Source organism: Embleya sp. L77 (genome assembly GCF_055557415.1).
The window spans coordinates 3505001-3562671 of sequence record NZ_CM145709.1 but is presented as its reverse complement, the minus strand read 5'-3'; the positions used below and the strand labels follow the sequence as shown (position 1 = coordinate 3562671).

Here is a 57671-nt window from a genome sequence, read left to right as displayed (position 1 = left end):
TCGCGCTCGGGACGGGAGCCGGGGCCGGGGCTGCGGACGGGGTCGGGGCCGGGCCGCCGGGGCGGCGGGCGGGCGCAGCGACTGCCTCGCCGGTGACGACGCAGTCGATCCGCCAGTCGAAGCCGAAGGCGTCCTGCACGGACTGCCGGACGATCTCGTCCCGGCCGCTGCTGCGGAAGCCCTCGCGGGTGCCCGCCTGCTCGAACGCGAGGGTCAGCGTGGTGCCGTCGAATCCGGCCACGGTCACGGTCTGCAACATCATCCAGGCCACCCGGTTGCGGCCGCGCACGGCGTCCAGGATCTGCGGCCACATTTCGTGGACACGGGCCAGATCGCCGGTGGCCTGGCCGGTGGCCTGGGCGGGGGCGGCGGGGGGTGCTTGGTGGGGCTGGTGGGGCTGTTGCGGGTGCTGCTGGGGGGCGGCGGGGGGTGGGCCGGAGCCGGCGGTGCGGGCTTGGGGCCAGGCGCCGGGGGTGGGGGCGGGCTGCTGTTGGTGCTGTTGCGGCTGCTGAGGTTGTGGGTGTTGTGGTTGTGGCGGCTGCGGTTGGGTCGCGGGAGCCGGTACGGGGGGCTGGGGCGGAGCGGCCTGCTGCGGGCGGGCCTGCGCGGGGGCCGCTCCGGCGTCGGTGCGGGCCTGGTCCGGGGCGGTGGGGGCCGCGGGTCCCGTGGGGAGGCCGCCGACGGACACGCGGCGTTCGAGGCGTTCCAGGCGCGTCTGCAGGCCCTGCTCGCCGGAGTCGACGGCGGGCAGCAGTACCCGTGCGCAGATCAGCTCCAACTGAAGCCGGGGTGCGGTGGCGCCACGCATCTCGGTGAGACCGGTGTTGACGATGTCGGCGGCGCGGGTGAGCCCGGCCCGGCCGAACTCGGCGGCGTGCCGGACCATGCGCTCCAGCTGGTCGGCGGGCACATCGATCAGGCCCTTGTCGGCCGCGTCCGGCACCGCAGCCAGGATCACCAGGTCGCGCAACCGCTCCAGCAGGTCGGCCACGAACCGGCGCGGGTCGTAGCCCCCCTCGATCACCCGGTCCACCAGCTCGAAGGCGGCCGCGCCGTCCTGCGCGACGAACGCCTCGATCACGTCGTCCAGCAGCGACCGGTCGGTGAACCCGAGCAGCGAGGTGGCCATCGCGTAGGTGACACCGTCGTCGGTGGCGCCCGCAAGCAACTGGTCCATCACCGACATCGAGTCCCGCACCGACCCGGCGCCGGCCCGCACCACGAGCGGCAGCACCGCCGGCTCGACCTTGATGCCCTCGGTCTCGCACACGGAGGCGAGGTGGTCGCGCAGCACACCGGGCGGCACCAGCCGGAACGGGTAGTGGTGCGTTCGGGACCGGATGGTCCCGATCACCTTCTCCGGCTCGGTGGTGGCAAAGATGAACTTCAGGTGCTCCGGCGGCTCCTCGACCACCTTGAGCAACGCGTTGAAGCCCGCCGACGTGACCATGTGGGCCTCGTCGATGATGTAGATCTTGTAGCGCGAGCTCACCGGCGAGAAGTGCGCCTTCTCCCGCAGATCGCGAGCATCGTCCACACCACCGTGCGACGCGGCGTCGATCTCGATCACGTCGATGCTGCCGGGCCCGCCGAGACCGAGGTCCCGACACGACTGGCACTCGCCGCAGGGTGTGGGCGTGGGCCCCTGCTCACAGTTGAGACACCGGGCAAGAATGCGCGCACTGGTGGTCTTGCCACACCCTCGCGGCCCACTGAACAGATAGGCGTGATTGACGCGGTTGTTCCGCAGGGCCTGCATGAGGGGTTCCGTCACGTGCTCCTGCCCGATGACCTCTGCATAGGTCTCGGGGCGGTAGCGACGGTAGAGGGCGAGCGACACGCCCCCGACGATAGCCGGGCGGAAGGACAGACGCGGCCCCTCACCACCCACCCACGCCCGAACAGCCGCGGCCTCCCGCCGCCGGCCGCGCCCGAACAGACGCCGCCCACCACTCGCCCCGTGCCCGAACGGACGCGGACCCCCACCGCCTGCCTGCGCCCGAACGGTCGCGGACCCCCGCCACCCGCCCCGTGCCCGAACGGACGCGGACTCTCACCGGCCGCGTGTGCCCGAACGGACGCAGACCCCCGCCACCCGCCCGTGGCCGAACAGCCGGCCCCATCCGTGCCCGAACACCGACCCCACCCGTACCCAAGCACCGGCCCCGGTCGGGTACTGTAGGCCCCGGACCCCCCGTGCGGCGGTATCCTCCTGAACCTCCCCAGGGCCGGAAGGCAGCAAGGATAGGGAGGCTCTGCCGGGTGCACGGGGGGTTCACAGTTTTCCCACCCCGCCCGGCCGGCCAGCCCCTCCGCCCCCTTCGAATAGGGGTGCGCGAGCACCCGCCGACCTCCTGTAAGCTTCCGCACGGAGGATTCGCCTAGTGGCCTAGGGCGCACGCTTGGAAAGCGTGTTGGGTTCACACCCTCACGAGTTCGAATCTCGTATCCTCCGCACCCGCCCACCTGGGCAAACGTCAGCCCGGACCACTTCGATGGTCCGGGCTGACGTCGTTTTTGGTTGCAGTTCTGGTTGCATTTATTTCGGATATATACGGCTAAATGCATCTCCGTAGGTCTGGTCTTCGTCCCACACGCCTCGAACCGGCAGCACATTCAGAGATCCGCAAAGCCTTCAAGTGCCACCTCGGCAAGAAGGCCTCGCCCCTGGCCATCTGAGTGGCGTAGTCCTGCCTCCAGGTGCGTGAGCAGCCGATCGCGCGGCTCACCCCATCGACGGGTGTGCGGCGCGGGAAGCCCCGGCAGCCGTCGCAGGGCCCCACGCGGTCACATCAGCGCGCGGGCCCGGCGCTCCCAGTCCGCGATCCGGGACATCACGCCGCTGACCTGCTTGACCGCGGCCGAGATGTCCCGGCCGGGCGCCCGCAGCGCCCGGCTCATCTTCGCCACCCACCGCATGCCGACCTCGAACTCGCCGAGCACGCCGACCACCTCGTGGGTGGACTCGGCGATGCTGACCATCTGCTCCAGGAAGCCGGTCGCCGAACCGGCGCGCTGCTCGGATGGCATCGCCGCGATGACGTCGAACGCAGTCAGGACCGCCGCGTCCATCTCCACCATCTGCCCGGCGAAGCGGGTGCACGCCTCCCGGAGACCGGAGGCCGGCTCGGCCATCGCCTTCCCCAGTTCGGCCATCGCCGGCAACCACGCGCTCATCGGCGCCCCGGGCTGGGAGGCCCGCTCCATCACCGGACCGATCTGCACGGCGACTTCGGCGATCACAGTCATAAATCCAGTAATCGCCTCTGTGGTCTCGCCCATCGCCTCCATCTGCTCCTCCACCCGGGCGAACCGGTCGATCAGCCCGGGGGCCTCCGGGTCGTCCGGCTCCGCCTCAACCACGGCCGGCAGCGGCGCCGCCGGGAGCCCGAACAGGATCCGCGCCGGGGTCAGCGGCTCGAATCTGTTGTTCAGGGCACCTTCCAGCGCACTCTCCAGGTCCCGCCGCGCCTTGACCAGTCCGCTCCGGCTGCGCTTGAACATGATTGTCCGGATCAGTGATAGGTCGAACGGCAGTTGGCCACTCTCACCGATGTGGATGATGGGCTTTCCGGTCAGGTGCCGGATCCCGATCTCATAGGTGACATTGGCGTTGCCCCCGGTGAGGTCAGCGATCACGATGTCGTCCTGCAGCACGTGACGGCAGATCTGGTCGGTGATCTCGCCCGATTCGGCGATCCCGTCCGCTCGGACCGGGACGATGCCGTGCCTGGCGCAGGCGGGCAAGATCACCGTCTCGTAAATCTCCAGGTTCTCCTCGAACGCCAGGAGCTCCGGACTCCCATCCTGGGCGTGCTCGTTCCCGATGGGCGCGATGACGAAGCAGGTCGTCATCGGCACCTCCTCCGGCTCCGGAGCGGCGACGGCCACGATGCTCATGCGTAGTCCTCCGTTTCGAACTGCGTTGCAAGATCGCGCTGTTCCGCGAAATCGGCACCGGCTCGCACGTCGGCCGGGTAGACGGGGCGCTCCTCGATCCCAAGCGCGCGAAGCAGGCCGGCGGTGGGGATCCGGTACTGCCATCCGAGGCGCAGGACCGGGCAGGGGAAACCGCCCTGATGGATGAGCTTGTAGGCGGTGGCGGGACAAAGTCCGAGCGCGCGGGCGGCGGTGCGCAGGTCGACGACCAGCGGCAGGTCGAACGCCTCGCCGAACGACAGCCAGGTACCGGAGCGTGGGATCATGGTCGTCCTCCGGCCGGACGCAGAGATAGGGTGCCGATCCGGCTGCCTTCGCTCGGGCGCCGCGCCCGGTGCACTATGTCTCCGAGGCCCAGGTGGCCTGCCAGCTCGCCCAGTCGGAAGCTCTCCAGCCGCTCCGGTGCGACGCTGAAACGCACCGTCGCCGACAGGCCGTCAGGCCGAGCAGGCGGCGACACGCGCAGTTCCCAGCCATCCTGCCAATCGCCGACCGGCGACTCCGCAGGCGCCTCCACGGCGAGGTGGGTGGCGGCCAGCGCCGCGATGTCCGCCACCGGCCGCTCCCGGATGCGGGCCCTGGCGAACGCCCAGACTCGGTTGATGGCTGGGCGCAGCAGTGCGGAGCCTGCCTCCTGGGCCTGCAGGTCCACGTCTGCGAGTGCCGCCAACAGGGCGAGCAGTGCTTCCGATTCGAGCTCCCGCCGGTCGATCGGCCACCGGATCGCGATCCGGTGAAGGGTGCGCCGCATTGCTGGCAGCGCCAGCCAGAGCGCCAGTAGTCGGTCCGGGCCGACCGCAGTGGTGTCGCGCTGCGCTGCGCCGACGGCCTTGCGCCAGATCTCCTCTCGGAGCTGCGGGTCCGCCGACCTGCTGTACAGCGCCCGCCGGGCCGCGAGGGTGGAGAGCCGAGCCGGGCCCTCGGCCGTGGTGACCGGGAAGGGCAGGTCGGCGGGCCGGAGCCGGTGCTCCAGCACGTCGAACACCCGGTTGTAGGGGATCAGTCCCATGGTGCGCCTCCCGAGTCGTCGGTGTCGTCACGCAGGTCGTCCACGATGCGTGAGCAGGCCCGGATGATCCGGTGCAACTCCTCGCGCAGCGTCTCGTAGGGGGCCGGTGAGAAGCCGGCCACGCGCCGCCGCGCGCTTGCGATGGGATGGTGGTCGCCAGCGGCGTAGTAGTGCACGTCGCCTGTCCGGCCTTGGACCGAGAGGCCCTGGGTGCCCTGCTGGCGGTTGCTGCCTGCCGCGTTCCCGCAGGAGGTGCAGCCTCCGGCGGGCGGGTCGTCGCTCATCGGCCTGCCCGACCCGGCACCGCCTCGTGAACGACGGACCCGTGGATCACGCCGGCCTGGATGGCGGTGCCGTGGACGCCGTGCTGCACGAAGGTCGGCTGCTCCCGCTCCGCCGCTCGCGCCGGGGGTTGTGGCCCGCCCTCCGGCCCGCCCGGCCATGGCTCCTGCGCGTCCTGCGGGTCCGCTCCGGGCAACCGAACCCAGCCGTACCCGGCGAACCCCTTCTGCTGCACGTGGATGCGGCGGTACTGCTCCGGGTCGAGTCCGTAGAACCGCGAGCGCACCACGTCTTGGTAGAGCCGGTCAGAGACCACCACGGCCAGGCTCTCCGAGCCGGCGGCCGCCAAGGCCTGTTTCACCTCGGGGGCGTTCAGGTAGCGGGCCACCGCAACCGGGGCAGGACCGGAAAAGCCAAGAGCGGCCGTGGCGGCCACGCCGGTATCGATGGCCAGCCGAAGCCGCATCCGCCCAGCGGGCCGGCGGGTGGCGTTGTAGCCGCCGAGCTCGGCTGCCAAGTGCGTGACGTACTCGCCCAGCACCAGTTGCTCGGGAGTGCCGGGCGGGAGTACCGCGAACTCCAGGTCGCCCTGCGGCTGGGTGGACCACTTGCCGTGGTCCAGCCCGCTGCGTTCGGCTGCCGCCCTCAACACCCGGGCGAGTTGGGCTTGTGCGGCCCACTGGTCCGGGGTGTCGAAGCGACTGTACTGCTCGATGTCCGCCGCCAGGCAGAGGCGGCGGGTAAGGTCCGGCCGGGACTTGTCCCAGGGCCGTGCGGTCGGATGCGACGTCATGTGAACCATCACCTGCTCGATGAGAGTGGACAGTTGGCTGCGATCGACGCCAACTGTGCGGCCGGCGGGCCGGAGTCTCGGAGCAAGCCGCAAAAATGCGGGTTCCTAGGCGGTGTCAGCCACCGATCGTCGGCAGGCGTCCGATCATCCGGAGGCGGTCCGGCTTGATCACCTCCATCCGGCGGCTGCCGGTCGTGATGATCCCCTCGGCGCGAAAGCCCGCCAGCGCCTTCTGCACCGTCCTCAGCTGCGATCCGATGAACCCGGCGAGTTCGGTGTGCGTGAGGTCGACGCAGATCAGGGTGTGCGAGCGGACGGCCCGGCCGTAGTTTTCCGCCAGCTCGGTGAGCGCCCGGGCCAACCGCACTCGAGCCGGGAACTCACCGAACGCGATGCGCCGGGAATTCGCTGCGCGCAGGCGGCGGTTGCTGAGGCGCACGATCTGAATAGCGGCCTCGGGACACTTGTCCAGGAAGCTCCGCATCGCTCGGCCTTGGACAACGTGAGCATCGACGTCGTCGCACGCCGTTACTGTGGCCGACCTGGGCACGTCGTCGATCACGGCCATCTCCCCGACCACGTCTCCGCCGATCCGAATGGCGACCAGGGCTTCGTGCCCGTTGCCGAGCCTTCCGGTGACCTTCACGCAGCCGGTCTTCAGGAGCACCAGGTAATCGCCCAACGCCCCTTCGACGAGGATCTTCTCCCCGGGCGGATACTGCTCTGGGGAACCGATGCTCAACAATTCCTCCCGAACCGGCGCCGACAGGCTGCCCAGGAACCGGTCGGGCCGTCGCTGACCGATACCGTCCGTCCCTCGCCATGCTGTCCGCTGGGTTACGTGCTCCATACACCACCTCATGGTCGAACCCGAGTGCCTTCCCGGTCAGGAAATCAGGCCAGGATTCGAGCCAAAAGAGCGTGCGAGGAGTATCCGGTGTGCGCGCGTGCATGGAGCGCGTCGGCGCCCTCACTGGCGGAATGCTCGAGCCGACGTCGGTCGTTGGGCCTGCGTGTAGTCCATGGTCTTCAACGGTGCTCGCTGGGCACTTCAGCCCGTACAAATTCGCCCCGGCCCCGGTCGGCACGACCGTGGCTTCGCAACGTTTGCTCGGGTCAACCAACGACTCACGAACCGCAGGTCAAAATGCTGTTCACCGCGATGGAGCGCATCGGCCAAGTCCACCCCTTCGCCAAGGGCATGGCCATCGCGGCACCGCAGATCGGAACCAGCGGGCCGCCGCCATCGTTCAGTCCGCCGACCCTGCCACACCACCGATCGTGCTGCTGAACCCACGCATCACCGAGCGCGCCGACGAGACGGACGAGCAGTTCGAAGGCAGCCTGTTCATCTTTGACGTCCGCGGCCTGGTCCCCGCCCGCTGCGGATCACCGTGGGGGGCACCAACCTGGACGGCCGGGCGATGATCGCCACCTACGAACGGGGCCCCGCCCGCCTGATCCACCACCAGATCGACCACCTCGACGGCCTGCTGTACCGGCGCGGATGCGGACCCGGTCTGCACGCTATCGGCTGCGCCGCTTCCTGCCGGTGCGTGGCCGCTTGCGTGCGGAGGGCGGGCGCGGGTCTCTCCAGCTGGCTATGGACGCGGCCAGGGTTCCTTCGGCGAGCGCTTCCTGGAAACACCTGGCTGTGCTGACGGGCGAGGACAGGATGGTCTGGCTCCGGAGGGGCTCGCCGAGAGCGAACGCATAGCAGGCAATGACCAGAGCCCTGCCGCGCCGCTGGACGGCCTTCTGCCAGGCAAGATTGGGCTTGGCGTATATGCGGGTCACTACGCCCTCCTTGCTGTCGAGCAGGAGCAAGGTGGTCCCGCCGGGGCGCAGAGTCAGGTCTGCGCTCGAGGGAACCGCCTGGAACCCCCACAGACGGCGTAGTCCGTGCGCGCAAAACCAATGAAGTTGCGCGTCGACCATGGTGCCGTCGGCAGCACGAACCAGGTGCCGAGTTTCTGGTTCCAGCAGCACCAGAGGGAGCGGGCCGGACAACCCCGGGATGTTAGGGTCCAGCAGGTCGATGTTGCTGCGGAACCCGAGGGCGGCAAAGGCCGGATCGGTCGACAGGCCGAGGTACCCCAGCGTGGGCGTCTCACGAAGCGCCACATCGAGTTGCGCCGCCATCGAGGGTGGCAGCTCGGCAAGCGCTGCACTCTCATGGGAGTGGATCCGGCCATGCATTGCTTCGCCGAAGCGGACAGTCAATCGGGTATGCAGTCCCCCGAAAATTACCTCCCAGGCGTGTGCGCGCAGCGGCGCATCCGCGAACGGCAGGGTAGCGATCTGCGACAACAGGGTCACGAACTCAGCGGGGCGCGCCGCTCCCGGGATGGTGGGCTCGTCGAGCTTGACGACCTCGTGTGCCGCGGCGTGTACGGCGCGCAGAAGTTGGAAGCGGGTGCGGTCATAATCGTTCTCGGCGAGATGGTCGTGATAGGAGCCGGTGTCCTCGACCAATCGGTCGAGTAGGGCGAGGGCTGCGTCGTTACCGGTGAGGACCCACATCATCGCGGTGCACTGACCGAGGTTGTGAACGAGGTAGTTCACCATGAGGCGGTGCAGAGTCCGTGAACCGAGGTAGCGCCGGAATCGGGTGTACTCGGCGTCGGCCTGCTCCCATTTGTGTTGAAGGGCCAACGCTTCGATCAGCAGCCGACGGGCCTCTGCGGCCTGGCTGGTCCAGGGCGAGCCGATCAGGTCCAACGCTCTGATGGCGGCCTGCTCCGCATCGCTTGCTCGCCCTTCCTCCATGAGGGCGCCGAGAGAGACGAGTTGCTGCATGGCACGGATCTTCGGTGTGTCCGGCAGGGGATCGGCCAGTTCCTGAAACCTTGCCAGGAGCTGATCGATGACGATGCTGCGGGAAGTACGGCGGGATGCACGCTGCAGGAGAATCAGAGCCTGCGTGATCACATCGGCGTAGTTGCGGCGGTCCGCCGCATGCAGAGCAGCGAGGTGATCCAGGACAGGGACGAGTAGGAGAACAGTCTGTTCGTCGCCATCCGCAGGGGCGGTTAGGTCAACCAGTGAAGCGAGTTGGAGCCGTGCCTGCGCAGCGACTCGATCCGCGTGGACACGGCCGCGGGCGAACCACTCCAGCTCACACTCCAAGAGCTGGCGGGCCAGATCATAACGGCCGTGATCGCTCTGGAACGCGGCGAGATTACCCAGCAGGAGTGCCGTGTGGAGTGTCGCGATATCGCTGTTCTGCACCTGATCAGCGAGGGCGGCGGCGTGCTGGGCCAGATCCCATGCCCGGTCGCTCTGACCGTCGTCAACTGCCTGGGCCAGCCACGCGTTGGTGTGGGCGCAGGCCCATTGCAGAATCTGGATTCTGTTGGGGCACTGGCTCAGCAGACGGTTCAGCACGAACTGGAGCACCGTATTCATCGACACGGTCTCGTCGCCACCGGGCACCGCATCGCGCAGCTCGTTGGAGGGCAACAGGGTGTCGGGGCGCACGAAGGACAGCGCGAATAGTTCACGCAGGATGTCGCGCAGCGGTGAGGCCGCCTCATCGAGCATCAACTGTGCACGGGTGTTGGGCAGCTCCGTGTCTGGCACGATCGTACTCACGAATGCAAGGTGTACCGGAATGCGCTGGGCCGCGAAGCAGCAGAACGACAGCAGCAGGCCCTGGCACCCGACCAAGATCTCCGGGCTGCGACGGGCACTTTCGTACAGTCGTTCCAAGCTCAGGGTCACGGCGGCAACCAGTGTCCTCGGGTAGCCGGGCGGCAGGACCGTCTCGTCGTCCAGCGCGACGGAGAGCAACCGCGACTGGTATTCGCCGACCCGTTCGGGGCTGAGCCGGCTGTCCACGAGGTAGCCCGCGGCAAGTTCGATTGCCAGCGGCCACCGCCCCAATGCCTCCACCAAGCCGGTCAAGGCCTCTTCGTGATCGGTGTCCTGGTCGTCGCGCAGACCTAGGCGGAGCCGAAGCAGGCCAAGGGCCTGAGGCGGGTCCAGAGCGTCCACCTCCACCAAGCCCAGGGCGCCGCGCCACCGGCGGGAGATAGAAGTCACAAGCACCTGGCCCCGCCCTAGCGGAGGCAGCCACTCCTGCAGCATCCCGGGAGAGGCGTCATCGAAGACCAGCAGCCAGGGCCCCGGCGTCCGCTGCAGCAGAACATGCACTCGCTCCCGGACCAAGACCGGGTCCTGCGCCGCATCGTTGGGAGCGCCCAAATGCGCGAGCAGCCGTGCAAACGCACCCGCCAGAGTCTGCGGAGTGGAGGCGTCCATCCAGAACACCATGTCGTAGCGGTACGCCTGCGCCGCCACATATCCCGCTGCCACGCTCGACTTTCCGATCCCGGACAAACCGCTGAGGACACAGACGGCGACGCCTGTAGCAGGAGCAGCCGGGTGGAGCAACGCAGCGACCTGTTCCATCAGATGCGAACGGCTAATGTCCGGGACCGGCGGCAGCGGGCCAGCCACGACGCCGAAGTCCTGTCGGCCCAGCGCCGTCACCAGGACGTCGTCGTCAACCCGCACGCACGCCCGGAAGTCCTCCAGGTCCCACCCACTCGATGGCGGGTTCGCGGCCCGCCGAAGTACCTCAGCCACCAGGAAGCCCAAGACCAGGCCAGCAGAGCGGACGGACATCCCCCGTTCGCTGCCGTGCCGCAGCGCGCACAACCGATTGTGGAGATCAACGCGCAGGCCGTCCTCGTCCCGTGTGTCGAACACGATCCGCGCCGTCGCCAGCCGTTGCCACCGCTCCGGGGTCAGCGTTGCGAAACGTCGCAGCGACGCCGGCGCCGCACTGAAGAAGTCCTCCAACGCCTGGCGCAGCCCTACCGGATCGCCATTCAGCGTCGCCAACATGTCGGCCAGGCGTGCGCATCGCACATCGGGCCGGGCGTTGGTGATCAGTTCGTACCGCTGCGAGGCCAGGCCGGACACCAACTGGACGAGCACTTCCAGAGCCCGCGGCGCGCTAAGTGCCCGCCCTTGGCCGGAGCTCTTGACCTGCGCAGCCACCAACGAGCGGCCTGCGGCGTCCGCCAAGTCGAAATCGACTGCGTCTACCTCGTGGAGCGAAGTGGCGGCTACTGGTCCCTCGATCCGACACGAAGCCACCGCCGACTGATCGGTCATCGAAGCAAGCAAGGCCTCCAAGGTCCGCAGATACTGGTACTGGAATCCCCGGGCAGCAATCCGCCCACCGTCCGAATCCGCACCCACTGCAACCCCCGCCCCCGCGCTGGATGCCCGCGGTCAGGGCAACCGGTGTCGGCTGCCGCTGCTGACCATGGAGCGCAGCCTCCCCAAGTCTCGCCGCACGGAAACGCGGTGGGCCAGCGAGTTGCACGGTTGCTTTTGGGTTCGACACGGCGGCCCCGACCGCAAACTGCAGTCGGGCCCGCCGTCGTCTTGGTCTCAGTCCATGGCCGAGCGACGCCACTGCGGTGCTCGGGCATCCCCTTATCCGTCATCGTTCGCGCAAGTTCGCCAAACCGTTCCGCCCCGCGTCGCAAGTTGAGCAGGCCTGCTTGCGGCAGGTGCTTGAGGGTCGACCAAGCATCATCCAGGTTTCACTACGCGTTGCTTCGGTAGCTACTGACAGAACCCGGGTCGCCAACTGGGGTGGTCTTCGAACCAGTTCAGGATCCCTCGGACGTCCTTGATCACTTTCGTAGACGTTCCGTTCTGACCGTCGTCGTCCTGGTACTCGCAGCGCTCGCGGATGCCGACGTCGTCGATGAACGTGTAGGTGAACGTCTCGCGTCGTGTGTATCTCCCATCGGAGCTCCAGCTGTCATGGCTCGTGGTGCGGGTGTCCGTGCGGCCCTTGTAGATCTCCTCGTACTCGTCGAGGAAGTCGCAGGAACGTCGCCTCGTCGTCCGTCAGGCGCGTGCTGGAGACGTCCAGATGCTCGCCGATGTAGTCGCGGAGCCGCTTCTTCTCGCGTCGATCCACGTGTCCCTCTCTGTTCCCGGTCCGGCGGTCCGAAGGGATATTCGGAACGATGCCGATCAGGCCGGGCTCCAAGTCCAGCAGATCGAGCTGTGTGACAGTCTCCAGGACCTTGGGGAAGACCGTCAGCGGTTCGCAGTAGCGGACGCTGAGGATCTTCCAGAGGAGTACCAGAGCCGCCGCTTCACCTCGTGGTCGCGCTGGGTCACCCTGGCCATGCTTGCGCCACGCCTCCCTCACGGTCGTCCCGGCCGACGAGTACGCCAGCCGCCCCTCGGCAGCGATGACGATCGTGACGTACCGATGTCCGTTGCGCAGAGCGAACTCCAAGCCAGGGCTTGTCAGCGCCGAGGTAAGGCACTTCGCGATCGGTGCTTCGGTCGCGCATGGCCTGTGCCAGCTTCCAGGTCAATCCGATCCCTGACCAGCGCAAATGCAACCGATACGCGAGCCATCTTGGTTGCAGTTCTGGTTGCATTCATAAGCGTACGGCGACGTTCAGAAATCCGGCAGCCGACTACCTAGCTGCAGGTCAGGACATCGATGGCGCCAGCCGAACGGGCAGACGACCCCTTGGAAAGCGTGTTGGGTTCACCCCCTCACGAGTTCGAATCTCGTGTCCTCCGCCAGCCTGAACAGGCAAAACGTTGCCCCCGGTCGCCCAGCGGCCGGGGGCAACGTCGTTGTTGCCGCCGGGCGCATGGTGGGGCCGGTGGGGCGCGGATCCGCGGGCGTTTTCGTGTGCGTCGCGTCGGGCAACCGGTCCACCCGACCCGGGTTCGAGTGGACCACTTGCTTGGGCCGGCTCGTGCTTACCGTTTCGGGCATGATCGAAAAGCGTGGTGGGGCCGTATTGACCACCCTCCTTCACCAGGCTCCGCCACTTCTGCCGACGGCCGCGGAAGTGATGACGATGACGGTCGAGTTGCCGCCCGGCGACGCGGGTACGCCGCCACACAGGCACTCGGGGCCGGTCTTCGGCTACATGCTCGCGGGCGAGATGGTGTTCGAACTCGAAGGCGAGCCCGAGCGGATCATTCGGGCCGGGGAGGCATTCTGGGAGCCGGGTGGCGATGTCATCCACTATCAGGCGGGCAACAACCTCGCGGATGAGTGGAGTCGGTTCGTGGTGGTCATGGTCGGCGTCCCCGGCGAGCCCATGCTTACGCTCGTAGAGGAGGGCGAGTTGCTCGAACGGCGGGATCGGCGAGCGGCACAAACACCGCGAGCACTGCGAGCACCGCGAGCAGCTTTGTGAGTATCACGCCCGCCCACTGCCTCGACGCCGACGCCGACGCAGGCACCGGCACCGGCCCTGCTCCGACACCGACACCGACACTCAGCCGACCCCGACCCCGACCCCGACCGAAGGTCGAAGTGCCGCCCATGCATGTTTTCGTTGCCGGCTCGACCGGCGTTCTCGGTCGGCGGGTCGTACCCGCGCTCGTCGCCGCGGGGCACCGTGTCACCGCGCTGACGCGCCGGGCGGAGGCTGCGGCAGGTCTGCGAGCGCAGGGCGTTGCGGTCGCGGTCGCGGACGCCTACGACCGTGAGGCGCTCATGCGCGTGGTGAGCGAGGCCGGGCCCGATGTCGTGATGCATCAACTCACCGACCTGTCCACGGCCGATCTGGCAGCCAATGCGAGGATGCGCGACGTCGGTACTCGCAATCTCGTCGATGCCGCCCACGCTGCGGGAGTTCGACGCATCGTGGCGCAGAGCATCGCGTGGGTGTACGAGGCGGGAGAGGATCCTGCCGATGAGGCGACGCCGCTGGACGACACGACGACCGAACCTCGACGCGGCACGGTCGATGGCGTCATCGCGCTGGAGCGGGCGGCAAGCGAACTTCCCGAGTGGGTGGTGTTGCGCTACGGCCTGCTCTACGGCCCGGGTACCTGGTTCGCGGCCGACGGGATCAAGGCAGCCGACGCGCGGGCGCTTCGGCTGCCTGTCGGCCGGGACGTGTCGAGTTTCGTGCACGTCGACGACGCCGCCGCGGCGGCGGTGGCCGCGTTGGGCTGGCCGTGTGGCGTGGTCAATGTGGTCGACGACGAGCCGGCGACTGCCGACGAGTGGGTGCCGGCGTTCGCCCGAGCGGTGGGTGCGTCGGCTGCCGGAGCCGTCCACGCCCCACATGCCCGCTGGGCCCGAGGCGCGGACAACCACTTCGCCCGCAAGCACTTGAACTGGACCCCGGCCCACCTCTCTTGGCGATCCGGGTTCGACGCCATGTAGGCCGGCGCCGGCCCGTCAGGCGACACGCCCGCCCAAGGCAGCCGTCCATGGAATCAGGAATCAGGAATGAGAAATGAGGAATGTGGAGGGTGCGGCAGACATGAACGAACGCGAACGGGAACGGGAACGGGAACGCGACCATCCGTCGGACATCAAGGTCCGGCGAATTCTCGTCGCCGACCTGCCCGCGCACCTGACGGATGTGCGCGACGTCTACCAGGCGGTGTTCTCCGCCGAACCCTGGAACGAGGACGAGGCTGCGGCCGACCGCTATGTGCGCCGACTCGATGCCGACAAGGAACGCGACGGGTTCACCGTCGCCATCGCCGAGGATCACAGCGGGGTGGTGGGATTCGCCGTCGCCTGGACGACGCCCGCAGTGTTCCCGACCACTCGCGCCTATACGCAGGTCGAGACGATTGTGGGGACCAGTGGTACCCAGGCGTGGTTGTGTGGCGCGCGGGAAGTGGACGAACTCGCGGTGCGCCCGGGCGTCCGAGGCTCGGGAGTGGGCCGAGCGCTGCTGGCGGCGGTCACCGACGACGCCCCGTCCGGGAGGTGCTGGTTGTTGACTTCCGCGCACGTCGATCTGGCCGTGCACTTCTACGAACGCGCCGGATGGCACCGACTCGGCACCGATGCATCGGGCACCACGGTCTTCCTTTCACCGCGCCACCCGGCCTTCGACGCTTCCTCCGCACCCCGTTGACAGCCTCGCCGAGCCGGAGCGTCCACGCCGTGCCCGTCGCCGGAGTCGATCTGCACATCGACCTCGTGCCACGTGGCGTCGGAGCCGGTCGCGCCGTGGAGGACGCGTTGCGCGAGGCCGTGCGGTCCGGTCGGCTGGCCGCGGGGACACGCCTGCCGGGCTCGCGCACGCTGGCCTCGGACCTGGGACTGGCCCGCGGCACGGTTGTCGGCGCGTACACCCAACTCGTCGCCGAGGGTTGGTTGACCGGATCGCCGGGCTCCGGCACGCGTGTTGCGCACGTGAGCGCGCCCGAACCCTCCGACGCCGGTCACCCCGCGGAATCCGCGCCGGCCGAACGGCGTTGGCGGGCCGATCTGCGGCCCGGTCGCCCCGACTTCACGTCGTTTCCCCGTACGGCGTGGACGACGAGTGTCCGCCGAGTCCTGAGCCGGGTCGAGGCGGGAGTCCTCGACTACGGCGACTTCGAGGGGACGGCGACCCTGCGCGCGAGCCTGGCTGCGTACGCCGCACGGGCCAGGGGTGCGCGGGTCACCCCGGAAGCGGTCGTGATCACTGCGGGCTTCACCCACGGACTCGCCCTGCTGGCACGCGCACTGCACGGCCTGGGGGTAAGACATGCCGCGACCGAAGACCCGGGGCTCGCGCGGCATCGCGAACTGCTCACGGCAGCGGGCCTGACCTGTGTACCGCTGCGCGTGGACGAGTTCGGCGCCGATCCGGCCGACCTCACCCCGCAGACGGGGGCCGCATTGCTTACACCGGCGCACCAACACCCCAGTGGTGTCGTGCTGTCGCCCGCGCGCCGCGCCGAGTTCGTCGCCTGGGCCGGACGCTGCGACGGCTTCCTGATCGAGGACGACTACGACGGCGAGTTCCGCTACGACGGCAGGCCGGTGGGGGCACTCCAGGCGCTCGATCCCGAACGGGTCGTGTTCGCCGGCAGCGTCAGCAAATCCCTCGCTCCGGGGCTGCGTCTGGGCTGGCTCGTCGTGCCGCCGACGCTGCGCGCGCCGGTGTCCGCGGCGATGCGCGAGAGCGGCGGCGGCGTGTCCGTGATCGAGCAATTGACGCTCGCCGACATGGTCGCGCAAGGGGACTACGACCGGCACGTGCGCCGTGTGCGTACGGCGTACAGGCGGCGGCGCGCCGAACTCGCCGATTGCGTCGGCACGTTCAGCGGGCTGGGGCTCGTGGGCGCGGCGGCCGGCCTGCACGCGTTGTTGCCTCTGCCCTCCGCCGAGCACGAACGTCGACTGATCGCCGCCGGCGAGTACGTGGGGCTGCGGTTGCACGGCCTGCACGCCTCCGGCTACCGCCATCCTCCGGACGCGTCGGCCCCGGCCGCACTCGTCCTGGGCTACGCCACACCGGCGCCGCACGCCTGGGGACAGGCTCTGGACCTACTCGGCGAAGTGTTGGAGGCGGAGGGATTGCGCGCGCAGGGTTGATGGGCAGAGACCTGGCCTTGCGCTTTCATGAAGCGGGACGTCCCGCATGCGGCCGGAGCGGAGCGCGCCGCGGGACGGCCCTTATGATCCTGCGCATGGACTGGCCGGCGCGAGCCGCGAACCTGAGGCAGTGGACGAACAACGGTGTCCGGGCTCCTCACAAGCCGCTTCTGCTCCTCTACGCCCTCGGCCGCTACCAGCAGGACGCCGATCAGGAGCTCGTCTACAGCGCGATCGAAGCGGACCTCAAGCAACTGCTCGCAGAATACGGACCCGGCAACCGGACCACCCCCGCGTATCCGTTCCACCACCTGGTCAGCGACGGGGTATGGGAGGTGCGCACGCGTCGCGGGGCAGGGAGCCCCGGGAGCGGCGTGCGGGAGCTGCGGGATTCCGGAGCCGCCGGGCGGCTGACTCCGGACTTGCGAGCTGCGTTGCGCCGCGACCCCTCACTGCTCAGCCGGATGGCGCGCACGTTGCTCGACCTGCACTTCCCGCCCTCGCTTCACCAGGAGTTGTGCGAGGCCACCGGCCTGGAACTCGAGTACGCCGAGACCCAGCCGCTGATTCCGGGACGCCGGCCGCGAAGCCAGGCGCTGCGCGAACTGGTCCTGACCGCCTACGAATACCGGTGCGCGTTCTGCGGTTACGACGGTCGGATCGGCGCGATTCCCGTAGGGCTGGAGGCCGCGCACGTGTACTGGTGGGCGCTCGGCGGACCCGACGAGGTGGACAATGCGCTGTGCCTGTGCTCGCTCCACCACAAGCTCTTCGACAAAGGCGTCCTCGGGGTGAGCGACGAACACCGAGTCATGGTCGCGCAGCGATTCGTCGGGCACAGCGCGGCCGCGCACGACCAGGTCATCTCCCTCACCGGGCGCCCGCTGCTCGGCCCCCAGCCGGGGACGCCCTCGATAGCCGCGGCCCACCGGTCCTGGCACACCACACAGGTCTTCCACGGACCTTCGCGCCCTGCGATGGCGTCGTAGTCGCGGAGGTCGCCACCACCCGACCACGTTGATGGGTATAGGAGCATCTCGGCGCCACGGCGAGCGATGCCGCTCGCGAGGTGTCCGACGCCCCACGAGGGAATCCGACTGCGTTCGGCACCGGCGGCGAAGGCGCATGGGCCATGCTGGGAGCCTGTGTCGAAGCGGCTCCGGCGCTGCTGCGGTTCGGTCCGATGAGGTGTATCCCGTGAAGTCCCGATCAACGCTGACGGTTTGGCTCAGTCGTCTCGATGCTTCGCGCCTGGCGCGGGTGCTGGCGATGCGAAGTGATGCGGCGTCGGCTCCGGAGCCGCGCACGGTGGGCGAACTGGCCGATCGTCCTCCAGCATCCGGGGTCGGTGGCCCTCGACCTGCCACGGCTTACGCTGCCGTGTCTGCAGGTGGCCGAGGCGTTGGCGGCGCTGGGAGGGTCGGCGCCGCCCGCTGCTCTGGCGAGACTGCTGGGGGCAACGGACGGCGAGGTCGCCCGCGAGTTGGACGCCGTTCTGGAGACGCTCGCCGATCATGCGCTGGTCTGGCCGGACGGTAATGGACGACTCTGCGCGGCCGCGCCCCTGCGAGGGGCGTGGGACGCGCCGCTGGGGCTGGACGCTCCCCTGGAGGAGCTGCTTACCGGCGCGACGTCGGACGAGTTGCGCCGCATGCTGGTGGCATTGGGCATCAAGCCACCCGGCACCAGACAGCAGCGACTGGCCGCCTTGGTGGAACACCACGGCGACCCGGAAGCCATCGCCGACGTGGTGGCACGAGCACCCGCCACCACCCGGAAGCTGCTGGCCCAGCGAGCGGTGTCCGTAGCGTCGTCCGCAGCGGCGTCCGTGCCGAGACGGCCGCCGGTCGGCACGTTCGGGGCTCCCGGCCCCGTTCTCGCATCGGGAGCATCGGGAGCCTCGGGAGCGTCATGGGCACTCGATCGGGGACTCCTGGTTCAGGTTCGGCACCGGTACGGCCCAGCACGCATGCCCGTCGAAGTCGCGCTGGCGTTGCGCGGGCCCGACTGGCACGCGCCCTTCGACCCGCTGCCGCCCTCGGCTCGGCTGGTGTCCATCACCCTCGGCGAGGTGGAGCGGGAGGCCGCGGCGGCGGCCACGGCATTCGTGGCCCAGGCCGCCTCGGTCCTGTTGGCCTGTTCTTCGGCTCCGCCGGCCAGGCTCAAGTCCGGTGGGATCGGCGCACGTGAGTCGACCAGGATCGGCAAGGTCGCTCAGGCCGACGATGCCGTGGTCCGGATCACCCTGGAGAGCGCGTACGCGGCCGGGCTGCCGGCTCGGGACGGCAACTGCGTGGCCCCGACCGAGGCATACGACGTATGGGTGGAACAGGAGCCCGCGGAACGGCTTGCCACGCTGCTCCAGGCCTGGCGCAACCTCCCGCTCACCCCCACGCAGGCGCGCGACGAGGACAACAAGGCGCTCCCCGCCCTCGCGGGGGCACCACCCTGTAACGGCTGCCGCCAGGCGCGCCACGGGCTGCTTACCGCAGCGGCGCAGCTCCCGGCCGGTCGGGGCGTGAAGGTCGGCTCGGATCTCGGACGGACGGTGGCCTGGCACCGCCCGCTCGCCGACACCCTGCCCACGGACGCCACCCCGTTCGCCGCGGTAATCCGTGAGGCCGAACTACTCGGCGTGATCGCCCGGGGCGCCCTGTCGGCTCTCGGCGCCCATCTGCTCGCCGACGACGCCCCGGGACTGGCTGCCGCCTGCCGGCGGCTGCTGCCCCCGGCCGCCGAAGAGGCCCGGATCGGCGCCGACCTCACCGCCGTTGTCGCGGGCATGGCGTCCGCGCGGGTCGCCACGGTCCTGGATGCCACCGCGGACCGGGAGACCAGTGACACGGCCTCGGTGTGGCGGTTCAGCCCCGGCAGCATCCGACGGGCGCTGGACGCCGGCCGCGCTCCGGGCGACATCGCAGCCGACCTGGCCGCCATCGCCGCCGGGCCCCTGCCCCAGCCGCTGTCCTATCTCATCGCCGACACCGCGCGGGGCCACGGCCGCGTGCGCGTCGGCCCGGCCGCCTGCGTCCTCCATGGTGAGGATCCTGCGCTCCTCACCGAACTCGTCGCCCACCGCAAGCTCGGCCTGCGGCAGCTCGCGCCGACTGTCCTGGTAAGCCGCAGCTCGGTCGACGCGACCCTCGCAGCGCTCCGCGCCGAGGGCTACGCCCCCGTCGCCGAGACGGCCGGGGGAACCGTACGGATCGAGAAGGTGCGGCCCCGGCGGGCGGCCGCTCCTGTTCCGGCTCCTCGACGGACCGGAGACGGGCGCGGCACCCGTCGCAAGGCCATCCACGCCTCGAAGGACCTCGCCGCCGCCGACCCGGATGCCCTGGCCGTGCAACTGCTGACCGCACCACCCACCGCGCCGGAACCCGACCCTGTCGGCACCGGAGTCCCCTTCGGAACCGACACCGAGGAGATCGTCGCCGCATACGCGAAGCGCCTGTCGTACAGCGATGTCCGCCGGCTCGCCCATGCCATCGACTCGGACATCGCCATCACGGTCGAGTACGTCGCCACCACGGGCAATCGCACCGTACGCACCCTCAGCAGCCTGAAATTCGACCCGCCCTATCTGGAAGCCTGGTGCCACCTACGCAAAGCCGAACGCGTCTTCACGCTCTCCCGTATCCACGGCGTCATGCCCCTGTAGGCCGGTCGGGCGCCCGGGGCCATGCTCACCCGCCACCTCACCGCCGGGCCGGCCGGGGGCGGGTGGCTGCGGGCACGCGGGTAGGCGTGGGCTGCCGGGGAGCCATGGGCATGCGGGGAGCCGTGGGCACGCGGCCGGGACGGGCCGGCGGGACGGGCGCGAGCGACAATCGGTCGCGTAGGCCAAGCCCGCAGGCGCCCCTCCACGCGGGCGTCGGCCCGGCCGTTCCCGCGCGTTCCCGTGGTTCGGGGTCGAGGGTGCTTCGTCCGGGTCCGGGTCCTACCGCGAAGCGGTGTGCGGGCGGGCCGGGGTCAGGGGATGCGCCACTGCTGGGACTTGTTGCCGGGGGTGCACTCGACCACCGACAGGGGCTTGCCGGGGCCGTTGTTGGTCAGGCAGTTCTGGCCCATGTAGTCCTTGATGTAGACCGCGCCCGAGGTGGGGGCCTCGGACAGCCGCCAGTTGGTCGAGTAGCCGAATCCGATGGCGAGTTCGGGGCGTGTGGCGTTCCCGTACGGCTGGCCGAGGGCGGGGCCGCTCAGGCTGCAGGTGTTGAAGGTGTCCCAGGTGGAGACCGAGTGCACCCAGCCGTACTGGGAATTGCCGCCCATGATCAGCTCCTTGCCCTGGGTGGGGCTGTCGGCGGCGAGGCCGATCCTGCGTCCGTCGGCGACGCTGGTGATGGCGCCCCAGCGGTCGCCGCCGCAACCCTGCGGGACGCTCTGGGCCGGGGGCGAGGTGGATGCGGGCGGCTTCGGTTGCGTGCCGCCGCCGGGGTTGCTGCCGCCTCCACCGGGTGAGCCGCCGGCCCCTGCGGACGTGGAGCCGTTCGCGCCGCCGGGAGGGGGTACCGGGGCGCCCGCGTTGCCACTGCCCTGTGCGGTGCCCGGGGGTTGGCTCGCACTCGCGTTCGTGCTCGGGGTGCCGGTGGCGGTTGTCGAGGGCGGCGCCGAGCCCGGGCCGGGATCGGCCGCTGCGCCTCCGGCGGTCCGGCTCTCGGTGGCGGCCGGTTGTGCGTTCGGTACGTTGCGGTCCGCGTCGGATCGGCCGGCGAAGGGCTTCACGAACAGGACCGTGGCGACGACTCCGGCGATGACGCCCAGGACCAGCAGGACGGCGGCTATGCCGTGCCGTTTCCAGGCCCGAGTGTTCGCGGGTGTCGTTGTTGTTGCGTCGCGCGGAGCGGAAGTGGCCTCCGGCGGCGTCGGAGGGGACGCCGGGGCGGGAATCGCCTCGGAGGCGGAAGCGGAGGCGGAATCAGAAGCGGCGGAGGCGGAATCGGAGGTGGGAGCGGATCCGGAGGCGGGAGCGGGAGTAGATCCGGCGTCCGTCGCAGGAACCGAAGCGGACGCCGGTACGCCGGGCAACGAAACGTCCGCAGCGACGGACGCAGCGGCCCCTGCCGATCCCCCGGGCACGCTCGGAACGCCGTCCGCCGCGGCTCCCGACATCGAACCGCCAGGCGCCGCTGTCTTGGCAAGGTCGGCCCCGCCCGAACCCGGCTCGACCCCACCCGCGCTGCCTGCGGCCACGCCCCCGGCAGCCGCGTTGGCCACCACCGCGCCGTGGAAGTCGCTGCGGTCGCCGCCTGAGTCGGAGTCAAACGCGGACGCGAGCGCGGATCCGGAGTCGGACGCGGACTCGGAGGAGCCGCCACCGGAGTCGGACTCGGACCCGGAGGAGCCGCCGTCAACCGAACCGAAACTCGAACCCGCCAAACCCCCGGAAGCCACACCCCCCGATCCCAAGCCCGACCCCGAACCCGCCGCCCCGGAGCCGGTCTCGACATCGACAGCCGCCGCACCCGCGACACCCGATCCCGCCCCGCCCACTCCCACATCCCCAACGGCGGCCACCGCCACCGCCGTCACCGCCGTGACAGCCGCCTCCGACCCACCCGCCGCCACCCCGGGTGCCACCCCGCGCGCCGCCGCGCGGGCCACCGCCGCCATCTCGGCCGCGTCGACGTACCGCTCCTCCGGCTCCTTGGCCAATGCCTTCGCCACAAAAGCGCGGACCGCTTCGGGGAATGGCGCCGGGAGTTCGGGCGCCGGCTCCCGAATGTGCTTGAGCAGCACCTCGAACACCGCATCACCGGAGAACAACGCTTCCCCGGTGAGGAGTTCGTAACACAGCACGCCGATCGCGTACTGATCGGACGCCGGCACCGCGCCGCTGCCGCGGGCCTGTTCCGGAGCGATGTACCGAGCCGTGCCGAGCACCGCGTGCGAAGCGGTGAGCTTGGTCTCGGCCATGGAGCGGGCGATGCCGAAGTCGGTGACGGTCACCCGGTCGTCGGCGCCGATCATCAGGTTCGACGGCTTGACGTCGCGGTGCACGATGCCCCGCAGATGCGCCGCGTGCAGCGCGTCCAACGCCTGGACGGCAATGCCGAGCACCCGGTCGACGGGCATGACCGCACCACCGCCGTCGCCCGCACCCTCCGCCATGACCGCGTCCAGCGTCCGGCCGGCGACCAGTTCCATCACGATGTACGCGACGCGCGGCTCCGACCCGCTCTCGCCGTAGTCGTGCACGTCGACGATGCCGGGATGGTCGAGCGCGGCCAGCACCTTGGCCTCGCGCCGGAAGCGCTCGGCGAACTTGACGTCGGCCAGCAGCGCGGGCAACAGGAGCTTGACCGCGACCTGCCGTTCGAGTACGCGGTCGTCCGCCCGCCACACCTCGCCCATGGCGCCGCCGCCCAGCCGCTCGGCCAGCGTGTACCGGCCGCCCAGCACCGTGCCCAAACCCCACATGCCCCGCTCCCCCGTAGGCTCCCGAGTTCCGCCCGTCGGCGATGTGCAGTCCACACCGCCAGGGAAACTCATGGGGCGCGAAGAGCCCGAAGCGCCCCTGGCCGGACATCATTTCATCGCACCGCGCGCGACCCCCGCCGACCCGTCGCTGGATCACCGCCCCGCGGGATGGCCCCCACGTTGAAGATGCCGAAGGCGCGCCGCGTAGTCCGCATGGGGCCCCATCAGCATTCTGCGCGCACCGCCGGACCTGCCGAAGTACGCCGACCGCACCGGAGGAACCGGAGATGCCATGCCCGGCCTGGAGCCCGGGAATACCGGAGGCCCCGAAGATCCCGGAGATCCCGAGGAGGCAGTCCGATTCCGCTGCTCCTGGGCAAGCACCGAAATCAGTTCGGCCCCGAATCCGAGACCGCCCGCGTAGTCGTCCGCCCGGAACTCGGCACGGCGGTGCAGCCACGAGACGAGCAGCGGAGCGACCGCGACGAGCAACACCAGCCACCACAGCCCCGCCGTGGAAACCACGGTGCAGAAGAACCCCACGAGCAGAACGCCCAGGCAACCCCCGATGGGAAGGCCGTTCCGATCCCTCGAAGACATCAACCTGGACAGGCCCCTCGCGATCCACCGCCCCACCGTCCGGGCCGGGAGTGCGTACCAGTCGGCCAACATCCCCGCCCAGGTGTGCCCGCCGACGTGGTGGCCGAGTTCATGGGCGAGGATCGCGGCCAGTTGGGAATTGGGCAGGCGATCCATCGCGTGCCGGGTCACGCTCACGATGTGGCCCGCGGCCGCGGTGGCGTTCAGCTCCGTACGCTCCTGAATCCACAGCTCGTAGGTGTCCTGCCGGACACCCGCCCTGCGCGTCACCTCCTCCCAGACTCCCTCCAGCCGTCGGGCATCCGCCGGGCCGGGTCGTCGCATGCCCAGGAGATGCCGGGCGATCGCCGCCTCGGTGGGACGGTGGAAGACCAGGGGCCCGGAGAACAGCCAGACGACCGTCATGAGCAGCCCGAAGACCGGACTGATCAGGGCAAACCCGCCCGCCACGACGAACAGGCTGACCAGCGCGGTCGGCAGAGTCACCACAAGCTGCGAGAACGCGGCCCTGTCGACCCCTCGTTGCCGCGCTTTCAGATGTCTGCGTCCCGTCTGCAGGGTCAAGTCGTCCTGTTCCCGCTGGATTTCGGGGGCGGCGCCAGGGCGGGCCGGGAACTGCGGCGGTACCCCGACCTTCCGGGTCGGCGTACCGGTGGCGGGCACGAACCGGGCCTCCGGCGCCCCCCGATCGGCTGCAACCGGTGGCTGCGGAACGGTCGGCATCACCCGCGGGGCGGGCGGCCGTCCGGGGCGTCGCGGCGGGGCACCGAACTCTTCCCGGCCCTCCGGCACCGGGTGTTCGGGCGGAGTATTCGCCCTGGCCCCGGTATCGGGGTACACCGGCGGTACCTCGTTCACGACGGCCTCGTTCACGCCGTCCCCCTCCCGCCGGGAGGGTCCACCGAGTCGAACGGAAGATGTCGCATCCGGATACATCGGCGGCAGATCGCCCGGATACGCCGGAGCCCCACCCTCCGGATACCCCGGCGGCAGATCACCCGGGAACGCCGCAGGCGAATCACCCGGGTACTCCGGAGCCCCACTCTCCGGGTACCCCGGCGGCAGATCGCCCGGGTACTCCGGAGCCCCACCCTCCGGATACCCCGGCGGCAGATCACCCGGGAACGCCGCTGGCGAATCACCCGGATACGCCGGAACCTCACCCGCCGGGTAAGCCGGAGGCACCTCGCCAAAACCGGAGGACGCACCACCACCCCCCTCCGCCGGACGGAACGCATCGGGATGCGACGGCAGCGGACCGCGCCCCGGACGGGCCGGTGGACCCACGGCGTTCGGGTCCCGATCAGGCTCGGCGTCCGGCTCGTGGACAGACATGGTGGTGGGTCTCCTGGGGATCGTCCTGGGGTTCGACGTGGGTACGCCGCCGGTCGTGGGCAAGGGGGCCGGGGCCGCGCCGGCGGCTACGCGGCCAGGAGGGAGCCCGGCAGCAGAATCAGTGCGGCCACGAAGCAGCCGGTACCGACCCGCAACCATCGGTATTTGCCCGCGACAATGCGGCTGTTCTCCGTGAGCGCGGTGAGAATCGTGGCTCGTGGACCGCGCTCGGTGTCCCGCAGCGCCTCCTCCAGCGCGGTGGGTCCGCGCACAGCGGCTCTCCGGATGTCGGCGAAATGGGTGATCGGCATTCCCGGCCGCCACACCCGCGCCCCGTATCGGGGCGTCACCGCCATCAGCAGCGCCGACAGGGAGACCAGGAGGCATGCCGCCCCTGTCCACCACAGTGCCTGCCCGAGCGCGGTCAGCACGCCGGGATGCCGACCATCCGTGCTGAGTACGCCGACCAGCACGGCTGCGGCCATCCCCTGAGCGCCGACCAGCACCGAGCTCTTGGTGTCCGCCCTGGCCGCTTCCTGGCGCAGATCCTTGAGAAGCCGCTCGGCCGTACGCAGATCGAAGGGCTGCGCGGCAGGTGTCGGCTCCGGTTCCACGGTGGTCACGGGACGGGCGGTGAGGTCGGGGCCCGGTAACCGAAAACAGCTCCCTGGTCCGACGGAAGGGCGGTGTCGCCGTCCTCGAAAACGACCTGTATCGGTTCGACCCCGTCGGCGACCTGCACCGGTTCGACCGCGTCCGCCGCACTGCCGTCGGCCGGTTCGGCTGGGCCGACCGCGGTGTTCGCGGGCTGTGCACCCGCCGCGACAGGCGGCCCTTCCGACCCCATGGTCGTCAGTCTCGCGCTCAGGACCTCCCTGATGACGTTCGCCGCCAGCCTGCGCGGCTCGTCCAACTGATGTTCCTCCAACCCACCGGGGCCTCCACCGAGCGCTTGGAGTGCGACCTGCAGCTGGGCCTGAATGGCCCGTAGTTGGTCCTCCCGCAGGTTCTCCATGACCAGGCGCGCGTCCTCCGGGTGCAGGGCGAGCTGAAGTGCCATCGCGCTCGGCCCACCCCGCTCCAGATAGAAGGTGTAGAACTCGATCTTCTTCGCCTCGATCGCCTGAAGTTCCAGCCCTTGTTCACCGCGGATCAACTCCCGCTGGTGGCCCAGGTTCTGGGTCTGCAGCTCGATCAGATGCCGATGCCGGCCTTCGGCGAGCGCACGTTCCGCCGCCAGTTCGTCCTCCCGCATCAACAGCGTGTACTGCGGATCGAGCTTCTGCCGGGCGAACTCGATCGCGCGCAGTTCCCGAGCGTGTCCGAGGGCAGCCTCGTCCCGGCGGACCTGGATCCCGCATTGCACGCGCAGTCCGGCCGCCACACCCAGCGGACCGGCCGCGGCCAGCACGTCCTGCGCTTCCTTCTCCGCGACGGCGCTGTCCTCCATCGCGTGTGTGCGCAGCACCGGCCGGAGCAGATCGTCGACGAGCCGCCGCACCATGGCCGGCACATCGCGTTCGCCACTGGCCACGAACGCGGCCGGAACCACGACCTGCCACGTGCAGTTGAGGGTGACCTCGAAGGGGAAGGCGTCGTTGTCGCTGGGCAGCGCCAGCACGGCGTTCGCGTCGTGCAGCCCCACGTCCACCGAGTAGACGCTGGTCCAGCGGCGGGTGGCGAGTTCGGTGCGGCTCGGCCGGTGGGGCGGCAGGAAGGTGTCGAAACCTCCCTGAGCGGTGGTGAAGACCAGGGCGTAGTCGATCCTGGTGGGGCGCAGCGGCTTGAATCGCGCCAGTTCCTGGATGGTGACGACCGGGTCGACGATCTTCGAATCCCGGTTCGCGTTCTGCTCCCACTGCGGGGGCCGGTTCATCATGCGTTGCTCTCCTTGAGTTGCTCTCCTCGAGAGGGTTCGAATGCGGGAGCCCGGGTCGGCGAGGGGCGCGTCGACGGATGGAGCGGGTCGATCCCGGTTCCGACATGCGGAAGGGGTCGGCCCGGTCACGGCTCAGGGGCCCGTTGCCGGCACCGACAGAGTCGTCCGCAGTCGCCGGGCGACAGCCGGAGGAAACTGCTCACCCTCGCCGGCCCGCAGGTTGTCCACGAGGTACGCGAGCCGTTTCGCGTCCTCGGCCGAGACCACCAGCATGGGAAACAGGTCGGCGAGCGCGTGCTCGGCCTCCGGATCGAGGTCGGCGGACCGAATCCACCCGCGCATGGCCTCGAGGCCGGACGCGGAACACATGGGATCCTTGAGGACGACGCGCCACAGGGCGGCAAGCGCTTCCCGCAGGGCGGCGCCCGGAGTTTCGGGCGTGCGCTGCGCACGGGCGAAGAGGTCGAGCAGGAGCGGGCGTCCGGTACCGAGGGCCCCGTCCGTGGGACCGCTCGCGTAAACGACCGTACGCAGGACGAACGCGCGGGTCGCCACCGCACGCGTCAGCGGCACCAGTTCGGGCCACAGTCTGGTGGCGGCGTCCACGGTGGCCCGGGCATTCGCGCCACCGCCGTCCCCGGCGCCCTGCTCGTCGGCGTCCGGCCCGGCACTGTCCGGCCCTGCCGTGTCCTGGTCCGACGCGAGCAGCACGGTCGCGGTGGACTGGGCGATTTCGTCGATCTCCTCCGGCCACGCGGACTCCGGGCCGCCTCGTGAGTCCACCGCGCGCACCGCCTCCACCAGCGCCGTGACGGCCTGGTCGGGAAAGGTTTCGCCGACGAGTGCGTAGGTGCGTACGGCGGTCCAACGCAGGCGATGATCGGGCGCGGTGCACCATTCCCGGAGAATGCGGGGAACGTGCGGGGCGCCCAGCCGGTGGGCGAGGGCGAGCGCGGTCCCGGCGGCAAGCCGGGCGCGGTAGCGCCGGTCGGCGGCCCAGGGCCGAATGAGCAGGGCCATGGTCGACGGAAGGTCCGCATGGGCGAGTACCGCGGTCGTCGCGGCGGCACGGTTGCGCACGAGCGGACGAGGATCGACGGCCAGCTTCTGCAACCACGCGACCACGGCGGGGCGCGACGACGGATGACCGGTCCATACCTCGCGGAGCAGGATGATCGCGGTGTGCGGGTCCCGGAACTGGATCTTGGTCTGCAGTACCGGCCCCCACTCGGTCTCCTCCGCCTCCTGGTATCGGTCCGCCCGCGCGAGTTCGACCCGCCGGGCGCTGGAGGTACCGAAGACCGGAATGCAGGCGGGCTGGTGCGGATTCTCGATCCGCTGCAGGAGACCGAACAAGACGTCGCTCAGCTCGGCCGTCACCGGGTACGGAGCCTCGTCGAAGGCGGCCAGCGCGACCAGGAACGCCTTGTCGTGCAAGGTCTGGTCCGTGCCGTCGAACCAGCGCCGCACCTGTCGTTCGGCCGCGTAGTGGCCGAACCCGGCGAGGCTGTCCAACGACACGGTGCCACGGGCGTATTCGGCGATGCGGTCGGCGAAGCGGGCGAGTTCGGCCACAGGGCGCCAGTGGCCGAGCACCGCCTGGACCTCGGGCAGGGCCAACAGTTCGTCGACCGTACGTCCGCTCAGATCCTGGCGACGCAGGTGTCCCCGCAGAACGCGCTCGGGTTCGGGTGGCAGCCACGGCACGGCTTCGACGCCTTGGACCACCGGGTGGGGCCCCACCACGATGACGAGATGACTGTCGGCCGTGTTGAGCTTCTCGCCCAAGGCCCGAAAGTGGTGGTCGCGCAAGGGCCGTTCGGCGCTGGTGGCGAAGTCGACGAGCACGTGGCCACAACGCTCCCGGAGTTCACCGGCCAGGCGCCCCGGCGGGAGTGTGGGATCCAGCATCCGGAACGTGGCCGAGCCGGCGGCACGCAACAGCATGAGGGCAGCGGTACGGCGACCGGTGGCCGCCGGACCGGAGATGACCGCGATCCGCCCCCGCCGGAGCTGTTCGAATGCCCGGCCGAAGGGGCTGTCGGGCCGCCAGGTGTCGTCATCCTCCCGGCGAGCATCCGGCACGCGACCGGGCTCCGCTTCCCGGGGACCCGTCGGATAGACGAAATGCAGGGCGAGCGACTCGACTTCCGCGACCGGAATCTCGCCGGACGCGCCTTCGCCGGAGCCGCCGAAATGGTTTTCGATCTTGGTGCCGCCGAAAATGACATCCCCGGTGACCCGGCCGCCGCTCACCCCGTGCTGGTCTCCACCGACGAGCGAGCCGCCCAGTTGCGCGGACCGACCGAGCATGATGCCTGGGCTGTGCCGGTAAAGGTCGCGCCGGGAGTCCCACGCGTATTCGTTGACGTCGTCGGCCTCGACGTCCTGCTCGGCCTGATCCGGGTCGGCTGCCGCTTCCGGGGTGCCGGGGGTGGCCGGGGCGGGTTCGGGCGACGCGGGTTCTCGGCCCGGCTTCGCCCCGGCCTCGTCGCGTGGCGGGTCCTGTACTGCGCGTGGGGGATTCACGAAGTTCTTCCGCCGTGCTCGACGCCGGGCGTCGGAACCCGGTCGGCGCCGAGGCCGCCGAGGACGACGTCGCCGGTGACCCGACCACCGCTGACCCCGTGCTGATCGCCACCGACGACGGATCCGTGCACCACGGGGGATCCGTGGAAGTTGAACACCGCCCCGGTCGCCCGCTCGGCGGCCGGTGCCCGGACCGGCTCGGGGACGCCGGCCACCGCGCCGGTGTCCCGCCCGGCTTCGTCGGATCGCCTCACCACCGGCGCGTCGGGCACGCCCACGGACTCGGGCCCACCGTGCAACCACGCACCGAGCACGCCGTCCTTGACCCGCACCTCGGTACGTCGGAAGAGTTCGGGCCGGATCCCGTGATGGCCGTGCCGGACCACGCCGTCGTACACCGGGGTGCCGACCATCAGCACGCACTCCTCGTCCGTCCGTTCCGCCAGCGCATCGCGCAGCGCGTCCGAGTCGAGCAGCCGACATGCCTGGTTGAGATCGTGTCCGACGATCCCGCCGACCGTGCCGGGTTGCGGGTCGTGGGCAACCTCGCCGGCGGTCAGCACGATCCGCAGCCGCATCCGGGCGCTGCGCGAGGCGAGGCGATTGTGGTCGTGCAACAGTTCGGGAGTGGTCGTCAACAGGGAACGCAGGACGGCCGTCTTGGGCACCTCGGCGCCGAGCAGCACGATCATGCCGTCGCCGCGATCCTCGCGGTACTGGAGCGTCGACTCCACCCCTGCGGCCACCAGGGTGCGATCGACGACCGCGTTCAGGCTGCGTCGCAGGACGGATTGCACGACATCGTCACGAGGACCGAACTGCTCGATGTCCAGGAGCAGGATGGTTCGATTGACAGGCTCGCCCATGGCTGCCTTTCCGCGGAAGGAGCGGGCCTGATCCGGCCCGGCTGGACATCCTCGAAGGTGTCAGGGGAGACAACCGCGCCGCGATGCCAACCGACACTCTCCGAGTGTGACCGCGTACACAGAACGGCCCCGGCGCCCGTACACGCTCACCGAGCCGCATGGCTCGCCATCCGCCGCAGCACCTCGGGTCTGATCACCACGAGGTTGCGACGCTCGGTGCGTACGATGCCGCGCTCACGAAGGTCCTTCAACAGGCGCGCGACCGCCTCCCGGGACGCGCCCACGGAACCCGCCAACTCGCTCTGGGTGAGCCCCGGGGTCAGCCGCACCCCGTCCCGCGACTCCTGTCCGTGGCTGCGGATCAGCTCGAGTAGGAGCAAAGCGAGTCGTTCCTGCACATTCAACGCCGCGTACTGCACCCGCCGACGGTCGCTGTCGCGCGTCCTGTCGGCGGTCAACGCCAGCAACTTGCGGCAAATCCCCGGTCGTTCGTCGAGCAGCGCGTCGAATCGAGCCGTGTCGACGGCCAGCGCCTCGACCCGCCCCAGCGCCGTGACCGTCGCCGAGCGGTGCCGGCCGCTGAGCGCTGCCCCGTCTCCGATGATGTCGCCGGGGCCGCGCAGCGCCAGCAGCGCCTCGTAACCGTTCGCCGCGGCCGAGGTGACCTTGGTCCAGCCGGAAAGCAGGATCAACACATGGGCGGATGGCTCGTGTTGGCGCAAGAGCACCTGCCGTACCGGAAAGACCATGCGGGTTCCACACTCGAAGAGCGCCTGCCGATCCTCGGGCTCCAATCGCACCACGAACGGGACCCGATCCTCGAACTCCATCGATTGCCTCTCGTCGCCGCGTCCGATCCGGCTCGACGTGCCTGACCATCCGCAAGGGCACCGCATTCGGCTCGACTGGCATCCTGCCAGGAAGCGCATGGCCACTCGGGTCGAACAGTGGGAAGAGCAAGTCCCGCCGATGAGCGCGACCGCCACACTCGCGGTCGGGCCGCGACCCATCCCGGCGCCGTGGCGGAGGATCAGGAGTAGCCGCGGGCGGGTCGATTCGACCCGTGGGCCGCGCACCTGCCAGGGCAGGAGTCCGTTCCGGCCTATCCGGCCTTCCGGTTCGCGGCGCAGTATCGAAGCGACGGGTATCCCCGGCTGCCGCGCCGTATCGTCACGTCGTCGTCCGGAGCCAGGTCAGCACCGCCAGGACGCGGCGGTGGGCGTCGGCGGAGGGCGGGAGGGTCAGTTTTTCGAAGATGGCGGAGATGTGCTTCTCGACGGTGCCCGGGGTCAGCGACAGGAGTCGGCCGATGGCGCTGTTGCGGTGGCCCTCGGCCATCAGACCGAGAACTTCGCGTTCGCGAGGGGTCAACGCGGCCAGCGGGTCGTGCCGGTGCCGGCGGGTGAACAGCGCGGAGACGACTTCCGAGTCGAGGACGGTGCCGCCGGCCGCGACCCGGGTCAGCGCGTCGGAGAGGTCGTCGAGGCGGGACACGCGGTCCTTGAGCAGGTAGCCGACGCCGCCGCCGTCGGCGAGCAGGTCCTCGGCGTAGGCCTCCTCCACGTACTGGGACAGGACCAGGATGGCGGTGCCGGGTACTTCGCGGCGGATCCGCAGGGCCGCGCGCAGGCCCTCGTCGGTGAACGTCGGCGGCATCCGGACGTCGACCACGGCGACATCCGGGCGGTGCGCGGCAACTGCCTCGACCAGCGCCGAACCGTCGCCGACCGCGGCCACCACCTCCGCGCCGATCTCCTCCAGCAACCGCACCAGGCCCTCGCGCAGCAGCAGCGAATCCTCGGCCAACACCACCCGCATCAACGCTCCCCCAGTCCACTCGACGAAACCTTGGCCGTCCCGAGGAGCGACCCGCCCGACCACCGACCCCCGGTCGCCACCACCCGCATCAATGCTCCCCCACCCCGCTCAACGGAACCTCGGCGGCGAGCGTGGTCGGCCCGCCCGCCGGGCTGTCCACCTCCAGCCGACCCTCGACCGCGGCCAGCCGATCGATCAGGCCGGCCAGGCCGTGCCCCTTGCCGGGATGCGCTCCGCCGCACCCGTCGTCCCATACCTGTACGAACAACGCCCGTTCGTCCATCCGCACGGACACCGTGCAGTGTTCGGCCCGGGCGTGCTTGGCGACGTTGGTCAGCGCCTCGGTGACCACGAAGTACGCAGTGTTCTCCACCGCTGCGGCGAACCGTCGCCCCGGCGGCAGGTCGGTGGTCAGCTCGACCGGGATCGGACAACGCGCCGCCGCCGCGGTCAGCGCCGGGGCCAGACCCCGGTCGGCCAGGATCGGCGGCGCGATCCCGCGCGAGAGGGCGCGCAGTTCGGACAACGCCTCGTGGCTCTGCGAGATCATCTCGGCCACCAGCGGCCTGGCCCGATCCGGGTCGTCGTCCAGCCGGCGCGCCACCGTCTCCAGGTCCATGGTCAGCCGGACCAGTCGCTGCTGCGGACCGTCGTGCAGGTCCCGCTCCAGCCGGCGCAGCGTCTGCGCCTCGGCCGCCACCGCGCTGCGCCGGCCGAGCGCGAGTTGTTCGGTCCGGACCTGCAGGGCGCTGCGCTCGTTCGTCAGCAGGCCGCGCGCGAGCGCCGCCTGTACCGCCACCAGCGCCCGCACCACCGGCGCCGCCGTCGCGAGCAGCAGCACGCCGATGCCGGTGTTGAAGGCGATCTCGGCCGCTCGCGAGGAGATGCCGAACATCAGGTCCAGCAAGCCCTGCTTGCCCGGGTCGCGCGGGATCGGCCACGACCACGCGGCGTAGAGCAGTTCACCGAGACCGCCCAAGGTCCAGGTCAGCGCGATGCAGAAGCTCACCACCCGCAGCGGGAAGGACACCAGGATGTGCGCCAGGTCGCGCCAGGACTGCGGCTCGCGCAGCGCGCGCCACCACCCCTTGAACCCCTCCCCCGCCCGTTCCCGGTAGGCGTGCGGCGGCAGTTCCCGCCCGGTGACGGCAACCACCCGCCGGCGCTCCAGCGTGGCGAATCCCCGGGCCGCGGCCAGCGTGGCGACCAGGATCGGTACGCCGAGCAGCACCGCGAAGCTCGCCGCCCCGGCCGCGAGGCCGCCGATCGCGACCACGAACGCCGCCGCGCCCAGCGGGAATCCGCCAAGCAGATAGCCCAGTTGCCGGCCGAACCGGCCGCCGCGCGTGGCCGGCGCCGCGACCGGGACGGATATCGGCTCGAATGATGTCGTCGTCTCGGTCATGGCCACATCCTCCCCGCCGGAACCGGCCGCGCCCAGCCGGCATTCCCGGTGGCGAGGGTAGGGCACACCCCCATACCGATCGGCAGCCGAAACGACCGGCCCGACGTCCGAAACGACCCGAGAGCCGAAACGGTCGAGCCGCCGAGCCGATCCGCCCCTCCCCCGCATCCGCTCGCCCGACCGCCCCGTCGCCGCCTCAACCCCTCGGCTTGATGTTCTGATTGCCGTGGAAGAGGTTGTGCGGGTCGTACCTGAACTTGACCCCACCGAGCCGCTCGTAGTGGTCGCGATAGGTGGCCTCCACCCGATCGTGGCTCTCGTCGGCGCCGATGAAGTTGACGTACGCTCCGCCCATGGAGTGCGGGTGCAGGTCCTGCCAGTAGTCGACGCACCACTGCCGGACGGCCTCGGCGTTGGCCGGGTCCGGGTCGATGCCGCCGATCACGCCGGACCACATGGCGTCCCGGTAGCCCCACGCGGTGTCCGCGGCGTCGACCCGATGCGCGGCTCCGTCGACCGGGTAGAGGTGCATCGTGGACAGCGCGGTGGGCAGGCTCTCCGCGTACTTGGCGTGTACGTCGACCGCGTCGTCCGGAATCGCGTCGAAGAAGTCGCCGCGCCAGTACCACTGCAGGCCCGTGGGGATCAGTTCGTCGAACATCGTCTGCAACATGGGATAGGGCATCGGCGCGGTGAAGTGGAAGGCGGGCGGGGCCGGTTCGCGCACCGCGGCGAGGTTGCCCTCGGCGGCCTCCGGGTCCCCGGTCCAGCACCACACGACGCCGCACATCTTGTGCCCGTGGATCTCCTCCGGGAACGGCGGACCCGGCGGGACCGTGAGCGCCGCGAAGAACCCGTTCAGGTCCTCGGGCGCCTGCGGCAGGAACTCGCGGTACCAGCGCAGCACCTCGCGGGTCCGCTCGACCGGCCACAGGGTGACGCCGGCGGCCACGGTGTCCACCGGGTGCAGCCGGAAGCGGAACGAGGTGACGACGCCGAAGTTCCCGCCGCCGCCCCGCAAGGCCCAGAACAGGTCCGGGTGTTCGGACTCGCTCGCGGTGACGAAGCTGCCGTCCGCCAACACCACGTCCGCGGCCACCAGACTGTCCACCGTCAGGCCGTACTTGCGGGTGAGGTGGCCGTGCCCACCGCCGAGGGTGAGGCCGCCGACGCCGGTCGTGGACATGATTCCGGCCGGTACGCCCAGCCCGAAGGCATGCGTGGCGTGGTCGAGGTCGGCGAGCAGACTGCCGCCGCCGACCCGGGCCGTCCGGGCCACCGGGTCCACGCGTACCCAGCGCATCGGCGCCAGGTCCAGGGTGACCGCGTCGTCGATCACGCACAGGCCCGCGCCGCTGTGTCCGCCGCCGCGAACCGCGAGTTCGAGGTCGTGCTCGCGGACGAAGTCGACCGCGGCCATCACGTCCCCCGCGTCCGCACACCGCACCAGGGCGGCCGGATGTCTGTCGATCATCGCGTTGTAGATCCGGCGTGCCGGGTCGTAGTCGAAATCCTGCGGTCCGATCACCGGGCCGCGCAGCGCGCCGCGCATGTCTTCGAGGGTTTTGCCGTCCATGACCATCTCCCTGACGGGACGCGGACCGCAAACCCGCCCGGCCTTCTCGCTGACCGGCCCTCGGTAAGCAATCGTGCGCCAGTGCCCGGCGCCGCCGTGGCCTGCACGGTCACCGAACGCCGCAGGGCTTACCCCTCCAGCCTCTCGCCGAGTACACGGCGGCGCAATTCCGCGCCACGCGCCGGCGAGCCGGCCGGACGGCCGGGTCGTGGGGCGTCTCGGGGGAGGCTCTAGCTTCGGCAGCGGTCGCCGCAGGTGGCCAGGCTGCACCAGCGGCGGCGTCCGCCGGGGTCCGCGAAGAGCCAGCCGCAGTCCTCGTCGGGGCAGCGGCGGATGGTGAAGCGGCGTGGGTCCGCGAGGAGTTCGGCGGCGCTGCGGGCAGTGGCGTACAGGGGCGAGTGCAGACCGGCGGCGTCGGACAGCCGCCACCGACCCAGGCCGTCCTCGCCGCGGACGAACACCGCCGAACCGGCCGCCTCGGAGGCGACCGCGGCCACCGCGTCGAAGGCACGCGCGTCGTGCGGATCGGTCAGGCAGGCGTACAGGTCGCCGCGGAACACCCGCGCCCGCGCGAGCGCCTCGGCGGCCTCGTCGGGATGCTCGCGGGCGCGCCGGAGCAGCCTCCGCACCAGCCGATCGTCCACCAGGTCCAGGTGGCCGGCCCAGACCGCGAGGGTTTCGTAGCGGCGCAGCCAATCGGCATCGGGCCGGCCGGGGCGGCTCCAGCCGGCGTACGTGTTGCAGAATTCCAGGCCCGGGTGCCCGCCGGTGTTCCACGGCAACCACTCCTCGCCGACCCGGACCGCGTAGACGGGCGCCGACGGTCGGTCCAGACGCGGATCGCCGCGCAGGATCCGATCGTGCAGCGTGGTCAGTTCCGGACCCGGGTCGATGCCCAGCTCGGCCACCAGCAGCTTACGGGTGTGTCGGTACACCTCCAGCGCCTCGGCCCGGCGCCCGGCACGGTAGAGCGCCGTCATCCGGGCCGCGACCAGCCGCTCCCGGGTCGCGAACTCGTCGGCGACCGGCGCCAGATCGGCGAGCACCCGGTCGTGCAGGCCCATGGCCAATCGCGCCTCGGCCCGCTGCTCCAGCGCGGCCGACCGAAGCTCGGCGAGCCGCCCGCCGAGTCGGCCACGCAGCGGTTCGTCGACCACGTCGGCGAGCAGCGGACCCCGCCACAGCGCCAGCGCACGGTCGTGGCAGCGGATCCGCTCGGCGGGATCCCCGGCCTGCGCCGCCTGCTCGATCAGGTCCACGAACTCCCACGCATCCACCGCGTGCCCGTCGGGGTCGATCGTGTAACCGTCGTGCCGGGTCCGCACGTGCAGTCCGTACGGCCCGAGCCGGGAGCGCAGCCGGGCGATGTAGGTGTGCACAGTGCCCCGCGCGCCGGACGGCGGTGCCCCGTGCCACAGCAGGTCGATCAGCCGCGCGGTGCCCACCACCCGGCCGGCGTCCAGCAGCAGGACCGCCAGCAGGCACCGCTCCTGGCGGCGGCTGCCGACCGCGATCTCGGTGTCCTCGTGGCGCGCCTGGAACGGGCCCAACAAGCGGAACTGCATGGCTGCCACCTTCCCGGCCCGCGTGGTGAGAATCCGGTCAGCGACCGGGGCGAGGCTGGGCCGGTGCCGGGCGGGGCACCGCGGCCCGTGCCGGCTCTCCTCCCACCGCCTCACCCAGGAGCCACCATGCGCCGAACCCTCCTCGCCCTGCCCGTACTTGCCGCCGCCCTCGTCGCCGCGGCACCCGCCTCCGCGACGCCCGCAGCCTCGCCGACCACAACCTCACCACCCCCAGCCGCGACGCCCGCGTCCGCCTCCGCCGCAGGCCGCTGGGAGCCGGCGCCGACGCCGCCCTTCGATTTCCCGGCCGGCGCACGCTGTGATTTCCCCGTGCACGCCGAGCCGATCCTCGACGAGGTGGTCCAACAGGTGCTGGAGACCCATCCCGACGGCAGCCCGAAATGGGTCGCCTACAAGGGGCCGCTGATCGTCCGGGTCACCAACACCGCATCCGGTGCCGCCCTCGACGTGGACGCCGGCGGCAGCGCGGTCGTGCAGACCCGCCCGGACGGTTCCCGGCTGTGGTTCGTCCTGGGCCCCGTCCTGACCGGCTTCCGGGAGAACGGCGGCACCCTGCCACGCGGCCTGTACCGGCTCGACGGGACGTACACACTCGACATCGACGCGAGCGGCGGCAAGAAGCTGACCATGCTGCACGGCACCGCCGACGACCTCTGCCCGCGCTTGGCCGCCGCCGGGGCGGCGTGACCGACCGCGGTGCGCCGCCTCGCGGGGCCGAGGTCGTCGGGAGCCCGGAATGAGCCGGGCTTGCCGGGCCGCGGCTCCCGTGCCCGAGGCTCCCGGGCCGGGAGAGGTCGGATCGGGGGCTCCCGGCCCGGGGGATGCCGACGCAAAACCGCCGGCCCGTTCGGTGCGCGAATGGTGGAGTAGGGGCATGACGACTCTTCACGACACCGCCCTGACCTTCCGGGCGCTGCACACCGATGCCGCGCCGCTCGCCCTCGCCAACGTCTGGGATGCGGCAAGCGCCCGACTCGTGGCGGACGCCGGAGCAAGCGCGGTGGCCACCACCAGCGCCGGAGTCGCCTGGGGCCTGGGCGCGGCCGACGGCGATCGGCTGGGCCGCGAGCGGGCCCTCGAACTCGTCGCGCGGGTGGTGGCCGCGGTCGACGTGCCAGTCACCGCGGACATCGAGAGCGGCTTCGGCGACGATCCGGAGGGGGTCGCCGAGACCATCCGCGGCGTGCTTGCCGCCGGCGCCGTGGGGGTCAACCTGGAGGACGCCCTGCACGCCGGCCCCGTGCCGCTGCGGGCGGTCGCCGACCAGGGCGAGCGGATCGCCGCGGCGCGGGCCGCCGCGGATGCCGCCGGCATCCCGCTGTTCATCAACGCCCGGGTGGACACCTACCTTCGCGGCATCGGCGACGACGACGCCGAGCGGCTGCGGGAAACGCTCGACCGGGCGACCGCCTACCTCGCGGCCGGTGCCGACGGCATCTTCGTCCCCGGCGTCACCGACCCGACCACCGTGTCCGGCCTCGCCGAGGCCCTGCCCGCCCCGCTGAACGTGCTGGCCGGCCTCGGCGCCCCCACCGTCGCCGAATTCGGCAAGTTGGGCGTGGCCCGGGTCAGCCTCGGCTCCGCGATCGCCGCGGCCGCGTACGCCGTGGTCCGCCGCTCCGCCCGGGAACTGTTCGAGACCGGCACGTACAGCACGCTCACCGACTCGATCCCCTACGGCGACCTGAACGCCCTCCTGGCCCGCTGACCACATCCGCACCGCCGGCGCATCGCCCTCCCGGGGCCGGTGCGGGCCGGTGTGCCCGCCCTCCGCCACCGGCCGGTGCACCACCCACGTGAGGCGCGAGCCCGCCCCTGGCCCCGCCGCTCCTGTCGGTCCGTGCGGGAGGGCGGTGACCCGTCCACCCCGATCGGGCGGCGGGAAACGAACCCGATCCGCTTCCCGCCGGCCCCGCCGATCGCGGGAAAACCCCCTGCCCCCGGGCCCGGCCGCGGCACACAATGTGGATCCGGCGGACCGGGCGACAGGGGTGGGGGCGCTGCCCGACCGAGCCGACCGCGGTCGCCGGCAGCGCCCCGGGCCGGCCGAGCCGCTGTCGGTCGGCACTGGGATCATCGAACGACACCGAGGGGAGGTGACGGACGTGGCGTACGGCGAACGTGCCCCGCAGGCGCCGATCGTGAGTCTGACCGACCGTCGAGCGCTGGAGGCCTGGCGACCGGCCGACGACGAGGTGATCGCGCGGGCCCGCAAACTCAAGGAAGAGGCGCTGCTCGACTTCGGCATGGAACTGTCGGTCATCGCCTCGTGGTTGTACACCAAGTGCCACCACCACATCCCGACCACCGCGATCGACACCGCGGCCGTGATGGCCTCCGGCGACGGCACCTGCCTGCTGCTGTACAACCCGCAGTTCTTCTGCGATCTGGGCCTGGACGGCGTGAAGTTCGTGCTCTTCCACGAGGCCCGGCACCTGATCCAGCGGCACCTGTTCGCCGAGTCCGAGCTGCGCGCCGACCCGGTGTTCACGCTCGCGGCCGAGGTGACCATCAACCACGTCGCGATGACCCGCCTGGGCCGCAGCACGCTGCCGATCCTGCGCCGGCTCGACCCGGACACCGGCGCCTCGATCGAGGACCCCACCGGCATCGACCCGCGCAAGGTTCACCACTCGTACGTCCGGGACCTCACCGACCAGGGCCTGGCGCCGCTGTCCTACAGCGACTTCGTGGACACCGACGCAACGGTCTACGCCGAGCTCAAGCGCATGAAGAACCCGCCGGTGCCGCCCCCGCTGTGCGTGCACGTGATCCTGGGCGGCGGCACCGGCCACAACGACGGCATGGACGGCGAGACCGTCGGCCGGGTCGCCTCCGAGGTGCTGCGCAGCGTCCTGCTCGCCGCCCGCCGAGGGGAGCGGCTGGCCCGACAGGAACTGCTCGACCTGCTCGCGCGCACCGACGGCGCCACCGACCGCGCCACCAAGCTGTGGGGCGACCTGGGCGCGGGCTTCCTGCGCGGCGAGACCCAGCGCACCCGCCGGGTCGAGTGGTGGCAGCAGTGGCTCGTGGACGTGCTCGCGTCCAAGCTGCGCGAGGGCGAACGCCTGGTCTATCCGAAGAAGCGCGGCGCGCTGCTGGCGGCGCTGGGCCACGACCCGATGCTCGCCCGGCGCGGCCTGGAGCGCACCAAGGTCGTGGTGATCGCCTACGACACCTCGGGGTCGATGCCCGACCATGTGGTGAGCTGGCTGACCGAACTGGTCGGCAAGGCCGACGGCGTCGAGACGCACTGGCTCAGCTTCGACGGCACCGTGATGCCGTTCAAGCCGGGCGAACGGGTGCTGGGCGGCGGCGGCACCAACTTCCAGAACGTGGCCGACTACGTCGAGGGCCGACTGGAGATCGAAGGGTCGGGCCGCTTCGACGAATCGGTCGACGCGGTGGTGATGCTCACCGACGGCTACGCGCCGCCGATCACCCCCGCCGACCCGGACAAGTGGATCTGGCTGATCACCGAGGGCGGGGACGACTGGCCGGAGCGGCACCACCCGCCGATGGACTGTCACCGCGTCCTCACCGGCGACCACTGATCGGGGCCGTCCATGCCGACGCGCCTCGCCGAAGAGCCCTCCGCAGCACGCCGTGCGCAGCACCCGGAAGGAACCATGACGATCACCGCTGACACCACGCGCGCCGGCCGCCCCGCGGCCGAGCCCAAGTGGAAGGCCACCGCCACCTACCCCGAACGCCCCAAGGGCTGGAAGGGCGTGTCCAAGCTGGAGGAGTTCATCGACGCGATGATCGACCTCGGCCAGACCGGCCAGATCTTCGGCGAGCACGGCATCGGCAAGACGGCGACGTTCTTCAGCCACATCCCCGACCGGCACGACGACACGGTCCTGGTCTTCGTACCGGCCGCGAACCTCACTCCCGACGATCTGCTGATCAACGCGCCCGTCCGGGACGAGCGCACCGGCGAACTGGTGCTGCGTCAGCTGATTATGCGTCAACTGCGGCCCGGGAAGCGGTTCGTGCTGCTGATCGACGACGCGTTGCAGGCGGGCGAGACGATCCAGTCGCAACTGATGCAGGTCGCCTGCAACTGGACGCTCGGCGAGCACGACCTGCGCGAACTGGGCTGCGTGGGCGTCTTCCTCACCGACAACGAGTCGCTGGCCGAGACCGCGACCCGGCGCACCGACCTGGCCATCCTGGACCGGATGGTCACGGTCAAGATCACCGCGACCGACACCGCGTGGCGGTACAAGCTCGCCGAGCGCTTCGCCGGCACCGACCTGACCCCGGTCTTCCAGGTCTGGACGAGCCTGTCGCCCGCGCTGCGCCAACTGGTGTCCCCGCGCACCCTGGAGCACGTGATCGACTGCGCGCTGGCCGGCTTCCCCCTGGTGTGGGGGCTGCCGCTGGTCAACGGCGACCGGCTCGCGCTGACCGAGACCAAGAAGGACGGCTCCCCCGGCCCGGACCGCACCGACGAGGTGCTCGACCGGATCGCCGCGGGCCTGAACGTGCGCAACCCGGACCAGACGCCGGACTCGGTGCGCCGGATCGTCCGCGAGGCGATCCACCGTCGCTGGTCGGTGCTGATCCAGGGCCCGCCCGGCTGCGGCAAGACCGAGGTGGTGCGCGACGTGGTCCGCACCGAACTCGGCCGCGAACCGCTCTACTTCTCGCTGCCGGTGACCAACGTCGAGGACCTGTGCGCGCCGGTGCCCACCCCGGACGGCTCGCTGGAGAACCTGCTCGCCGCCAAGTTCACCGATCCCGGCGCCAAGGTGATCGTCTGGGACGAGTACAACCGGCCCAAGGACAAGTCCACCTTCGCCAAGCTGATGGAGGTCACCCAGGAGTGGTCCATCGCGGGCCGCCCGATTCCCGGTCTGCGCGCCCAGATCGCGCTGCAGAACCCGCCGTACCACCTCGGCCGCAAGATGCTCGTCTCGCGCAACAACATCGCGCAGGCGACCCGCTTCACCGCGTCCCTGACCATCCGTCCCGAGGACATCCCCGCCAACGAGTGGTTGATCAGCACCTACGGCCCGGTCGCCGAGACGGTGCTGGAGTGGTGGAAGAACGACATCGACGACGAGGGCCGCGACTGGATCACCAAGCGCACCCTGGAGCGGCTGATCAAGCTGCACAAGCGCGACCTGCCGCTGGAAATGGCCAAGGTCTACCTCGGCGACGGCGAATACGCACCGGTGCCGCTCAACGCGCTGGAGGCCCGGTTCGCGGAGAACCCGGCCACCGGCCTCGGCGACATATCGGCCAATCTGGCCGAGTGGGTGCGCCGACTGGAGGCGGCCAACGAGGAGTCCGCCGAGGGCACCGACGACACCGATGTGGTGCACCAGGTGCTGGCCAACGCCGAGTTGTCGCAGCTGCGCGAACACCTGGACACCGTGGCACAGTTGCTCGCCGGCCTGCCGCCGAAGCTGCGCTCCAGCTACCTGGTCGGCCAGTCCGTGGACAAGCAGCGGTTCTGGATCGAGGCGTTCGCGAAGATGCCGAGGAAGTAGACCGGGGCCGGCGCACGAAGACCTCGGCACCCGCCCGCCCGTTCAGCGTCTGCGGCGGGCGGTGCCGAACAGGCTGCGGGTGATCTCCCGGCCGATCTGGGTGCCCATCGAGCGAAGCACGGACTTCACCGCCGAATTACCCATCATTCGGTCCACCACGCCGGGTTCGGGCTCGTGCGCGCGCTCGGGCGCCGGCTCGCGCGCCGCGTCCGGTTCCGCGGGCGGCGCCTGAGCGGCCGTCAGCTTCTCGTACGCCGACTCGCGGTCCACGGCCGCGCCGTACTTGGCGAACTGCGGCGACCCGGCCAACGCCGCCTGCATCGCCTCCGTCGGGATCGGCGCCATCAGCGACGTCGGTGCGCGAAGCCGGGTCCAGGCCACCGGCGTCGGGGCACCGCTCTCGCCGAGCACGGTGACCACCGCCTCGCCGGTACCCGCCTGGGTGAGCACCTGCTCCAGGTCGTAGGTCGAGTGCGGGAACGTGGACACGGTGGCCTTGAGCGCCTTGGCGTCCTCGGGAGTGAAGGCGCGCAGCGCGTGCTGCACCCGATTGCCCAACTGGGACAGCACCTCGGCGGGCACGTCCCTCGGCGTCTGGGTGACGAAAAAGATACCGATGCCCTTGGACCGGATCAGCCGCACGGTCTGGGTGATCGCGGTCGAAAACGCCTTGGAGGCACCGGTGAACAGCAGGTGCGCCTCGTCGAAGAAGAACACCAGGCGCGGCCGATCCGGGTCGCCCACCTCCGGCAGATCGTGGAACAGGTCGGCGAGCAGCCACATCAGGAAGGTGGAGAACAACTGCGGCTTGTCCTGCACCGCCGCGAGTTCGAGCACCGAGACCACGCCGCGCCCCTCGGGGGTGGTGCGCAACAGGTCGGCGGTGTCGAAGTCCGGTTCGCCGAAGAACGCCCCGCCGCCGTTGTTCTCCAGCGTGATCAGCGCGCGCAGGATCACCCCGGCGGTGGCCGCGGACAGGCCGCCGATCCGCTTGAGTTCCGCCTTGCCCTCATCGTCCGTCAGGTACTGGATCACCGCGCGCAGGTCCTTGAGATCGACCAGTTCCAGTCCGCGCTCGTCGGCGAAGTGGAAGATCAGGCCGAGCGAGGACTCCTGGGTCTCGTTCAGGTCCAGCACCTTGGCCAGCAGGGTCGGCCCGAAGTCGGTGATCGTCGCCCGGATCGGCACGCCCGGTCCGATCCCGCCGAGCGCGTGGAACTCGGCCGGGCAGCCGGCCGGTTGCCAGTCCTGCCCGACCTCGGCCGCCCGCGCGGCGACCCGGTCGCCGGGCACGCCGGGCGCGGAAATGCCGGACAGGTCGCCCTTGACGTCCGCGAGGAAGACCGGCACGCCCTGCGCGGACAACTGCTCCGCGATCAGTTGCAGGGTCTTGGTCTTGCCGGTGCCGGTCGCGCCCGCGACCAGGCCGTGCCGATTGAGCACCGCGAGCGGGACACGCACCTGCGCCTGGGGATGCGCGGTGCCCTCGACCACGGCCGCGCCCAGTTCCAGGGCGGGCCCGGTGAAGGCGTATCCGGCCGTGATGGCCGCGATCGTGTCGTCCTGCTCGCTCATGCGCTCCTCCGCTTGCCGGGATGCGGAAGACGAATACACCGATAGGGCGAGAAATATCCCGATTGCCCCGCCGGATCGGCCATCCGAGCCGGCGTGATCCGCACCCCCGCTCCTTCTCTTCGGTGCCGGGTGGGGGTTAGGCGACCGCGATCCCGGTAGGCTGAGCCTGTGATCTTCAAGCGGATCGGTGACGGCAAACCGTACCCGGACCACGGGAGGTCGGGTGCCCGGCAATGGGCCGACATCGCCCCGCGGCCCGTGCGTCTGGACCAACTCATCACGACGAAGCGGCAACTCGACCTCGACACGCTGCTCGCCGAGGACTCGACCTTCTACGGCGACCTCTTCGCGCACGTCGTGAAATGGCAGGGCGACCTCTACCTGGAGGACGGACTGCATCGCGCGGTCCGGGCCGCGCTCCAACAGCGCCAGGTGCTGCACGCGCGCGTGCTCGAACTCGGCTGAGCACGCAACCCCGGCGGCCCGATCAGGTGGTCGTCTCGCGTACGGCCGTGCCCGGATACGCAAGGTGCCGCGTCGGCGCTAACCTCGACTCCATGGCGACCGGGATCACGGCCATGCCGTGCAGGAGGAGGACGGGGGCACACCGATGAGCATGCTCACTCCCCGCGGCATGGGAGGCCAGTACAAGATCACTGGCAAGCTGTATCCGCGGATGACGCGGCGCAGGCGACGCATGCCCGTCGTCATCGCGATCGTGGTCGGCCTGGTCGTGCTGGCCACGGCGGGCTGGGGCGTGTACCACTTCACGTCCGACGACAGCGGCGACAAGGCCGCCGCGTGCCCCTCGCCGACGGCCTCGGCCCCGCCGGCCGCCCCGCCCGCGGCGCTGCCCGAGCCCAAGACGATCACGGTGAACGTCTACAACGCGACCAAGCGGGGCGGTCTGGCCAAGACCGTCAGTGAGGCGCTCAAGGTGCGCGGCTTCACCATCGGCAAGGTGACCAACGACCCGCTGAACCAGCCGATCGCGGCCACCGCCGAGATCCGGCACGGCTTCCCCGGCGCCACTCCGGCGAAGGTGGTCGCGGCCCAGGTGGCGGCGAGCACCGACAAGGAGGACCAGCGCACCGACGGCACGGTCGACCTGGTGATCGGCGACGGCTGGACCGACCTGGCCACCCCCGAGGCGGCCGCCGCGATCCTGTCCCCGCCGCCCCCGCCGCCGGCGAGCCTGCCCCCGGGCTGCTGAGCCGCCGACGACCCCACCCGCTGCCGCCCCGCGCCCCCGCGGAGGCGGCAGCGGCACGCCGAGCCCGACCGCCCTGCCCGCTGGTTCGCTTGAGAGGGCCTCGGAGCGCCCGGGTCCGGGGCCGGGACGGATCAGTTTCGGCCGGGTTTGCCGAACTCTTCGATCAGCACGGGGTACTGCTCCCCGCCGTGTCCGGCGGCGATCGAGCGGTCGGCCATGGCCTTGATCAACCTCGGCAGTTCGGCGTTGACGCCCACCGCCTCGCTCTCCTCGATCAGGTGCGCCATCGCCCGCACGTCGGTCTCCAGAGCCGACACCTCGGCCGGGTACGAGCCGCGGGCGATCTGCTCGGCATAGCCGGGCAGCCATTCGGCCACACCGGCGGCGATCTGCCGCGCGAACGGCGCGAACGCCGTGGCGTCGACCCCGGCCGTCCCGACCAGGGCGGTGCCCTGGAGCCAGGCGTTCAGGACGCTCCACATCATGGCCAGGCCGGCCACGTCGTACAGTGCCGCCAGTCCGTGGTCCGCACCGAGGTGGGTGACGGTGCCGAGCGCCTCGAGTATCGACTTGTGCGCCTCGAAGTACGGCTGCGGCCCACTGTGCAAAATCACCGCCTCGGCGGTCCCGATCGCCGACGGAATGGCCATGATGGCGCCGTCCAGGTATCGGGCGCCGCGCTCCTCGGCCCACCGGGCGGCTTCCCGGGCCTGGGCCGAGTCGCCCGACGTCAGGTTGATCAACATCGTGCCGTGCAACGCGCCGGCACTCGCACCGAGCAATTCGTACACGGCCTGGTAGTCGGTGACGCAAATGATCGCCACCGAACCCGCCTTCAGCGCATCGTCGACCGTCGGCGCCAGGCGGGCCCCTTCGGCCACCAACCGGTCGGCTCGGGCCGGCGTACGGTTCCACACGGTGGTGGGGTGCCCGGCCTTCAGGAAGGCGCCGGCGAGCGCCCGACCCATCAGTCCGAGTCCGATGACGCTCACGGCCACGGGTGTATCGCTTGTGTTGTTCATGGCAGCATCGTCAACGTTGATACCGGTATGAAGGTCAAGTGAGGTTCGATGCGGATCGGGGAACTGAGTCGTCGGACGGGCGTCAACGCCCATCAGTTGCGCTACTACGAGGCCCAGGGCCTGTTGACGGCCGACCGCGGCACGAACGGCTACCGCGAGTACGACGAGACCGCCGTGCTGCGGGTGAAACAGATCCGGCACCTGCTCGGCGCCCGGCTGTCCTCCGAGGACATCGCGTACCTGCTGCCCTGCGCGGTCGGAGAGGCCCCGGAACTGCCCGGGTGTCCCGAACTGCTCGCCGCGATGCGGTCACGGCTGCGTCGCCTGGAGGATCAGCTGGACCTGCTCGCCCGATCCCGCGACGCCCTCGCCGACTACATCGACGCAGCCGAACGAACGGGCGCCGACACCTACCCACCCTTCGACGACACCGCCCTGGAGCCCCTCCCCGCCTGAACGGCCGAACGGGGCCGGACACGAAAAAGGACCCGACCGCATGCGGTCGGGTCCTTCATTCGTCCTGCTCAAGAGCGGTAGCGGTGGGATTTGAACCCACGGATAGCTTGCACCATCACACGCTTTCGAGGCGTGCTCCTTAGGCCACTCGGACACGCTACCGAGAGAGAGCTTACCGGATGCCGGGGTGTGCTTCGTAACCGGTTTCCGGGGAGCGGGTGTGGGTGAAGAAGTCGCGCAGGACGGCGGTGCAGTCCGCCGCCGCGACGCCGCCGAGCACCTCGGGGCGGTGGTTGAGGCCCCGGTCGCGCAGGACGTCCCACAGTGAGCCGGCGGCGCCGGCCTTGGGGTCCCAGGCGCCGAAGACCACCCGGTCCACCCGGGCCAGCACGAGGGCGCCCGCGCACATCGTGCAGGGCTCCAGGGTGACCACCAGGGTGCATCCGGACAGGCGCCACTCACCGACGGCCTTGGCGGCCTCGCGCAGAGCGAGGATCTCGGCGTGGGCCGTCGGGTCGCCGTGCGCCTCGCGTTCGTTGCGGCCGCGGCCGAGCACCGCGCCGTCCGGGCCGAGCACCACGCACCCCACCGGCACATCCCCGGTGTCGACCGCCAGGGCCGCCTCGGCCAGGGCCAGCCGCATGGCCGGCTCCCACCTGCGCAACGCGGGGTCGAACGGGGGCTCGGGCACCGGTGGGGGCATCGTGCTCAGCGGACCGTCTCCAACTCGTCCGCGCAGCCCAGACGTTCCGCTATCACCGCGATGGCGTCCGCCGGCAGACCCGCCTCGCCGGCGAGGTCGGCCAGCAGCTGGGCCGACACGCCCAGGTCCACGAGCACCGTCTCGTCGCCGGCGGGGCCGGGCGGCAGCATGGCCTCGTCGTCCTCCTCCAGGCCGTCCAGCACGTCGGCCGTCAGCAACGCGTCCGCGTAGGCGCTGCGGGACACCGCGGCCACGTCGGAGACGTAGATGCGCGGATCCTCCTCACCGTCCACTCGGACGACCGCGAACCAGGTGTCCTCCTGTTCGACGAACAAAAGCACCGGCTCGTCGTCCACCGCCGCCGACCGTGCCAGCGCGGTCATCCCCGCCGAGTCCTCGACATCGTCGAGGTCGGCTTCACGGGCCTCCCACTGCTCGTCTGTACGTACGAGCACTGCGGCGAAGTACGCCACGGGACTCTCCAAGATCGTTCGCTTCGGCGTTGTCCCTCGCATCGTGGCAGATACCGGACCACGACGACGGGAATTGGCGCACGTTGACGAACAAGGTCACCGAGACGATCAAGGATCGGTCGAATTCAGTAACGGAACGTACGCATCCGCATCATCTGCCGTAGCCGCTCATTGCGCACGCGTCGCGGCTGGATGCGGGCCCGCAGCTCGCGCGCCTCGGCCAGTTCGCGCAGGAAGAGGGTGCGCCGGCGGCGGCGCGCCGCCTCCTCCTCGCGGCGCTCGGCCGCCGTCGTTCGAGGTTCCCGACTCTCCATCACCACGCCCCTGGGCTCGAAATGCCTCCGGAACCGACGTGGCAGTAGTTCCCGGGACGCGCCGGCTCAGTCATCGACACCGGTAGGTGGCACCGGATGCGTGTTCGCAAATCGGTGCAACGATCGCAATTTGCCCGACATTCCCGCAAACACACGAGTCGGGCCGGTCGCCCGGTCGGCGAATGCCACCGAACACGCCTCGAATGCGACAACCCGGCCGGGTCGCCGCCAGGCCAAACGGCTAATGTCGCAGCATGCGGATTCACGTCGTCGACCATCCTCTGGTGGCCCACAAGCTCTCCACCCTGCGCGACCGGCGCACCGACTCGCCGACCTTCCGGAGGCTTGCCGACGAACTGGTCACGCTGCTCGCCTACGAGGCGACCCGAGGCGTACGCGTCGACCCGGTGGCGATCAGCACGCCGGTCAGCGAGACCACCGGCGTCAAGCTCTCCTACCCGCGTCCGCTGGTGGTGCCGATCCTGCGGGCCGGGCTGGGCATGCTCGACGGCATGGTGCGGCTGCTGCCGACGGCCGAGGTCGGCTTCCTCGGGATGATCCGCAACGAGGACACCCTCGAACCGTCGACCTACGCGACCCGGATGCCGGACGACCTCAGCGGCCGGCAGGCGTACGTGCTCGACCCGATGCTCGCCACCGGCGGCACCCTGATCGCGGCCACCAAGCTGCTTCTGGATCGCGGCGCGCACGACGTGACCGCGATCTGCCTGCTCGCCGCGCCCGAGGGCGTCAAGGTGATGCAGGAGGCGTTCCAGGACACCGAGGCCAACGTCACCGTCGTGACCGCGTCGATTGACGAGCGGCTCAACGAGCACGGCTACATCGTCCCGGGCCTGGGCGACGCGGGCGACCGGCTGTACGGCACCGCCGGCTAGGGGCGGCCGCCGGAAAGGGCTCGGAGTGCCGCTCGGCCCATCCGGTCGACCCCGGCACCCACCTGCGGGTTCGGCCGTCCGGGGGCGGCTCGCGAGCGCGGGCGCCAAGCGGGACCAAGGCCCTTCCACGTCAGGCCGAACGCCGGATGCGCGGCGGCACACCTCGGCGCATGCTGGAAGGGTGCCCGGGGCTGGGCAGGAGCCCCGCAGGCACCCGGGACTGTTTGCCGATGCTGCAAAGGTACGACCCACCTTTGCTCCGGCGGGGGTCCCACAGGGGAGAGGAAGTGGCCGGTCCCCCCGCGGCTGCTCCCTCTCCCCTATTGTTTCTCCCCGACACCTCATTCGGGGAGGCGGGGAGATGCAGGCGCAGACCAAAAGGATCCTGACGCTGCTCCTGATCGTTTTCGTCATCTACACGATCATCGCCACGCCGGAAAAGGCATCCGACCTGGTAGCGCAGTGGTTCCAGGCGATGTCGTCCGCCGCCAAGTGGTGTGGCGATCAGATCAGCGGCTGGACGAGCTGAGGCGGGCACGTCGAGAGGTGGGGGCGGGACCGGTCACCGGCTCCACCGTCGACCCACACGCGATACGCAGATACCTGCTGCCCACCGAGACCTGCGCGATAGCGGTGCGTCGGCACTGGGCGATCATCCTGCGCCCGCTGGCGACCACCGCCCTCGGGATGGCCCTGTTGCTCCTGCTGCTGTGGTATTTCCCGGCCGAGAACCTGGCCGTGCGCTACGGCGTGTGGCCGATCGGGGCGGGACTCCTGCTGTGGTGCTCGGGGCACGTACTCACCTGGCGCAACGACTACTTCATCGTGACCGACAAGCGGATCATCCTGGCCGGCGGGCTGATCGCCAAGCGGGTCAACATGATGCCGCTGGCCAAGGTGACCGACATGAGCTACCGGCGCACGCCGGGCGGCCGAATACTCGGGCACGGGACGTTCGTGATGGAGTCCGCCGGGCAGGATCAACCACTCAAGGAGGTCGGTTACGTGCCCCGGCCCGACGCCGTCTACCTCAAGGTGTGCGATCAATTGTTCGGTCCCGACGTCGACTAATCGGCATGACCGGCGAGTAACACGAAACAGCTGGTAAAACCTCGAATTTTCTTTGCGGTGATTTGCGGCTTTCGTACTGTCGACATGCCGCTAGATACACCCGCATCACCTGACAAATCGGTGATGTCGCAAGGGGTTTGGGGCGGTGACCCGCGCCGGTAAGGGGGTACCGAACGACGGCTGCCGTTCCACCATGGCCGGCAGCGGCCAGGTTCCGCTCCAGGACCGACGAGGAGGTGGGCTCTCCAGTGCTGCTGCGAGATGCTTCCCACGAGGGCACGGCCGGCTCGATCGCCGACCGGGCCGCGCCCGCGCGCCTTCCCCGTACCGGCATCCCCCGCGTTCGCGCGGTCAGGGGTTCCGGCACCGACACCCCCCAGGACACGCGCACGCTGTCCCGAACCCTCCTGCTCCGCCTCACCGATGTCGTCGAGGGATCGGCCGAGCACGCCTACGTGCGCAGCACCCTGGTCGAGCTGAACCTGCCCCTGGTGCGCTTCGCGGCCAACCGCTTCCGCAGTCGCACGGACCAGTACGAGGACGTGCTCCAGGTGGGCACGATCGGGCTGATCAAGGCGATAGACCGCTTCGACCCGCATCGCGGCGTCGAGTTCCCCACCTACGCGGTGCCGACCATCATCGGCGAGATCAAGCGCTTCTTCCGGGACACCTCGTGGAGCGTGCGGGTACCGCGCCGGCTCCAGGAGTTGCGCCTGGCGCTGGCCGAGGCCACCGAGCAGTTCAACCACAAGTACGACCGCGCCCCGACAGTGGTCGAGCTCGCCAAACACCTGAACCTGACCGTCGAGGAGATCCTCGAGGGCATGGAGGCGGCCAACGCCTACTCGCCTGCGTCGCTGGACGCACACGACCTCGACGACGATCGCGACAACGCGCTGATCGCCCGGTTGGGACAAGAGGACGAGGCGCTCGACGGCGTCGAGTACCGCGAGGCACTGCGACCGTTGCTGGCTCGGATGAGTCCGCGCGACCGGCAGATCATCATGCTGCGCTTCTTCGGCAACATGACGCAGTCGCAGATCGGCGAGCGGCTGGGGATCTCGCAGATGCACGTGTCCCGCCTGCTGGCCCGTGCGCTGGCGCGCCTGCGCGCCGATCTGTCCGCCTGAGCGAACCGGCCCCGACCGCTGCCCGGCAATGACCCTGACGGTGCGTCAGAGCCCTTGCCGGGCGGCAGGTCGAGGCCGTCCGCGAGGTCGACCGGGTGCTCAGAGGGTGAGCAGCCGTGCCCGGAGCTTGAGTTCGGTGATCGGGTCGATGCCCAGACCCGTGCGCAGGTAGTCGTCGAACGAGCCGTACTTCGTCTGCACCTGCGCGAACGCCGTGTCCAGGTACGACTTCTGCACGTACAGGAGCGGGTCCATCAGGCTCGGATCCTGCATCAGCCCGGCGGCCTTGAGACCGGCCTTCGTGCCCTCGTTGCGGGCCCGAAGGTTGTCGTTCGAGGCGAGGTAGTCGGCGTAGACGGTGGCGTCGTCGACACCGAGCGCCTTGAGGACGATCGCGGTCATCCACCCGGTGCGGTCCTTGCCCGCCGTGCAGTTGTAGATCACCCTCTTGCCGTCCGCGATGTCCCGCAGCACGGTGGTGAACTGCGCACGCTGGGCCGGGTCGTCGACGAAGCCGCGGTAGATGTTCTCCAGCGCGGCGGCGGCCTTGCCGTCGCCCAGCAGCTCCTGCTGCTTGATTGGATCCCGGCTGCCCACCGCGGCGTTGGTGATGTTGGTCAGGTTGCCGTCGGCGATCGGCAGGTTCTTGATCGGGGTGCCCGCGGGCAGTCGGTTCACGCCGTTGCCGGCGATCTCGGTGTCCGTACGGAAGTCCGCGGCCTCGTCCACGCCCAGGCTCGCGAGCCGGGCCACGTCCGCGTCGGTCGCCTTGCCGAGCGCGTCGGTACGGAAGACCTGGCCGTACTTGACGGTCAGGCCCCGATCGGTGCGGTAGCCGCCGATGTCGCGCGCGTTGGGCGCACTCTGCAGGCCCAGCGAGCGCGGTGCGGTGACCACGCCGACGAACGGGCCGACCGGGGTGACGTTGAAGTACCAGCGCTGGGCCGGGTCCAGGCCGGACACGGTCAGCGAGGTGCCTTGGGTGGTGCCGACGAGCCGGGTGAAGCGATCCACGTCGGTGGACGCGTACACGTGCATCGGGCCGGGCCACCGGTCGGTCCAGGTGATCGTGTACGTACCGGCCGCGTCGGCCGTGGCCGACGCGCTCGTGACGATGCCGAGTCCGCCTCGGGCCGAGACGTTGGCGTCGCTGCTGCCCGCGTCGGCCGAGGCCGACGAGGTCACCGCGACGGATCCGCCGAGCGTGAGCGCCGCCGTGACGGCGAGGGTCGCGAGGCGGGTGGTGCGTATGCGCATGCGGTTGTGCTCCCGAAGAGGAAGTGTTCGTGAGCGCGCGGGAACCACCTGGAAAACAACCGGTCGTTGCTACCGCGCGACGAGCACCACTGTAGTGACGACCAGGTCACTTGCTCCAGACGGTGCCGTATGGAGAGACGAACGCATCATCGGCGACGGGGCGGTGCATCGGCGGAGAGCGACGAACACCTCACCCGAGAGGGGCCGCGCACCGGTACGGCATCCACCGGTGCTCGCGTCGACCGCCGACCGGAAGACCAACCACCCGTATTTTCCGGCCACTTCGCTTAACGGCCGTCGACCCGACCGATCCGGCAGATCCGCGGCCCGGACGGGGAACGCCGGCACGGTGTCCGAGAGTTTCCGTGATACGCCGTCAAATAGGTACCGAGCACGGGGATTCCGGGTAGGAGCCCGCCATCCGCACGGTGATCCGGACGGCCCTGCGGCAAAGTGGGGGCCAATGCGCGCGCGTGCGCACACGGGCACGGGCCGTGCACGCTATACCTGTTGATACCTGTCGCACGGGTGGGGGGACGGTACGCCCACCGGCGACACGACGGGACCGGCTCGCCGGCCGGCCCGACGCGAAGGAGGAAGCCGTGCCGGACGGTACCAGCAAGCGCCACACCCCCGGCGATGGTTCGCCGGCCGAGCCCATCCCGCGAGCACAGGGTCCACGACGTCCCGGCGCGACCGGTCGCGAACGTCCCGATCCGGACTACGACCGTCGGCCGGATCCCGACTACGACCGTCGCCCCGACCCGGAGTACGACCGCAACGGCGTCGCGCCCGAGGGGCCGATGGGCTACCCGGACCCGGCACCGGATCAGGGCGGACGCCGCTCCGGCCGGGCGCGCCGGGTCGCGAACTGGTTCGGCTTCGGCGCACCCGCCGAGGAGGAGGAGCCGGATCCCTACGACCGCCGACCCGGCTTCGGGCGGCGCGATCCGTACGAGGCCGACGCCGGCTACGACTACGGCCGCGACCAGGGCCCGGAGTACGACGCCGACTACGACGCGGCCCCGCCCCCGACGTCGGGACGCACCCGGCGGCGGACCGGCTCCTCGCACTGGGAAGACGTCATGCTCGGCTCCTCGCCGTCCCCCGGCACGCCGATGTCGGACAGCATTCCCGGCGACACCATGCCGCCCGACCGACTGCACCGCGAGCCGCAGGGCGTACTGCCCCCGTCCCGCGGCACCTCACGCCCGGGACGCCGCGAGGACCCGACGCCGAAGTGGCAGCCGGAGCCCGAGGACGACATCGAACCCGCCGATCCGATGGATCCGGTCGACCCGCTCGACCCGGGACCGAGCCCGGCGTCCGAACGCCGCCCGAACTACCCGCCGATCCCCAAGCGCAGGCCCGCCCCGGCGGCGGAGTCCGATCGGGCGACGGTCGACACGATGCCCGCCCTCGACGACGAGCCCGACGACCGACGCCGGTTCGACGCCGGCACCGCACCGGATCAGGACGACGACGGCGGGCCCGGCACCTCGTTCGTGCCGGTGCCCGCGGCCCCCCGCGTGCCCTACCGCCCCGGACCGGCCGCGGAGAGCGTGGCCGACGAGGTACCCCGAAGGATGTTGCGCATGTTGCCCCCACCCGCGCTCGCCGACGGCGGCGGCATGGTCGTCGACGGTGGCCGACTGGGCCGGTTGAACGTTCGCGCCGCCGGCGTCCGCGGCGAACTGCACCAGCAGCAGGGCCTGCCGAGGCAGAACTGCTTCGCCGTCGGGCCGGACCCGAGCGCGCGGTGGACCATCGCGATCGTCTGCGACGGCGTCGACAACGCGCACGCGTCCGAACTCGCCGCGCAGATCGCGGTCCGCAGCGCCTACCGCACGGTCGCCAGGATGGTCGCACGCGAACGACACGAGAACTGGGACTGGGCCGGGGTGCAGGCCGAGGTCGAGGAGGACCTGCGCACCAGGCTCGCCGGAACCGCCGACCGGGCACACGAGCTCGGCCGCTCGGAACCTGCCACACGCCTGGCGATATTGGTCACCGCTGCGGATCCGCTGGAGGACGATCGGGTCGACATGGCCGTGCTCGGCGACAGCACCGTGCTCCGCCTGGCCCAGGGTGGTTGGCGTGCGCCGCTGGGCATCCGGGACGCGTCCGTGGAGACCGCCCCCGCGGCGATCCCCGACCAGGCGGGCGACGACCAGCTTCGCATCTGCCGAACCACGTGGCGTCCGACCGACGTTCTGGTCATGATGACCGGCGGCTTCGCCGAGGCACTCGGTCAGCCCACGGCCGGACTCGCGCCACGTCTCGCCGAGGATTGGCGTACGCCGCCGTCCCTCTTCGATTACCTGCGCGACGTGGACGAGGGCCTTCGCCTGCGCGAGGACGACGGTTGTGTGGTCGCCCTGTGGCCGTCGCCGTGACCGACTGAGCCACCCACCCGCGCGGTGATCACCGCTGCGGCGAATACCGATTCACCGCATACCTCGGGCGGGTCCCCGAACAATTGGGGCCCGCCCGTCGGTATGTCAGCTGACGGCAATGAGTACGGCCACCGCGACGACGATGATCGCGATCACGACCCCGGCGATCAACATCACCGGCGGGGTGCTGCGCCGGGCCGGTTCGCCGGGGGCCGCAGGGCGGTCCTCGTTCACGAAAGCCCGGAACATCTGAGTACTGGCTGCAGGATCCATCTCGTTGTCAGGCATGCGCACGACCATACCGCACTCGAAAAACGCAAAAGGCCCATCCCTGTTCGGGATGGGCCTTTCACACGTAAATTCCGGCGGCGTCCTACTCTCCCACACCCCTTCGAGTGCAGTACCATCGGCGCTGGAGAGCTTAGCTTCCGGGTTCGGAATGAGACCGGGCGTTTCCTCTCCGCCAAGACCACCGGAAAACCATCGAACCCAACAATAGGGTCGTTCGGTGAACCAGAAATCACATGCGGTGATTCAATTATCAAAACGGGTTCCCCGAAACCGATTGCGGTTCGGGAACCACACAGTGGACGCGTAGCAACTGAGGACAAGTCCTCGGCCTATTAGTACCGGTCAGCTCCACCCCTTACAGGGCTTCCACACCCGGCCTATCAACCCGATCGTCTCTCGGGGGCCTTACCCAACCGAAGTTGGTGGGAGTCCTCATCTCGAAGCAAGCTTCCCGCTTAGATGCTTTCAGCGGTTATCCCTCCCGAACGTAGCCAACCAGCCATGCCCTTGGCAGAACAACTGGCACACCAGAGGTTCGTCCGTCCCGGTCCTCTCGTACTAGGGACAGCCCTTCTCAAGACTCCTACGCGCACAGCGGATAGGGACCGAACTGTCTCACGACGTTCTAAACCCAGCTCGCGTACCGCTTTAATGGGCGAACAGCCCAACCCTTGGGACCTACTCCAGCCCCAGGATGCGACGAGCCGACATCGAGGTGCCAAACCATCCCGTCGATATGGACTCTTGGGGAAGATCAGCCTGTTATCCCCGGGGTACCTTTTATCCGTTGAGCGACGGCGCTTCCACAAGCCACCGCCGGATCACTAGTCCCTGCTTTCGCACCTGCTCGACCTGTCGGTCTCACAGTCAAGCTCCCTTGTGCACTTACACTCGACACCTGATTGCCAACCAGGATGAGGGAACCTTTGGGCGCCTCCGTTACCCTTTAGGAGGCAACCGCCCCAGTTAAACTACCCATCAGACACTGTCCCTGATCCGGATCACGGACCCAGGTTAGACATCCAGCACGACCAGAGTGGTATTTCAACGATGACTCCACGAACACTGGCGTGTCCGCTTCAAAGTCTCCCACCTATCCTACACAAGCCGAACCGAACACCAATATCAAACTATAGTAAAGGTCCCGGGGTCTTTCCGTCCTGCTGCGCGAAACGAGCATCTTTACTCGTAGTGCAATTTCACCGGGCCTGTGGTTGAGACAGTCGAGAAGTCGTTACGCCATTCGTGCAGGTCGGAACTTACCCGACAAGGAATTTCGCTACCTTAGGATGGTTATAGTTACCACCGCCGTTTACTGGCGCTTAAGTTCTCAGCCTCGCCCCGAAGAGCTAACCGGTCCCCTTAACGTTCCAGCACCGGGCAGGCGTCAGTCCGTATACATCGTCTTACGACTTCGCACGGACCTGTGTTTTTAGTAAACAGTCGCTTCTCGCTGGTCTCTGCGGCCACCACCAGCTCGGAGAGCAAGTCTCCTCACCAACAATGGCCCCCCTTCTCCCGAAGTTACGGGGGCATTTTGCCGAGTTCCTTAACCACAGTTCACCCGAACGCCTTAGTATTCTCTACCTGACCACCTGAGTCGGTTTGGGGTACGGGCCGCCACGACACTCGCTAGAGGCTTTTCTCGGCAGCATAGGATCATCCACTTCCCCACAATCGGGTCGGCATCAGGTCTCAGGCTCGTGTTGTGCGGATTTGCCTACACAACGCCCTACACCCTTACCCCGGGACTACCACCGCCCGGGCTGGACTACCTTCCTGCGTCACCCCATCGCTCACCTACTACCCGATTGGTTCGGCGGCTCCACCAAAACCGTTCACCCGAAGGATCCCGGCGGCTTCACGGCCTTAACATCACGAGGTTCAGCGCTGGCGCATCGTAGCGGGTACGGGAATATCAACCCGTTGTCCATCGACTACGCCTGTCGGCCTCGCCTTAGGTCCCGACTTACCCTGGGCGGATTAGCCTGCCCCAGGAACCCTTGGTCATCCGGCGCACACGTTTCTCACGTGTGATTCGCTACTCATGCCTGCATTCTCACTCGTGCAGCGTCCACCGCTGGTTTCCACCGCGACTTCACTCGCTGCACGACGCTCCCCTACCCATCCGTACGCCTGAACCACGAAGGCTTGGCTATATGCACGAATGACACGACTTCGGCGGTGCGCTTGAGCCCCGCTACATTATCGGCGCGGAATCACTTGACCAGTGAGCTATTACGCACTCTTTCAAGGGTGGCTGCTTCTAAGCCAACCTCCTGGTTGTCTCTGCGACTCCACATCCTTTCCCACTTAGCGCACGCTTGGGGGCCTTAGTCGGTGCTCTGGGCTGTTTCCCTCTCGACCACGGAGCTTATCCCCCGCAGTCTCACTGCCGCGCTCTCACTTACCGGCATTCGGAGTTTGGCTTATCTCAGTAACCTGGTGAGGCCCATCAACAATCCAGTGCTCTACCTCCGGCAAGAAACACACGACGCTGCACCTAAATGCATTTCGGGGAGAACCAGCTATCACGGAGTTTGATTGGCCTTTCACCCCTAACCACAGGTCATCCCCCAGGTTTTCAACCCTGGTGGGTTCGGGCCTCCACACGGTCTTACCCGCGCTTCACCCTGCCCATGGCTAGATCACTCCGCTTCGGGTCTTGGGCGCGCGACTCAATCGCCCTGTTCGGACTCGCTTTCGCTACGGCTACCCCACACGGGTTAACCTCGCCACACACCGCAAACTCGCAGGCTCATTCTTCAAAAGGCACGCAGTCACGGCCACCCACGACTAAACGCGGATGACGACGCTCCCACGGCTTGTAGGCACACGGTTTCAGGTACTATTTCACTCCCCTCCCGGGGTACTTTTCACCTTTCCCTCACGGTACTAGTCCGCTATCGGTCACCAGGGAATATTTAGGCTTAGCGGGTGGTCCCGCCGGATTCACACGGGATTTCTCGGGCCCCGTGCTACTTGGGAAATGCGCAA

At 70.0% G+C, this 57671-nt stretch carries 46 protein-coding genes, 2 tRNA genes, 2 rRNA genes and 1 other RNA gene (2 of these 51 running past the window's edge); 21 read left to right on the top strand and 30 right to left on the bottom strand.

The genetic code is table 11. The features are described from left to right. A protein-coding gene (locus ACZOOI_RS15225) for a DNA polymerase III subunit gamma and tau (protein WP_465276384.1) crosses the window boundary here: on the bottom strand, positions 1-1840 show its 5' portion. It extends 311 nt beyond the left edge of the window; the window shows 1840 of its 2151 coding nt (coding positions 1-1840); it begins with the start codon at positions 1838-1840; its stop codon lies beyond the left edge, outside the window. Positions 1841-2184: 344 nt separating this feature from the next. Between ACZOOI_RS15225 and ffs the strand changes: the two genes are divergently transcribed. Further along, an RNA gene (gene ffs / locus ACZOOI_RS15220) (signal recognition particle sRNA small type) lies at positions 2185-2283 on the top strand. A gap of 87 nt (positions 2284-2370) precedes the next feature. Then, positions 2371-2455, top strand: a tRNA-Ser gene (locus tag ACZOOI_RS15215). 332 nt (positions 2456-2787) lie between these two features. On the opposite strand, the gene ACZOOI_RS15210 is transcribed toward ACZOOI_RS15215, so the two are convergent. The 6 genes from ACZOOI_RS15210 to ACZOOI_RS15185 all read right to left on the bottom strand — a co-directional run bounded on the left by ACZOOI_RS15210 (position 2788) and on the right by ACZOOI_RS15185 (position 6873). Beyond that, positions 2788-3900 (bottom strand): hypothetical protein, encoded by a 1113-nt coding sequence (locus tag ACZOOI_RS15210; protein WP_465276383.1) that lies wholly within the window; start codon positions 3898-3900, stop codon positions 2788-2790. Beyond that, the gene (locus ACZOOI_RS15205; protein WP_465276382.1) at positions 3897-4205 is read right to left on the bottom strand and encodes a helix-turn-helix domain-containing protein; all 309 of its coding nucleotides are present in this window, start codon (positions 4203-4205) and stop codon (positions 3897-3899) included. Before ACZOOI_RS15205 ends, ACZOOI_RS15210 begins: the two co-directional genes overlap by 4 nt. Then, entirely contained in the window at positions 4202-4948 is a 747-nt protein-coding gene (locus ACZOOI_RS15200; protein ID WP_465276381.1) for a hypothetical protein, read from the bottom strand. The genes ACZOOI_RS15205 and ACZOOI_RS15200 overlap by 4 nt, the downstream gene beginning before the upstream one ends. Then, on the bottom strand, positions 4939-5232 hold the full coding sequence (locus tag ACZOOI_RS15195) for a hypothetical protein (RefSeq protein ID WP_465276380.1): 294 nt from the start codon (positions 5230-5232) through the stop codon (positions 4939-4941). Before ACZOOI_RS15195 ends, ACZOOI_RS15200 begins: the two co-directional genes overlap by 10 nt. Then, entirely contained in the window at positions 5229-6023 is a 795-nt protein-coding gene (locus ACZOOI_RS15190; RefSeq protein ID WP_465276379.1) for a hypothetical protein, read from the bottom strand. Before ACZOOI_RS15190 ends, ACZOOI_RS15195 begins: the two co-directional genes overlap by 4 nt. Before the next feature lie 115 nt (positions 6024-6138). Continuing rightward, positions 6139-6873 carry a Crp/Fnr family transcriptional regulator gene (locus ACZOOI_RS15185; protein ID WP_465276378.1) on the bottom strand — a complete coding sequence of 245 codons (735 nt, stop codon included), beginning with the start codon at positions 6871-6873 and terminating at the stop codon, positions 6139-6141. 431 nt (positions 6874-7304) lie between these two features. Here ACZOOI_RS15185 and ACZOOI_RS15180 point away from each other — a divergent pair, with 431 nt between their 5' ends. Continuing rightward, entirely contained in the window at positions 7305-7451 is a 147-nt protein-coding gene (locus ACZOOI_RS15180; RefSeq protein WP_465281338.1) for a hypothetical protein, read from the top strand. Positions 7452-7550: 99 nt separating this feature from the next. Here ACZOOI_RS15180 and ACZOOI_RS15175 read toward each other — a convergent pair whose 3' ends face one another. Continuing rightward, a complete protein-coding gene (locus ACZOOI_RS15175; RefSeq protein WP_465276377.1) occupies positions 7551-11147 on the bottom strand; it encodes a hypothetical protein in 3597 nt (1198 codons plus the stop codon). Between the two features lie 661 nt (positions 11148-11808). Then, positions 11809-12297 carry a hypothetical protein gene (locus tag ACZOOI_RS15170; RefSeq protein WP_465276376.1) on the bottom strand — a complete coding sequence of 163 codons (489 nt, stop codon included), beginning with the start codon at positions 12295-12297 and terminating at the stop codon, positions 11809-11811. A gap of 496 nt (positions 12298-12793) precedes the next feature. On the opposite strand from ACZOOI_RS15170, the gene ACZOOI_RS15165 reads away from it, so the two are divergent. From ACZOOI_RS15165 to ACZOOI_RS15140, 6 genes are all read left to right on the top strand, one after another. Continuing rightward, positions 12794-13225 carry a cupin domain-containing protein gene (locus ACZOOI_RS15165; protein ID WP_465276375.1) on the top strand — a complete coding sequence of 144 codons (432 nt, stop codon included), beginning with the start codon at positions 12794-12796 and terminating at the stop codon, positions 13223-13225. A gap of 128 nt (positions 13226-13353) precedes the next feature. Next, entirely contained in the window at positions 13354-14205 is an 852-nt protein-coding gene (locus ACZOOI_RS15160) for an NAD-dependent epimerase/dehydratase family protein (RefSeq protein ID WP_465276374.1), read from the top strand. A gap of 100 nt (positions 14206-14305) precedes the next feature. Beyond that, the gene (locus ACZOOI_RS15155) at positions 14306-14914 is read left to right on the top strand and encodes a GNAT family N-acetyltransferase (RefSeq protein ID WP_465276373.1); all 609 of its coding nucleotides are present in this window, start codon (positions 14306-14308) and stop codon (positions 14912-14914) included. A gap of 29 nt (positions 14915-14943) precedes the next feature. Then, positions 14944-16365, top strand: a complete 1422-nt coding sequence (gene pdxR, locus ACZOOI_RS15150) for a MocR-like pyridoxine biosynthesis transcription factor PdxR (protein WP_465276372.1) — start codon at positions 14944-14946, stop codon at positions 16363-16365. Positions 16366-16460: 95 nt separating this feature from the next. After that, on the top strand, positions 16461-17354 hold the full coding sequence (locus ACZOOI_RS15145) for a phosphorothioated DNA-binding restriction endonuclease (protein ID WP_465276371.1): 894 nt from the start codon (positions 16461-16463) through the stop codon (positions 17352-17354). A gap of 401 nt (positions 17355-17755) precedes the next feature. Then, positions 17756-20023 (top strand): helicase-associated domain-containing protein, encoded by a 2268-nt coding sequence (locus ACZOOI_RS15140; RefSeq protein ID WP_465276370.1) that lies wholly within the window; start codon positions 17756-17758, stop codon positions 20021-20023. A gap of 311 nt (positions 20024-20334) precedes the next feature. On the opposite strand, the gene ACZOOI_RS15135 is transcribed toward ACZOOI_RS15140, so the two are convergent. The 11 genes from ACZOOI_RS15135 to ACZOOI_RS15085 all read right to left on the bottom strand — a co-directional run bounded on the left by ACZOOI_RS15135 (position 20335) and on the right by ACZOOI_RS15085 (position 36355). Then, positions 20335-22782 (bottom strand): protein kinase domain-containing protein, encoded by a 2448-nt coding sequence (locus ACZOOI_RS15135; RefSeq protein ID WP_465276369.1) that lies wholly within the window; start codon positions 22780-22782, stop codon positions 20335-20337. A 153-nt stretch (positions 22783-22935) separates the two neighbouring features. Further along, complete coding sequence (locus tag ACZOOI_RS15130) at positions 22936-23868, bottom strand: M48 family metalloprotease (protein WP_465276368.1); 933 nt, start codon at positions 23866-23868, stop codon at positions 22936-22938. A gap of 935 nt (positions 23869-24803) precedes the next feature. Then, positions 24804-25340, bottom strand: coding sequence for a Pycsar system effector family protein (locus ACZOOI_RS15125; RefSeq protein ID WP_465276367.1), 537 nt, complete (start codon positions 25338-25340; stop codon positions 24804-24806). Then, positions 25337-26596, bottom strand: coding sequence for a PE-PGRS family protein (locus tag ACZOOI_RS15120; RefSeq protein WP_465276366.1), 1260 nt, complete (start codon positions 26594-26596; stop codon positions 25337-25339). Before ACZOOI_RS15120 ends, ACZOOI_RS15125 begins: the two co-directional genes overlap by 4 nt. A gap of 132 nt (positions 26597-26728) precedes the next feature. Further along, positions 26729-29125 carry a hypothetical protein gene (locus tag ACZOOI_RS15115; protein ID WP_465276365.1) on the bottom strand — a complete coding sequence of 799 codons (2397 nt, stop codon included), beginning with the start codon at positions 29123-29125 and terminating at the stop codon, positions 26729-26731. Continuing rightward, a complete protein-coding gene (locus ACZOOI_RS15110) occupies positions 29122-29991 on the bottom strand; it encodes a hypothetical protein (protein ID WP_465276364.1) in 870 nt (289 codons plus the stop codon). The genes ACZOOI_RS15115 and ACZOOI_RS15110 overlap by 4 nt, the downstream gene beginning before the upstream one ends. 146 nt (positions 29992-30137) lie before the next feature. Next, a complete protein-coding gene (locus ACZOOI_RS15105; protein ID WP_465276363.1) occupies positions 30138-30821 on the bottom strand; it encodes a Crp/Fnr family transcriptional regulator in 684 nt (227 codons plus the stop codon). Between the two features lie 340 nt (positions 30822-31161). Continuing rightward, positions 31162-31809, bottom strand: coding sequence for a response regulator transcription factor (locus ACZOOI_RS15100; RefSeq protein WP_465276362.1), 648 nt, complete (start codon positions 31807-31809; stop codon positions 31162-31164). 88 nt (positions 31810-31897) lie between these two features. Further along, entirely contained in the window at positions 31898-33214 is a 1317-nt protein-coding gene (locus ACZOOI_RS15095) for a sensor histidine kinase (RefSeq protein ID WP_465276361.1), read from the bottom strand. Between the two features lie 196 nt (positions 33215-33410). Beyond that, on the bottom strand, positions 33411-34790 hold the full coding sequence (locus ACZOOI_RS15090) for an FAD-binding oxidoreductase (protein WP_465276360.1): 1380 nt from the start codon (positions 34788-34790) through the stop codon (positions 33411-33413). 230 nt (positions 34791-35020) lie between these two features. Beyond that, the gene (locus tag ACZOOI_RS15085; protein ID WP_465276359.1) at positions 35021-36355 is read right to left on the bottom strand and encodes a BTAD domain-containing putative transcriptional regulator; all 1335 of its coding nucleotides are present in this window, start codon (positions 36353-36355) and stop codon (positions 35021-35023) included. Positions 36356-36481: 126 nt separating this feature from the next. On the opposite strand from ACZOOI_RS15085, the gene ACZOOI_RS15080 reads away from it, so the two are divergent. From ACZOOI_RS15080 to ACZOOI_RS15065, 4 genes are all read left to right on the top strand, one after another. Further along, a complete protein-coding gene (locus ACZOOI_RS15080) occupies positions 36482-37063 on the top strand; it encodes a hypothetical protein (RefSeq protein WP_465276358.1) in 582 nt (193 codons plus the stop codon). A 187-nt stretch (positions 37064-37250) separates the two neighbouring features. Next, a complete protein-coding gene (locus tag ACZOOI_RS15075) occupies positions 37251-38084 on the top strand; it encodes an isocitrate lyase/PEP mutase family protein (RefSeq protein WP_465276357.1) in 834 nt (277 codons plus the stop codon). Between the two features lie 397 nt (positions 38085-38481). Further along, on the top strand, positions 38482-39930 hold the full coding sequence (locus tag ACZOOI_RS15070) for a DUF2201 family putative metallopeptidase (RefSeq protein WP_465281200.1): 1449 nt from the start codon (positions 38482-38484) through the stop codon (positions 39928-39930). A 75-nt stretch (positions 39931-40005) separates the two neighbouring features. Next, positions 40006-41877, top strand: coding sequence for an AAA family ATPase (locus ACZOOI_RS15065; protein ID WP_391586262.1), 1872 nt, complete (start codon positions 40006-40008; stop codon positions 41875-41877). A 42-nt stretch (positions 41878-41919) separates the two neighbouring features. Here the strand turns inward: ACZOOI_RS15065 and ACZOOI_RS15060 are convergent, their stop codons facing one another. Beyond that, on the bottom strand, positions 41920-43452 hold the full coding sequence (locus tag ACZOOI_RS15060; RefSeq protein ID WP_465276356.1) for a helicase HerA-like domain-containing protein: 1533 nt from the start codon (positions 43450-43452) through the stop codon (positions 41920-41922). Between the two features lie 168 nt (positions 43453-43620). Here ACZOOI_RS15060 and ACZOOI_RS15055 point away from each other — a divergent pair, with 168 nt between their 5' ends. Continuing rightward, on the top strand, positions 43621-43917 hold the full coding sequence (locus tag ACZOOI_RS15055) for a type II toxin-antitoxin system VapB family antitoxin (protein WP_020556786.1): 297 nt from the start codon (positions 43621-43623) through the stop codon (positions 43915-43917). A gap of 145 nt (positions 43918-44062) precedes the next feature. Then, positions 44063-44665: a LytR C-terminal domain-containing protein gene (locus ACZOOI_RS15050; RefSeq protein WP_465276355.1), complete on the top strand. Its 603-nt coding sequence runs from the start codon at positions 44063-44065 to the stop codon at positions 44663-44665. A gap of 131 nt (positions 44666-44796) precedes the next feature. On the opposite strand, the gene ACZOOI_RS15045 is transcribed toward ACZOOI_RS15050, so the two are convergent. Beyond that, a complete protein-coding gene (locus ACZOOI_RS15045; protein WP_465276354.1) occupies positions 44797-45687 on the bottom strand; it encodes an NAD(P)-dependent oxidoreductase in 891 nt (296 codons plus the stop codon). 48 nt (positions 45688-45735) lie between these two features. On the opposite strand from ACZOOI_RS15045, the gene ACZOOI_RS15040 reads away from it, so the two are divergent. Further along, positions 45736-46143 (top strand): MerR family transcriptional regulator, encoded by a 408-nt coding sequence (locus ACZOOI_RS15040; protein ID WP_465276353.1) that lies wholly within the window; start codon positions 45736-45738, stop codon positions 46141-46143. A 75-nt stretch (positions 46144-46218) separates the two neighbouring features. On the opposite strand, the gene ACZOOI_RS15035 is transcribed toward ACZOOI_RS15040, so the two are convergent. The 4 genes from ACZOOI_RS15035 to ACZOOI_RS15020 form a co-directional block, all read right to left on the bottom strand. After that, a tRNA-Ser gene (locus ACZOOI_RS15035) sits at positions 46219-46305 on the bottom strand. Between the two features lie 10 nt (positions 46306-46315). Next, positions 46316-46846: a tRNA adenosine(34) deaminase TadA gene (gene tadA, locus ACZOOI_RS15030; RefSeq protein WP_465276352.1), complete on the bottom strand. Its 531-nt coding sequence runs from the start codon at positions 46844-46846 to the stop codon at positions 46316-46318. A 5-nt stretch (positions 46847-46851) separates the two neighbouring features. After that, positions 46852-47361 (bottom strand): tRNA adenosine deaminase-associated protein, encoded by a 510-nt coding sequence (locus ACZOOI_RS15025; protein ID WP_465276351.1) that lies wholly within the window; start codon positions 47359-47361, stop codon positions 46852-46854. Between the two features lie 83 nt (positions 47362-47444). After that, positions 47445-47633: a hypothetical protein gene (locus tag ACZOOI_RS15020; RefSeq protein WP_026219506.1), complete on the bottom strand. Its 189-nt coding sequence runs from the start codon at positions 47631-47633 to the stop codon at positions 47445-47447. A 254-nt stretch (positions 47634-47887) separates the two neighbouring features. Here ACZOOI_RS15020 and upp point away from each other — a divergent pair, with 254 nt between their 5' ends. From upp to ACZOOI_RS15000, 4 genes are all read left to right on the top strand, one after another. Beyond that, positions 47888-48529, top strand: coding sequence for a uracil phosphoribosyltransferase (gene upp / locus ACZOOI_RS15015; RefSeq protein WP_020556778.1), 642 nt, complete (start codon positions 47888-47890; stop codon positions 48527-48529). 361 nt (positions 48530-48890) lie between these two features. After that, on the top strand, positions 48891-49058 hold the full coding sequence (locus ACZOOI_RS15010) for a hypothetical protein (RefSeq protein ID WP_020556777.1): 168 nt from the start codon (positions 48891-48893) through the stop codon (positions 49056-49058). A 17-nt stretch (positions 49059-49075) separates the two neighbouring features. Then, the gene (locus ACZOOI_RS15005; RefSeq protein ID WP_465276350.1) at positions 49076-49600 is read left to right on the top strand and encodes a PH domain-containing protein; all 525 of its coding nucleotides are present in this window, start codon (positions 49076-49078) and stop codon (positions 49598-49600) included. A gap of 248 nt (positions 49601-49848) precedes the next feature. Next, a complete protein-coding gene (locus tag ACZOOI_RS15000) occupies positions 49849-50730 on the top strand; it encodes a SigB/SigF/SigG family RNA polymerase sigma factor (RefSeq protein WP_396009268.1) in 882 nt (293 codons plus the stop codon). Positions 50731-50829: 99 nt separating this feature from the next. Here ACZOOI_RS15000 and ACZOOI_RS14995 read toward each other — a convergent pair whose 3' ends face one another. Continuing rightward, positions 50830-51987 carry a tyrosine-protein phosphatase gene (locus tag ACZOOI_RS14995; protein ID WP_465276349.1) on the bottom strand — a complete coding sequence of 386 codons (1158 nt, stop codon included), beginning with the start codon at positions 51985-51987 and terminating at the stop codon, positions 50830-50832. Positions 51988-52589: 602 nt separating this feature from the next. On the opposite strand from ACZOOI_RS14995, the gene ACZOOI_RS14990 reads away from it, so the two are divergent. Beyond that, positions 52590-54383, top strand: a complete 1794-nt coding sequence (locus tag ACZOOI_RS14990) for a protein phosphatase 2C domain-containing protein (RefSeq protein WP_465276348.1) — start codon at positions 52590-52592, stop codon at positions 54381-54383. 105 nt (positions 54384-54488) lie between these two features. Here the strand turns inward: ACZOOI_RS14990 and ACZOOI_RS14985 are convergent, their stop codons facing one another. The 3 genes from ACZOOI_RS14985 to ACZOOI_RS14975 form a co-directional block, all read right to left on the bottom strand. Further along, a complete protein-coding gene (locus tag ACZOOI_RS14985; protein ID WP_391586252.1) occupies positions 54489-54671 on the bottom strand; it encodes a hypothetical protein in 183 nt (60 codons plus the stop codon). Positions 54672-54743: 72 nt separating this feature from the next. Further along, positions 54744-54860: ribosomal RNA gene (gene rrf / locus ACZOOI_RS14980) — 5S ribosomal RNA — on the bottom strand. A 126-nt stretch (positions 54861-54986) separates the two neighbouring features. Next, a 23S ribosomal RNA gene (locus ACZOOI_RS14975) occupies positions 54987-57671 on the bottom strand (it continues 444 nt past the right edge of the window).

Coding starts and splice junctions, on each gene's coding strand:
- ACZOOI_RS15210 (WP_465276383.1), bottom strand. CDS start 3,900: ATGAGCATCGTGGCCGTCGCCGCTCCGGAGCCGGAGGAGGTGCCGATG.
- ACZOOI_RS15205 (WP_465276382.1), bottom strand. CDS start 4,205: ATGATCCCACGCTCCGGTACCTGGCTGTCGTTCGGCGAGGCGTTCGAC.
- ACZOOI_RS15200 (WP_465276381.1), bottom strand. CDS start 4,948: ATGGGACTGATCCCCTACAACCGGGTGTTCGACGTGCTGGAGCACCGG.
- ACZOOI_RS15195 (WP_465276380.1), bottom strand. CDS start 5,232: ATGAGCGACGACCCGCCCGCCGGAGGCTGCACCTCCTGCGGGAACGCG.
- ACZOOI_RS15190 (WP_465276379.1), bottom strand. CDS start 6,023: ATGACGTCGCATCCGACCGCACGGCCCTGGGACAAGTCCCGGCCGGAC.
- ACZOOI_RS15185 (WP_465276378.1), bottom strand. CDS start 6,873: ATGGAGCACGTAACCCAGCGGACAGCATGGCGAGGGACGGACGGTATC.
- ACZOOI_RS15175 (WP_465276377.1), bottom strand. CDS start 11,147: ATGACCGATCAGTCGGCGGTGGCTTCGTGTCGGATCGAGGGACCAGTA.
- ACZOOI_RS15165 (WP_465276375.1), top strand. CDS start 12,794: ATGATCGAAAAGCGTGGTGGGGCCGTATTGACCACCCTCCTTCACCAG.
- ACZOOI_RS15160 (WP_465276374.1), top strand. CDS start 13,354: ATGCATGTTTTCGTTGCCGGCTCGACCGGCGTTCTCGGTCGGCGGGTC.
- ACZOOI_RS15155 (WP_465276373.1), top strand. CDS start 14,306: ATGAACGAACGCGAACGGGAACGGGAACGGGAACGCGACCATCCGTCG.
- ACZOOI_RS15145 (WP_465276371.1), top strand. CDS start 16,461: ATGGACTGGCCGGCGCGAGCCGCGAACCTGAGGCAGTGGACGAACAAC.
- ACZOOI_RS15135 (WP_465276369.1), bottom strand. CDS start 22,782: ATGTGGGGTTTGGGCACGGTGCTGGGCGGCCGGTACACGCTGGCCGAG.
- ACZOOI_RS15120 (WP_465276366.1), bottom strand. CDS start 26,596: ATGATGAACCGGCCCCCGCAGTGGGAGCAGAACGCGAACCGGGATTCG.
- ACZOOI_RS15110 (WP_465276364.1), bottom strand. CDS start 29,991: ATGGGCGAGCCTGTCAATCGAACCATCCTGCTCCTGGACATCGAGCAG.
- ACZOOI_RS15105 (WP_465276363.1), bottom strand. CDS start 30,821: ATGGAGTTCGAGGATCGGGTCCCGTTCGTGGTGCGATTGGAGCCCGAG.
- ACZOOI_RS15100 (WP_465276362.1), bottom strand. CDS start 31,809: ATGCGGGTGGTGTTGGCCGAGGATTCGCTGCTGCTGCGCGAGGGCCTG.
- ACZOOI_RS15095 (WP_465276361.1), bottom strand. CDS start 33,214: ATGACCGAGACGACGACATCATTCGAGCCGATATCCGTCCCGGTCGCG.
- ACZOOI_RS15090 (WP_465276360.1), bottom strand. CDS start 34,790: ATGGACGGCAAAACCCTCGAAGACATGCGCGGCGCGCTGCGCGGCCCG.
- ACZOOI_RS15085 (WP_465276359.1), bottom strand. CDS start 36,355: ATGCAGTTCCGCTTGTTGGGCCCGTTCCAGGCGCGCCACGAGGACACC.
- ACZOOI_RS15080 (WP_465276358.1), top strand. CDS start 36,482: ATGCGCCGAACCCTCCTCGCCCTGCCCGTACTTGCCGCCGCCCTCGTC.
- ACZOOI_RS15075 (WP_465276357.1), top strand. CDS start 37,251: ATGACGACTCTTCACGACACCGCCCTGACCTTCCGGGCGCTGCACACC.
- ACZOOI_RS15065 (WP_391586262.1), top strand. CDS start 40,006: ATGACGATCACCGCTGACACCACGCGCGCCGGCCGCCCCGCGGCCGAG.
- ACZOOI_RS15060 (WP_465276356.1), bottom strand. CDS start 43,452: ATGAGCGAGCAGGACGACACGATCGCGGCCATCACGGCCGGATACGCC.
- ACZOOI_RS15050 (WP_465276355.1), top strand. CDS start 44,063: ATGAGCATGCTCACTCCCCGCGGCATGGGAGGCCAGTACAAGATCACT.
- ACZOOI_RS15045 (WP_465276354.1), bottom strand. CDS start 45,687: ATGAACAACACAAGCGATACACCCGTGGCCGTGAGCGTCATCGGACTC.
- ACZOOI_RS15040 (WP_465276353.1), top strand. CDS start 45,736: ATGCGGATCGGGGAACTGAGTCGTCGGACGGGCGTCAACGCCCATCAG.
- tadA (WP_465276352.1), bottom strand. CDS start 46,846: ATGCCCCCACCGGTGCCCGAGCCCCCGTTCGACCCCGCGTTGCGCAGG.
- ACZOOI_RS15025 (WP_465276351.1), bottom strand. CDS start 47,361: ATGCGAGGGACAACGCCGAAGCGAACGATCTTGGAGAGTCCCGTGGCG.
- ACZOOI_RS15020 (WP_026219506.1), bottom strand. CDS start 47,633: ATGGAGAGTCGGGAACCTCGAACGACGGCGGCCGAGCGCCGCGAGGAG.
- upp (WP_020556778.1), top strand. CDS start 47,888: ATGCGGATTCACGTCGTCGACCATCCTCTGGTGGCCCACAAGCTCTCC.
- ACZOOI_RS15010 (WP_020556777.1), top strand. CDS start 48,891: ATGCAGGCGCAGACCAAAAGGATCCTGACGCTGCTCCTGATCGTTTTC.
- ACZOOI_RS14995 (WP_465276349.1), bottom strand. CDS start 51,987: ATGCGCATACGCACCACCCGCCTCGCGACCCTCGCCGTCACGGCGGCG.
- ACZOOI_RS14985 (WP_391586252.1), bottom strand. CDS start 54,671: ATGCCTGACAACGAGATGGATCCTGCAGCCAGTACTCAGATGTTCCGG.